The sequence below is a fragment of the Paenibacillus sp. J22R3 genome, assembly GCF_056269305.1.
In genome coordinates this window covers 1613001-1668938 of sequence record NZ_JBWDNS010000001.1, presented here as the reverse complement: position 1 = coordinate 1668938, position 55938 = coordinate 1613001, and the positions used below count along the sequence as shown (strand labels likewise).

Sequence of the window (55938 nt, the reverse complement as noted above, 5' to 3'; positions counted from 1 at the left end):
TTGAACATTCGGAAGAGCCGGCGAAACCATTGCGGTTGAAAGCAGGACTGTACCAGCTGTTCGCGGAATACGTTTCGCTATCAGCATTCGTGCGCCGAGAGCCGCGTTCATCGCTCGACATGCATACGCAGGAACGGCTCAAGACCGTATTGTCTTACATCGACGCCCATTATGCACGTAAGCTGACCATCAAGGAACTGGCTGCTGAGGCTGGAATGAGCGAGGGACATTTTACGCGGGTATTCAAGTCCTTCATGCGCAAAACTCCGATCGAGTATATTAATTTGCAGCGCATTCGGATTGCGGCAGCACTGCTTGCAGACAGCAACACTTCAGTCGGCGAAGCGGCACTGGAGTCGGGCTTCGACAACTTTAGTTATTTTTGCAAAATGTTCCGTTCTGTATACCAGTGCACGCCATCCGATTATCGGCATCGACATGGAGCGGAGTAGCGCGAACAAAATAAAGAGAAACCCAACGTTCTAAAAAACGTTGGGTTTCTCGACATTCTGACTATGTATTAACGTTTGGAAGTCGAAGGAGAAATCTTAAACGAAGACAGACGACGCGGATGCCACTCACGATCTATGCGAACATCGTTGTCATTGTACTCTTCTACAAGTCCCGAACCGGCTATTGCGCCATCCCTCTCAACGATGACGTTGCTGCCAAACCACATGCTGTTATCAAATTCGCAGTCAAACGTAACTGTACGCATCTGTGCAGGCTGAGTGATGTCTGTACGATCTGAATCCGAATGTTCCTTGCTTTGCCGGGATTCGGAGGGAAGCGGTAGATGACCACTTCCATCGTAGTAAAAGGGTTTGTCCTGTTGGTCATCATTCATATGTAAAAACCTCCTTTTGATTCCATTATTATACTTATGAAAGCGTTAACTTTCAATAGAAATATCGTCTTAGGAAACGAAAAGACCCATAGAAATGGGCCATTTTGAAGTAGTTCATATTCAATTATTCATTACGTGGAGGGACTGTAAACGGCGTACTGTTACTGCCGCGCGAACCGTTGCTGCCACGAGAACCGTTGCTGCCGCGCGAACCATTGCTGCCACGAGAACCATGTGAACCGCGAGAGCCGTTGCTGCCGCGCGAACCGTTACTGCCGCGCGAACCATTGCTGCCACGTGAACCATTGCTGCCATTCGAGCCATTGCTGCCTTGCCATTCCCACCAGCCGTTGCTATTGTTTTCCCAACCGTTGTTTCTGCCTCGTGAATCGCTGTTGTTAGTTGAACCTGCCATTAGAATCAACTCCTTTCATTAGATCATAGTAGTATATGTTGCGAATCTATCAAATGTTATTGATGTACGCATTTGATAGAGAAGAGGCTACTTTCATATACGGACCATGCCCGAATGCAAACAAAAAAAGCCTTGAATCTCAAGGCTTTCGGCTCTCTCAGCATCTACTATCCACTTATGTCTAGATTTCCACCTAAATGTGGTTGTACACTTCGTTCCATCATTTGAACCATTTGCTGTGACTGGCTCATAGCTTGATCTTTAGCCAATTTTAGAACGCTGATTCCAACCGCTTGGGACAAATTGATTTGGGCTAAGGATGTTGATAACGCTGCGATGTCCATGTGTCTCCTCCTAACTTAGGTGATCAACTTACACTTAATTATCGGGATATAGGTAACCAATCTTTAATAATTATGACGATCTTTATCTTATCTTTATCTCAATTGAATGTGTTCTTCATTATGGGATTGTACAATTGGGCATTGAGGGACGCAGCAGAAATTATGTTTCCACTCTTCTGTTTGTTAAACTGATTCTAGAAAATCCGTGAAATAGGGGCGGCAGCATGAGAACGATATTGATCGTCGAAGATGAGGAAATATTGCGTGAAATCAGTAAAGATTATTTCTTGAACGAAGGATATAAGGTGCTTGAAGCGGCTGATGGGAAAGCTGCGATGGCGTTGTTTCAAGAACATGAAGTGGATCTGATCGTGCTGGATATTATGCTGCCGGAATTAGATGGATGGTCGGTATGCCGCAGAATTCGCAAATCCTCAGACGTCCCGATCATCATGTTGACTGCCCGTGCCGATGAAGACGACACACTGCTTGGCTTCGAACTGGGTGCCGACGACTATGTAACGAAGCCATATAGTCCCCCGGTGCTGCTTGCAAGGGCGAAGCGGCTCATCGAAAGTCGCAGCCGAATCGGAAAGCTGGCGCAGCCGGAGGACGCATTAAGTATGAATGGGATCAAGGTTCATTTTCCATCGCGGACCGTTACGATCGAAGGGACTTTAATTACACTCACACATACCGAATTCGAGATTCTTACCTACCTCATGAACAATCAGGGGATTGTCATTTCACGAGAGCAGCTGATTTCGAAAATATGGGGTTATGAGTACGCCGGAGATGATCGCACGGTGAACACGCATATTCGCAATTTGCGCACGAAGCTGGGCGACAAGGCTCATTTGATCGTTACGATTGTTCGGACAGGCTATAAGTTCGAGGGGCAGATATGAGAAGCGGCATCGTGCTGAAATTGTTCGTGCTTACAACAACGCTATGCATGTTAATATTGGCGACGATTTATATCGGACAAACGGTTTTCTTCAAAGAGTATTACGCGAATCGCAAAGTAAGCGACTTGCAAGCGAAGATCGGTGAATTTAAGAACTCCTATTTGGAAGCAAGAGGAAATGCGCTTGCTATCCAATCGCTGGAGCAAGATTTCTACAGGAATAACAATGTAACCATCACAAGCTTGGATCACGATGGTAACTTAAAGCATATTAACGACTTTTATCTGGAAATCCGATTGCTTAAGACTTTAACCAAAGAGCAGGAGAAGCAGCGCTTTAAAGTTCCTCTCTATCAGCTCATGAGCGTGGAAGAAGCCGCTTCGGGTCAATCATTGCTTACAGCCGGAGTCGATCTGATTATTCAAGGGATAAAGAGTCATTCCTTGCTTATCCCGATTACGTTGCATCATCCATCCGGGGAAATCATATATGCCAATGAGACTTTTAAGCGTAAGGCTTTTGGGGTCGGCGATAAAATGGAGATAAGGAAACCAATCGACTCGGGAACTTCGTCTTATGTGAGTCTATTCGGAGTCGTCACGGACATTCGGCTTCCGCAAGGCGGAGGATTATCAGATGTGATCTATTCCAATCCGCTTTTCCTGGAACAGATCAATGCGTTTCAAGCAAAGCTGTTATTTGAGAAGCTTCAACTTGCCGATTCACTGGTCATTCAAGATTATGAGCAGAATAACGTGAAGTATAAACTGTTCATCCAGCCTGTTCAATATGACAATGGGACGACAAACTATATCTTCGCCATGGCATCGCTGCAGCCGGTAGATGAAGCTGTTCAAATGATGAAGGACTATTATGTGTATATCGTCGTGTTTGTTTTGGTGCTCATCTTGATTGCATCGCTTTACTTTTCCATGAAAATCGCAAGACCGTTGCTGCGCATCAATCAGACGACGAAGAAGATCGCAAATCTCGATTTCTCGGAAAGCATTCCTGTTCGTTCGAAGGACGAGATCGGGGATCTATCGCGCAATATCAACCAGTTATCTGCTACGCTGCATTCTTACATCGGTAAGCTGCGGGAGGATATCGAGAAAGAAAAACAGTTGGAGCGCACGAGAAAAGATTTCATCGCAGGCGTCTCCCACGAGCTCAAGACTCCTCTCAGCGTCATGAAAAGCTGCATTTCGATACTCAAGGATGGCGTAGCGGCGCATAAGAAGGACCATTACTTCGAAGCGATGGAGAATGAGGTGGACAAGATGGACCATCTCATTGTCGATATGCTGGAGCTGGCAAAATACGAATCAGGAACGTATAAGATGCAGATGGACGAGTTTTATATCGATAAGTCGATCGAATTGATTTGTGAGCAGTTGGCGCACGAACTTTCGGATAAACAATTGCGGTTAAGCCTTCGGCTTGTTCCAGCTTTGGTTATTGCCAATCAACATCGCATCGAGCAGGTAATCACGAATTTCATGACGAACGCGATTCGCTACACGCCGGAGAAGCAAGAAGTCATCGTCTCCGTGGTGGAGGAAGCGAACGGGATTGCCGTACGCGTTGAAAATAGAGGCGTCCATATACAGGAGGAGCAGCTTGATAAAGTGTGGGATCGCTTCTATCGGGGAGATACGGCAAGGCAGCGAGAGGGTGGCGGGACAGGGCTCGGGCTTGCCATTTCCAAGAATATTCTGGAGCTGCACGGAGCCGAATATGGCGCGGCCAACACACAGGATGGTGTCGTATTCTACTTTAGCTTGAAGAAGAAACGTTAATGCAGTGTTAGGTCTGAAACGCTTGTCAGGAAGGTGCTCGTCACCTCCTTGACAAGCGTTTTTTAGTTTCGCTAGTAATCTTTATTTCATCTTTATTTCGGCTCCATGTGGTCTTTATTGGCGGTAATTATGATGGATTTATGAAAACAACACCTAAATTAATTGCCATAGCCATTGTCGGAGTCATCGTATCGGCCAGTCTCTTTCAAATTCAAACGGAAGGTGCGACGAAGCCGAAACCAATCGAAGCAGAGCCATTAGTGATGGATAATGATGTGAATTTACCCTTGAAAGGAAAAACGATTGTTCTCGATCCCGGACACGGCGGCAAGGATGTCGGTTCCACAGGCGCTCAAGGAACTTATGAGAAGGATGTAACGCTACTAACCGCGTTAAATGTAAGAAAGAAATTAACCGAGCAAGGTGCAACTGTCGTCATGACCAGACAAGCCGATACGACGATTTCGCTACATGCAAGAACGGAAGTAGCGCTTGCCGAGAACGCGGACTTGTTCATCAGCATCCACTTCGATGCTTTTCAAACCCGCGATGTGTATGGGATGACGACTTACTATAACAACCCGCAGGATAAAGAGATCGCCGAGATCATTCATGATCAATTGTTCAAGCAGGACATGCATACGAAGGATAGAGGCGTTCAGTTCGGCGATTATTATGTGATCCGCGAGAACGAGAAGCCGGCTGTGCTGTTAGAGCTTGGATATATTTCGAATAAGAACGAAGAAGCGAGCATGCAAACCAATTCGTTTCAAGAGCAAATATCATCTGCGATTACCAGCGGCGTTATCGAGAGTCTTCGTTAAGGAGAAGGAGAGAGAGGAAGGTCATGTTTCGTATAATCATGCGGCGGCACAGTGTCGTTGCAACCTTATTTCTTGCTCCAAGCGCGATCGGATTCTCAATCTTTTACTTGATTCCGTTCGCGATGGGCTTGCGTTATTCCTTTATGAATCGAACGACCGAAGGTTCATTCGTCGGCCTTAACAACTATAAGGAGGTATTGGCGAGCGATTCCTTCCTTCAAGCAGCGAGGAATACATTACTGTTTACTTCCGTCAGCGTTCCGATCACGATCGCTTTATCGTTGCTGCTGGCCTTGTTATTGAATCGGAACTTGTATTTCCGCAATTGGCTCAGCACCGCGTACGTGTTGCCGCTTGTCGTACCTGTCGCTTCCGTTGTCCTGATCTGGCAAGTGCTGTTCGATTGGAACGGAGCAGTGAACAGCTGGTTGCATGGACTTGGCGTCCCAAGAATCGATTGGATGAAGTCGGATTGGGCACGAGCCGTGCTCTCCGTCGTCTATGCGTGGAAAAACATCGGCTACAACATCATCGTGTTTCTAGCCGGCTTACAGAGTATACCAAAAGATTATTACGAGACGGCGGATCTTGAAGGCGGTGGCCCGGTCCACAAGTTTACCCGTATTACACTGGTCTACCTGACGCCAACGATGTTTTTCGTCGTCCTGATGGGACTGATCAGCTCGTTTCGAATATTCCGGGAAACGTATTTGATCGCGGGTGATTATCCGCATGACAGCATTTATACGCTGCAGCATTACATGAACAACATGTTCTTGTCGCTTGATATTCAGAAGCTTACATCCGCCGCGTCAATCATGGTGGTTTGCTTGCTCGTTCTTGTTTCAGGGATGTTTGCATTAGAACGGCGCTTTACTAATTACTTGGAGTGATGGGGAGAATCAATGAAACTGAAAGCTGCCATTATCAAAGTGGCGATCTCGATACCGCTAGCGTTGATCGCATTCGTTATGCTGCTGCCGATCATCGTATCCTTCACCAATTCGCTCATGACGGAACACGAAATCGAATCGAACTATAATTTGATCGGGAAGATGGCGGATACGGCAGCCGGCGGCAAGGATGCCTTTGTCAATCTGAAACTTATACCCAACTGGGTTTCGTTCGAACAGTACAGCAAAGTGCTGATCGAGACCCCGACGTATTTAAATCTGTTTTGGAATTCGGTTTACATGGTTGCGTTCATTATATCGGGGCAGGTTATTGTTGGCTCTCTGGCTGCCTATGCCTTTGCCAAGCTCCGCTTTCAGGGTCGGGACCGGATGTTCTTCGTTTATCTGGTGGCGATGTTAATGCCGTTTCAAGTGACGCTCGTACCGAACTATATTATTGCGGATCAATTAGGCCTTCTGAACCGTGCAAGTGCCATCATACTGCCCGGTATCTTCGGCGCATTCGGCGTGTTCATGCTTAGGCAATTCATGTTATCGATCCCGAACGCTTACGTGGAGGCGGCCTATATGGACGGAGCGGGTCATTTTCGCATCTTCCTTCAAATCATAGTTCCACTTATTAAACCGGGATTCGCGGCGCTGATCGTGCTCTTGTTCGTTGATTATTGGAACATGGTGGAGCAGCCGCTCATCTTTCTCGATGATACCTTCAGACAGCCATTGTCGGTGTATCTCTCCGTCGTTCAGCAGGAAGCAATGGGCATAGGTTTCGCCGCATCCGTCTTCTACATGTTGCCGATGGTGCTGTTGTTTCTATATGCGGAATCACATTTTATCGAAGGCGTTCAAATGTCCGGCATTAAAGGGTAGGAGGTTTGTTGGAAGTGGAAAGGCAAGAAATCGAGCAAGAACATACAGGCAGGAAGAAGAAGATCCGGCTGCTCGCCATCTTGTTTGCCAGTGGATTAATCGTGCTTACCCTGTTCAGCAATACGCTGCAAACGATGAATATAACGAAGGTATGGACAACCATCGGACGACAAGAGGAGCTCGTTCAGACCTTTACCGGAAGCGGTGTATTGGAGCCAATTACTGAAGCTTCGTTATCGAACAAAGCAGGTTGGAACGTAAAAACCATCAAGGTCAAAGCAGGAGAAACCGTGAAGAAGGGACAGACGCTCGTCATTTACGAGAGCCTTGAAGCCGAAAATCGTTATCTGGATGCCAAGACCCAACTGGAGCAGCAGCAACTATCCATACAAGGCTTACAGGACCGTTATGTTGAAGCCGCAGCCAGCGATGATGCGATTCAGTTGCGCAGCGCGAAGCGGGATCTCGATAGCGCACGTCTGACGCTGGCCATGCAGCTGCGTAATCTGGACAGCATGAAGGCGGATCTGGTCAGCAACCGCGAGCTGAAAGCGCCTTTCGACGGAACTGTGATGAACGTGAGTGCCGTGGAAGATATGCTATCCGCCAGCGCCGGTCCCGATGTTCATATCGCTTCCTCCAGTCAAGGTTATCGGATGGAGCTGCTGGTACCTGCTAAGATTAGCGAGAAATTGCGCATTGGACAGAAGCTGGATGTCCAAGTCGGTCACGCGGAGGATGAGAAGCAGCTGGAAGGGAGCGTTACGGGGATCCAAAACAAAGAAAATCAAATGAACATCGTAATTGCCGTGAAACATGAATCGCTCCGTGGAGGCGAACAAGGACGAATTGACCTCAGATTTGCGTCTTCGGCTGATAATGGCGGCATCGTTATTCCGAGCAGCGCCATTCACCTTGAGGGTGATGCTGCTTACGTTTATGTCGTCGAGGAGAAGAAAGGTCCGCTTGGCGATACAAGCCATGTCCGCAAGGCGACAATCAAAGTCGGTGATTCGAATGAAACCGATACTGTCGTGCTGCAAGGGATTTTTCCGGATTCACCGATCATTCTGGAGAGCAGCGCACCTGCTGTTTCAGATGGAGAGCGTGTTCGAGTAATGGTCCATTAATACTTATCAAATGAGGAAAGCGGGAATGAAGATGGCAAGAGTTCTAATTGTAATCATGAGCTGCATCATAATGTTTAGCTTAACAGCGTGCGAGGGAAGCAAGAACACGAATATCCCTACCGGAAATTTATCTCGACCCGAGGCGAATGAATCGCCAAAGAATACAAGCGATGAGTCAAAACCTGCAGAGAATGCAGCAGCCGAAGCAACCCCGCAGGGGCTGGAACCGCTTGACGATAAACCCAAAACCATTGTCGTGTCTATTCTTGGAACTACCGACATCTACAAGCTGGCGAAAGAAAAGTATGAAGCGCTGCATCCGAATACGACGATTCAGTTTAAAGAATTTGAAACCGGCAGCATGATGAGCGCATCTGAAGTGGAGCGATATATCAAAACGACGACGACGGAGGTGTTGTCCGGCAAGGGGGCGGACTTGTTCGCATTTACGACTGTGGAGCTGCCTATTGATAAGTACGTCAGAAAAGGCGCGTTCGAAAACATAGACAATTGGATGAAACGGGATCCCAGCTTCGATCCGCAACAATACCATATGAACATTATGGATGGTTCCCAAATGAACGGCGGCCTGTATATTATGCCAGTCGAATTCTATTTGGAAGCATTGTACGGAGATGCGGAGGGGATCAAGAATGCCGGAATTATAATGGATGATAAAAACTGGACATGGAGCCAGTTCGCCGAAATCAGCAAGCAGGTGGCAGGCAAGACCGGACATTCCTATTCCATGAATTTTTTGCCGCCTGAGGCGATGATCAATAATCTCGTGTCTGACAACTATAACCGATTAATCGATGGTGCTAACGGCAAGTCATCGTTTGACACTCCTATTTTCACGGATTTACTGACGGGAGTAAAGGAGATGTATGATGAGAAAGAGTTAAGAAGTGATGCGGTGGAATTCACCAGAAGCTACTTATCTTATTCATTAATGACTTCTCCAAGCGATTATCTTCTACGACTTGCCATGTATTATAAAGATGGGAAAGTATACCAGAAGCCGCATGCTGCGGATCAAAAGTCGGGCATTTCGTTTCTTGTAACGAATCAAATTGCCATGAACGCCAATTCAGAGGTGAAAAGAGACGCTTGGGAGTTTATGAAGTTTCTGCTGTCCGAAGAGATGCAATCTTACCCGAAACACCCGGGAGCTTCAGGATTCTCGATGAATAAAGCGGTGAATGAACAGGCGATCGTAAACGTCAAGGTGAATGGTATTGATAAGGCCGTAAGCGGTAAAGGCGGAGATGTTAAGATCGAAGTAACGGAGGAGAATCTACAGGTTCTCCGTGACATGCTGTCCGAAGCCAGCTTAAGAAATATAGGCTATGAGACAACCGTACAGAAAATCATTGCAGAGGAAGTCAAAGCGTTCTTCGCGGGGCAGAAACCTGCTGATGCAGTAGCTAAATTGATCCAGAATCGGGTAACGACGTATTTGAATGAGTGACCGGGACGCGCCACTATTGTTTGTGGTGCGTCTGTTTCTTTTCGGACATAAGCGTTACTGCTAAGCAGCATATAACGACATTAGTGAGCGTAATTTAGTGAATAAGCTAATGAGAGGAGCGCCTATGTAAATGACTACGCTTTCCATGATTAAGGCCTTAGCTTTGCTCATCGGAATGATGAACAATACGCCCACTGAAGTTTCCGTGTATACCATGATAGAATGCCCCCATGAGCATTGCTACGATGCAATCAATGACACAGGAGATTACTGTTTGTTCAGCGAAACTAATTTTCGACAAGAAACACCATTAAAAGAAGGCGACAAAATATTTGCTATTTTCCTTCAAAATGATGAACATAGACTGGTTCGTGTTGTCAAAGCGGAGCAGTGAACTCATACTTATCGTACTTTTGAGGTCGTTCGGACATGATTCCGACGGCTTTTTTTGCTTTTTTTATCGTTCCGGATACTACTGATTTTGCTGCTTCCAAGGCATCACATAGGCGAATGGCTCGTCAATTATTCCAACAAAAAGACACCATAGAGTGACAATTTCGTCACCTAATAAATGGTAATATAAATCTAGAATCTCATATTATATGAATGGAGCGCAATCAGATGACCCAAGACAATCAGCAGCAACTTCATGATTTCGTGAAACTTATCCAAGGTTTTTCCGAATTGACCAACACGATTAGCTTGGAATGGTCGAATTTGAACAATGCCAATTGGGTGGCCGTTAATTTGCGCGAGTATCCGTTTCCGTATTCAATCGATGTCATGAAAGTGAAAATCAGCCAATGGGCAGAAGCGCTCTCCAATCAAGCCGAATCACGAGCAATTGTAGTAGATAACTGGCTGCATCCCGTACAGGTTGAATCAGGTTACTAAGCAACTAAGATTCAAGATCATCTCTACATAGTTAAATAATAAACCGCCTTTTACAGGGGCGGTTTTCTTATGTTTATTTATATATATTGGAAATTATCATTTGTTTTGCTAATAATTGGACGTTATTCTCGTCACCACAAATGCTCGTCCCCGTATACTGATAGAGACGCTGATTCTTTTCTAAGGAGGGAAAAGATGAAGAAATGAACTTTACGAGTATTCCTCTGCACCGCAGCGTTGCTCACGTTAATCTGGAGCGGAGGGAGATCAGGTTATATTAAGGAGGCGAATGAGGCAATGGGAACCATCACGGTTAAATTGACTGAAACGCCGGAAGCATTCAATAATCCGATCATGGGCTTTAGACCATCTCGCAATATAAACGATACTTCTTTCCCAAATCGGGAATATGCGGATATTTATAAACACTACATCAAATACACCGATCTGGAAATGAATGCAACGGACACCGTTCAGAAGATCAAGGATTGGAGCAACAAATCTTGGGTTGGCATTGAAAAGAAGAATATTAAGGTAGTTCCACGCGTTGTCATTGTTTTCCCTAATGTCGGGGAGTATTGGCCGAATGGGATCACACATGGTGATCCTGTCAATCAGTGGCTGACAGATGTCTTGAAAACCCGGCTTGTGGCGTTTATCGCGAAGCTTGGGCAAGCTTGGGATAATGATCCTCGAGTAGCTTTTGTCGAGCTTGGCTTGTATGGCAAATGGGGTGAGCACCATATTTATCCTAATAAGTTTCCTGACGGATCACACATTATTCCGCTTAGTTTCCAAAAGGCTCTGGGTGATGCATCTACTGCAGCATTCCATAACAAAAAAATGCTTGTCCGCTATACGGATACGTTCAAGGCTTATAATTTCGGAATTTACTGGGATTCTTTCGCGTTGCCGGATGATGCTAGCACCGGGAATGGGGAGATTGCGCGAAATAATTGGCAGACGCAGATTAACAGCGGTGAAGTCGCTTATAACTGGGGGAACCAGTCTAAGCTAGGCGGCAGTCCCAATGGAACGCTGAGCAGTGTCTCCAATACGAACTATGTCATTGACTGGATTATGAAGACGCATACTTCGAGCTTAGGGTGGATTTCGGATTATACAGCAAGCAATCCCGCAGTAGAAGTCGGGGCAACCGCCATGCAGAAGGTGCTTGGCTATCGCTTCGTGTTGAATCAAGCAACGTTTACGAGCAATGTGGCGCCGGGAGGGACGATGAACGTTTCGTTCCAGGTTACTAACAAAGGCTCCTCGCCATTCTATTACAACTGGCCGGTGGAGGCGAATTTGCTTAAGAGTGATGGGACTGCTGCATGGAAGGGCATATTCCAAGGCGATATTCAAACTTGGCTGCCTGGTTCAGACTGGAATAGCGTGACTCGTGCGTACAATCAAGCTCCAGCTGCCAACACCGTGAACGGTGCATTCAAGATTCCGACCACATTGGCGAATGGAACGTATACACTGACGCTGTCCATTCTGGATCCGGCTGGCTGGCAGCCTGGTGCACGATTTGCCAATACCAACTACTACACCGGAGGCAGAACGCCGATCGGTAAGGTAGGCATCGGCATGGAACCCTCCAATCAAACGCTCGGATCGTTCGCAAGCTTGAAATCAGATACGACACTTGGTTATAGTCTGCAAAGCGGTGCGTACACCGGATCAGTCGGAAGCACAGACACACAAGCGCCGACAGCTCCTGCGAAGCTGACTTCGACAGCTAAAACGACAAGCACTGTCAGCCTCAGCTGGTCGGCTTCAACAGATAACGTAGGCGTAGCTGGTTACGATGTCTATCGGAGCAATAGTTTTGTCGGCAGCACAACAAGTACTTCCTACAGCGATACCGGACTTCAAGCATCGACTGGCTATAGTTACATGGTAAGAGCGAAAGACGCGGCAGGTAATGTTTCGGGGAACAGCAACGTTATTAGCGTAACGACGAATGCAGCCAGTACTTCAATTTCGATTGAAGCGGAGTCTTCGGCCAATACACTTGCCGGCGGTGCAATCATAGTGTCGTGCAGCTCCTGTTCAGGCGGTTCAAAGGTCGGTTACGTTGGCAACAACAGCGGTACGCTTCAGTTCAACCGAATCAACGTGGCAACCGCCGGGACCTATACGCTGGTCATTTCCTACGTGAATGGAGATGCGACAGCAAGAGCGGCTCGGATCACTGTAAACGGTGCAATCGCTAATTTAAGCTTCCCATCTACAGGCAGTTGGTCTACACTCGGCACTTATCAATCGTCGGTTCAGTTGAAAGCAGGGGACAATACGATCAAGTTTACTAACGCCAGCGGATGGGCGCCGGACTTCGACCGGATCCAGATTAATCGAAAAGTGTAACATTGACAGGGATCCCCGTTCATTCGGAGGATCCCTTTTTTCAGTCAATTCGATTATATAGATCATCCCCCCCTCCAAGAACGACAATGAAATCCGGTATGAATTCCCATCCAATAATTCCGATTAAGCAGAGCCGCGGCGAGCATGATAACAATCGAAGGAATTGACTGGGTGGTTGAACTTACAGGATCCGAGTTGATCGAGAGGAGGATTTCGATGTGCGTAAGACTTTAGCTTTAACTACGGTGCTGTTATCGGCTTCATTGGCTTTGTCCGGCTGCAGGGTGGATAACGGCGATTCGAATCAAATAAATACTCACTCTCAAGGTGTAACACCTAACGAAAAAACAAAAAGTCGCATGATTCCAACCGAGTCATCGGAACCGAAAGTGAAGCTGTTTGGGCTAAATACCTTTAAATTGACTGAAACGTCGGAAGCATTCAATAATCCGATCATGGGCTTTAGACCATCGCGCGGCATAAACGATACTACTTTCCCGATTCGGGAATACGGGGCAATTTATAAACACTATATCAAGTACACCGATTTGGAAATGAATGCGACAGATTCCATTCAGAAGATCAAAGATTGGAGCAATAAGGCTTGGGCGGGCATTGAAAAGAAAAATATGAAGGTTGTTCCGCGAGTCGTCATTGTTTATCCAAATGTCGGGGAGTATTGGCCGAACGGAATTACGCATGGCGATCCCGTTAATCAGTGGCTGTCAGAACCTTTGAAAGCCCGGCTCGTGAGTTTTATCGGGAAGCTTGGTCAAGCATGGGACAATGATCCTCGCGTTGCTTTTGTGGAGCTTGGCTTGTACGGGAACTGGGGCGAGCACCATATATATCCTTTGTCGTACAGCGACCGCACAAATCAAATCCCGCTTAGTTTTCAAACGGCAATGGGGAACGCGTATATGTCAGCTTTCCATAACAAGAAATTACTCATCCGCTACCCGGCGACGTTTCAGGCTTTCAATTTCGGTGTTTTTTGGGATTCCTTTGCTGTGCCGGATGATGCTAGCAGCGGGAATGGGGAAATTTCGCGGAATAATTGGCGAACACAGATTAACAGCGGTGAAGTAGCCTACAATTGGGGCAATCAGTCTAAGCTAGGTGGCAGTCCGAATGGCACGCTTGGCAGTACCGCTAATACGAACTATGTCATCGATTGGATAATGAACACGCATACCTCTAGCCTAGGGTGGATTTCGGACTATACGGCAAGCAATCCCGCCGTAGCAGCCGGGGCAACCGCCATGCAGAAGGTGCTTGGCTATCGCTTCGTGTTGAATCAAGCAACGTTTGCGAGCAATGTGGCGCCGGGAGGGACGATGAACGTTTCGTTCCAGGTTACTAACAAAGGCTCCTCGCCATTCTATTACAACTGGCCGGTGGAGGCGAATCTGCTGAAGAGTGACGGGACCGTTGCGTGGAAGGGCGTATTCCAAGGCGATATTCGAACCTGGCTGCCCGGTTCAAACTGGAATATTGCGACTCGTGCCTACGATCAACCTCCAACTGTCAACGCCGTGAACGGTGCATTTAAGATTCCGACAACGCTGCCGAATGGAACTTATACATTGGCGCTGTCTATTCTGGATCCGGCTGGCTGGAAGCCAAGCGTACGATTTGCTAATACCAACTATTACACCGGAGGCAGAACGCCGATCGGTAAAGTCGGCATCGGTATGGAACCCGCCAATCAAACGCTCGGTCCATTTGCAAGCTTGAAGTCGGATACAACGCTCGGCTATAGCCTGCAAAGCGGAGCATACGACGGATCAACCGGCAGCTCAGACATACAAGCGCCGACAGCTCCTGCGAAGCTAACTTCGACAGGTAAAACGGCAAGCAGCATCAGCCTCAGTTGGTCAGCTTCGTCCGATAATGTCGGCGTATCTGGTTACGAGATTTATCGGAACGGCAGTTCTGCCGGCACTACAACAAGCACTTCCTACACCGATACCGGACTTAAAGCATCGACGAGCTATAGTTATTTCGTAAGAGCGAAAGATGCGACTGAGAATGTTTCGGGTAACGGCAACACCATTAGCGTAACAACGAATACAGCTAGTACTGTAGGCACCTCAGTCACAGTTGAAGCGGAGACTTCAGCCAATACGCTTGCGGGTGGAGCTATCGTAGTGTCGTGCAGCTCCTGCTCAGGTGGTTCAAAAGTCGGTTACGTTGGCAACAACAAAGGTACGTTGCAGTTTAACCGAATTAACGTGGCAACTGCAGGGACCTATTCGTTGGTTATTTCCTACATGAACGGCGATACGGCAGCAAGAGCGGCTCGAATGAGTGTAAACGGTGCAACAAGTAATCTAAGCTTCCCAGCTACAGGGAGTTGGACTACACTCGGCACTTTACAAACTACTGTTCAACTGAAAGTAGGATACAATACGATCAAGTTCTCCAACCCTAGCGGTTGGGCTCCGGACTTCGACCGCGTCCAGGTCGTTCGAAGAGGGTGAAAATAAAAAGGGATCCCCGGTTAATACGGAGGATCCCTTTTGTCGGACATTCAGAGAATGTCGGTAGTGAAGAGAAACCTTAGCGGATGTTAATGTCATGCTAAGGAGATTGTTCTCGCACCGCCGTCAACCGTGGCGGCGTATGAACCTTCTGACTCACAACGGCTCTAGAAATTTTACGCCTGTAAGTTTCTCGCTCAATGTCCATAGCTTCTCGGCATTCTCTGGGTCCACGGCGAATGGAGCAACGCCGTCATGAACATCCGAGTCCGTAGGGACAACTTTGGAAATATCCACATTTTTGAGATACACGCCGCCTTTTCCGTCCAACTTGTTGCTTACGGCTGCCCATACCGTAGTAGCCGCACCTTCTGCTATCGTCTTCAGATCATCGCCATAGTCGCTGTAAAGGCGGCCGTTTGTATCAAACGCCCCGGCCGCTTTAAGTTCTTCATGGGACATGTGGCGTGAAAGCGAAGTTGCAATTACTGTTCCCGGGTGAACCGAGAAGGCACGAACTTGATCAGCCATTCCGCGCTTGTCCAACTCTACTGTAAACAGGACGTTCGCTGTCTTGGACTGCGCATAGGCTCCCCATTTCTCATAATCGCGGTTCTCATAGTTCGGATCTTCAAAGTCAACACCTGCAATGCGATGGCCTTGAGAAGATACCGTTACCACTCTTGCACCGCCAGCTTGCTTCAGAGCAGGCCATAGGCGGGCTGTTAGTTGGAAATGGCCCAAATGGTTTACAGAGAATTGCACCTCATAACCGCGTTTGTCGTGCTCCAGGCTAGCTGGAGTCATCACCCCAGCTCCATTGATAAGTATATGAAGTGGACGGGAGGACTTCAGAAAGCGTTCTGCGAAAGCGTCAATCGATTCAGGAACAGCGAGATCCATCGTATCCATTTCAACACCCGGTATATTTTGCAGAGTTTCGCGGGCTTTCTCAATCGAACGGACAGGTACAATGACTGTAGCTCCTGCCTCAGCAAGAATGCGCGTTGTCTCCAGACCAAGACCGGAGTACCCGCCTGTCACGATAGCCACTTTGCCTGTCAAATCTTTCCCTTCAAGAGCTTCCTTTGCTGTTGTACGCGGTCCGAATCCAGACCCTACAGGTTCTTGTTTTGTTAGTTCAGTGCTCATGTAAAGCCTCCAATTCTATAAAAGTCGCGTGTAGTTCACTTAACCGTCTCCTTATTCTGTTTAAGGAAATCACCCGTCTTTAATTCTTCAAAATGCTTAAGCTTGTACCTTAAAATATCCAGTATCGACAGCATATCCGCCATCTGCGATTCAATTTGGGAAGCATGTTCCTTCAGCAGAGAGTAGCATATTTCGTATTCTCGCCTGGAGGAATGCTCCATATAATTCTGAATCTTCTTTAAAGGCATATTGGTTCTCTTGAGAATGGAAACGAACATATAGCGGTCCATATCCAGCTGCGCGTATACACGTTGGCCGCTATCACTGCGAGCAGGTATGGGGATTAAGTTAATCTTCTCATAGTAGCGAATTGTATCCATGCTAAGTCCTGTTCGCTTGGAAATTTCCGTAATCGTGTAGGTCGGTTCCACTTCCATAATTCTACCCCCTCCAAATGGTAATATGGCTCTCTTCCCGCCTACATTATGTAGGTTACAGGTTGGAGTATACTCCAAGTCAAGCATGTCGCACATTTTTTCGTGATGCATCGCCTTTTATTCGCAGATTAATTCTTGCATAAAAAAGCCCTGCGTTATGCTTCTTTCGCAAAATTCGCTTTTTCACAGGGGGTGGGGAAGACTAGTTTATTAAATCAATTATTTTTGATTTAGTTATTGACCAGAGGATATAAATTATGGTAAATTTGATTCGCGGAATAACATCAAATAAATTTGATTAATATTGAGGCGATTAAGTTGAAAAAAGTAATCCCGGTTAGTGTGGCTAATGTACCAGAAATTTCGTTCGAGCGCTTCGAGCAAAAATTCAAAGCTTTAGCCGATCAAAAGAGATTGCAAATCTTATATGAACTCTGCCAACGCGGAAATACGTGCGTTTGCGACTTAACTGAAATCGTGGATATGCCGCAATCCAAGCTCTCTTATCACCTTAAGATTTTATTGGATGCCAATCTAATCAAAAAAGAGACGAAAGGCACCTGGAGTTATTACGAGCTTAATTCGGATGAAATCGATTCGTTACTCTCGGAGCAGCTATGCTGTATTTTTAGACCAAGCGATACATCATCCGGTTGTTGCTAATTTTTTTAACCATATAATCAAAAAAAATTGATGAAGGAGTGCTTACGTATGAAAATGCACGTAGCCATTAATGTTAGGAATTTGGAGCAATCACTCGAGTTTTACAAAAAGCTTTTTAATGCAGAGCCGACAAAAGTCAAAGAGAACTACGCTAAGTTCGAGCTTGGTAATCCAGACTTGCATTTTTCGTTGAACGTTCGTCCGTACGACAACCGTGGCGTTTTAAATCATTTCGGCTTCCAAGTACAAAACACAGAAGAAGTGCTCGCGACAAAAGCGCGCTTACAAGACGCTGGTTTGGTTTCGTTCGACGAAATGAATACAACATGTTGCTACGCGGTGCAGGATAAGATTTGGGTATCTGATCCAGAAGGTAATCCGTGGGAAGTGTTCTACACCAAAGAGGATAGCGAGTTTGAAGCAGCAGAAGACCATGTGAGTGCCCAACAAGATGTTTGCTGTGTCACCCCTGCACCTCAAAAGGTGGAGCTAACAGATATGCGCCTGAAAAATAAATGCTGCTAATTAGTAATTCTCGCACGCTGGATACCGGTGGGCTGTTTTTATAAAATACATCATACAAATGAACGCTGTCCGGTTGTTCCATTTGAAATACTGAAATGGGAAATACCAGATCCGACTCCAAAGGCTGACGAAGATGGTAACATTGACGAGTTTCGCGTAGTACGGGATGAAATAAAAGAAAAAGTGCTTCAGCTGCTGAATGAACAGCGGGTGATTGGTGCATAAGGAGTATCTTAATGAACAGATTCAAGTGATGGCAGATGATATGGGGGTTCAACATGACGATAATAGCTTTTCTTATTTTTTTAATCACTTTAACGTTTGTAATTTGGCAGCCAAAAGGACTTAATATCGGCTGGTCGGCAAGCGGTGGTGCGGTTCTTGCTTTAATATTCGGGGTCGTTAGTTTTGCAGATGTCGGTACCGTAACCGGTATTGTGTGGAATGCAACACTTGCCTTCGTTGCAATCATTTTGATTTCACTTATTTTAGATGAGATTGGTTTCTTTGAATGGGCTGCTTTGCACATGGCTCGACTTGCAAGAGGCAATGGTAAGCTGATGTTTGTGTATGTTGTTCTCTTAGGCGCAGCTGTGGCGGCATTCTTCGCTAATGACGGTGCAGCGCTTATATTGACACCGATTGTTCTGGCGATGGTACGTGCACTTAAATTTGACCAGCGGATGATTTTGCCGTTCATTATGGCAAGTGGATTTATTGCCGATACAACTTCACTTCCGCTTGTGGTCAGTAACCTCGTTAATATTGTATCGGCTGATTATTTTGGTATCGGATTTGTCGAATATGCAAGCCGGATGATCATTCCAAATATGTTTTCTCTACTCGCAAGCCTTCTGGTCTTGTTCCTGTTCTTCCGCAAGAGCATCCCAGGCAATTATGATTTGAAGCAACTCAAAAAGCCTGTTGATGCCATCAAGGATAAGAAAATGTTTAGGTTGTCATGGATTATATTAGCGGTGCTTCTCGTTGCGTATCTGGTAAGTCAATTCATCCATGTTCCGGTCTCTGTCATTGCTGGCATAGTTGCAGTGTGGTTTATACTGGCTGCGAGACGTAGCCCAGTTCATACATGGAAGCTCCTAAAAGATGCTCCATGGGCGGTTGTGATCTTCTCCATTGGTATGTATGTCGTTGTATATGGGCTTCGTAATGTTGGACTTACTGACGAGCTCGGAGATGTCATTCAAGCCGTGGCTGATAAGGGACTCTTTATCTCCACGTTGGGCATGGGTTTCCTAGCTGCGATATTGTCTTCGATCATGAACAATATGCCAACGGTTATGATAGATGCCCTTGCTATTAAAGGAACGGCAACGGAAGGTGTTATTCGAGAATCACTTGTGTACGCAAATGTGATCGGTAGTGATCTGGGTCCGAAGATTACACCGATTGGTTCACTGGCAACTCTTTTATGGCTACATGTGCTATCACGTAAGGATGTAAAAATCACATGGGGCAATTATTTTAAAACAGGCATTGTACTGACAGTTCCGACGCTATTTATTACGCTTACCGGACTTTATCTGTGGCTGCACTTAATTAACTCCACAAGCATTAATGTTTGGGTATTAATTGCTGTTTTCATGGTAATTACAATCGCAGTTGCATTGCTAGTCAAAGCAATATTCGGTCCTAGAAGAGAACGTCTTGATGAAGTTGTTCAAATTAAACAAATACACAACAAGGGAGATCAACCATAATGAATAAGCCACTCGTTTACTTTCTATGTACAGGAAACTCATGCAGAAGCCAAATTGCCGATGGTTTTCTAAAAGCACTCGGCAGTGATAAATATGAGGTTAGAAGCGCAGGGCTTGAAGCACATGGCTTAAACCCACGTGCAGTTCAAACCATGAATGAAGCAGGTATCGATATTTCAAGTCATACATCCGACGTCATTGATTCTGAAATTTTAAAACAGGCGGATTACATCATCACGCTCTGTGGACACGCAAATGATAATTGTCCGGTTGTTCATAATGACAAAGCGGAGAGATGGCACTGGGGCTTTGATGATCCTGCTAAAGCAACAGGAACAGAGGAAGAAATCACAGCTAAATTCCGTGAAGTTCGCAATTCGATTAAAAATCGCATTGAGCAGTTTGTGAAAGAGGGTAAATAACCACATGTCTCAGGAAAAGAATTATCATGCTCTACACGACAACATGATCTTCATGGGTGGGGCTACTGATGTAGAAGCAATGGTAAAAAAAGAAGGCGTTGAAGTAATCGTTGACCTACGAGCGGAAGCAACAGAGTGCGCTTATCCGGAAGCTGGTGTGAAGTGGATACTAGTGCCGCTCGAAGACAACACAGATGACATAGAGGAAGAACTATTCAAGCAAGCCATTAATCACGTCCTGGAAGCGTATAAAGGCGGTAAAAAGGTAGGCTTTCATTGCGGTGGCGGAAAAAGCAGAACTGGAACCGTTGCAGCGGGTATGCTAATCGCTTTAGGTCAGTCCACTACAGTGGATGATGCAGAACTAAAAGCAAAACGAATTCGTTCGATAATAAACATTAAGCCTCCTCAGCGGGCTGCACTAGAAAAGATATTCCCAAATAACTAACCTTACAAGGGATGGCTAGCGCTATCCAAAGCCCACAATCCCAGTAATACCAAGGGGTTGGGGGCTTTTTGAATTTATCTGTTTCGCATCAACTCGTGTCTGAACCAGTTTTAACCCTTTGGTAGACAAAAGAAAAAACCCGGCAATTACGCGGGTTTCGGCGTTTAAATTATGGTGATCTGGACAGGGTTCGAACCTGTGACCCCTACCCTGTCAAGGTGGTGAACTGTGTTTCAGCATGTTTTGATATGTTTGCTGAAGCCGCGCCGTATAAGGATTCATGTGCGCTAGTGTTGCGGCCAATCTGAACATTGATGCTAATGTTTCGCATCAAATTCGCATCAAACCTTTGTCCACGTGGTCAACCTCTCTAACCATCCTCTTACTAAAAATATTCTAATTATATATTATATCTATGACAATAATGACAGAGTGGGTTAGAGCCAGTAATACCAAGGGTTTGAGGTGTCATAGAAGTTAGTCATAGTTGTCAGAAGTGTCATTGAATTAGCTTAAAGGCATGAAAAATATCAAAAACTATTATTTTGTTGAAATCAGGTAGACTTATCGTAATAAATTCCATTATTGTTGAATAATTAATAGAAGTCTTCAAGATTCATAATAGGAGGGGACTGCCCTATGGAACAACATCTTCGTAATCCTTGGCAGGATTTGCAATATCCTGCAACTAAAAAAGTTACCAATATTTTGTCTCCGTTACGTCGTGCAATCGCTGCAGCATCAATGCCATATGTTAAGGCTACAGTTGAACAAACTCAAAGCGCCATCAGGCAGCTTGGTTTAGTATGGGAATCTGTTCCGACTTGTATTTATTGTAATGAGATTGCTACTTGTTGGGACCACCTTGGCGCCCTCGTTAGTAGCAAAGAACCGTCAGGATACATAACCGCATATTCCAATTTAATCCCCAGTTGTTTACCTTGTAATACCTCCCGGGGAAATAAGTCTGTTAAATCTTGGTTGAATGGAACAAGTAAGCGAGTGAAAACAATTAGAAATAATTGGGAAATAGAAGGTTTGAATACAGCGGAGATTAAAAAGAGGATAGAAAGTAAGGTGGAAACTTTAGAAAAATTCAAAGAGTGGTCACTTGATGAGGAAATCCCGCCTCATATTGATATGAGAGAGCAACGTATGCTTGAATTGCAAAAGGAATCAATCGTACTCCTCAATAAGGTTGAAGATCTATTAGTTGAGTTACAAAAAAACGCTGATAATATGAAACAACTAGGAGAGAAACAGATACAATTGATCTATAATGGATGACAAACAGAAAAGAACTGCAGTCAGTTTATGATGCTGCAGTTCTTTTTTGTTTAAATTAACCCACACTGCCGGATGATTGCTTATTCTCGAACAAGGTATTAAACGTATCGGCTGCAGCTTGATCCACTTCGCGCAGTACATGCATATACACATCTTCAGTGACTGAAGTCCGACTGTGGCCTAGTCTCTTGCTAATCGCCTTAGTAGGCGCACCCTGCAGAAGCATGAAGGTGGCTGAAGTATGGCGGAGATCATGGAATCGAATTCTCGTAAGACTGGGATGGCGTTTGAGGAATCGGCGCCACCACGTTTTGGCACTAGATGGATTCAAAGGCTTTCCGTTCCATCCGGAGAAGACGAAGAAACGTTCACCGTCTTCCCATAGGTCCAAAGCTTTAAGTCGATTTTTTAGGCATTCTTTCTTATATTCACGTAGAAGCGGGAGCAGCGGATTTGGCAGAGCCATCTCTCGTTTACCCGCTTTTGTTTTTGGTGCTTTGATCTCATAACCATCATCGCGCGTGTAAGACAAAGCCTGCACAACCTTTAACGTTCCACGCTCGAAATCGATATGATCCCATTCAAGGCCAAGTAGCTCCCCTTGTCTAAGACCACATGTAACCGCGATTGTGACCATAATCCTCCATAACACAGATTCCCGCTCCAATGCGTTGAGAAGGAAGCCGACCTGTTCTTTATCGTATACCTCCATTTCACGCGTTTCCTCTTTAGGCTTCCTAACGCCATCCATCGGATTCTCCTTGATGATCTTCCATTCCTGCGCATGCTTGAATACGTTCTTTAGTACCCGATATGTAATCTGCAACGTAGAAGTACTGATAAGTTTACCGGATCCGTCTGCCCGCTCCCGCGCAGCGCGTGATTCGAAATAGGACACCAGTTCAAATGTCTTGAAGCTATCAAGGCGCTTATGACCAAACACCGGCAGTATCCTATTGTTTAGGTGAATCATATACGTGTGGAGCGTTTTCTTCTCTAACCTCGTGATTGCGTACTTCTCGCGCCATTCCTTAATGAAAGCTTCCAGAGTCATCTTCTCCGGAGCGATGAATCCGCCAGATTTAACCTCAATCTCGAACTTGGCAGCTTCAAGCTCAGCTTCCTTTTTCGTTTTCGCTTTAATGGTTTTGGTGTGACGGTTGTACTTGCCGTTTGCTCCGATGCCGGTATAAACGATGACCTGCCACGAATCAATCCCTCGTTTTTGGATACTAGCCATTGCTCCTCGATTCCTCCTTTGGTTTCCTGCTTTCACGTTTCCTGCACGCGTCACTACAGAATAGCGCATCTGTTTTCTTTGGAACAAATGGCTTGGTACAACATTTACAGAATTTTGTAGCTTCGCGACCATTGACTGTCCGCCACAGGTCATAATAAATGGCTGCTAGCAAACAGTTAGTTACTTTGTGGTCTTCATAAAATATGCCCGTTATAGGTGCTTCAAATGGCGCTTCGGTACCTGGACTCCTTTGTTTCAGAAAATTAAAACCTAAGAATATCGCGCCGGTATCGATGAAAAGGAAAATGTGTCGTTGAATAACAAGCCATGCAAGAATGCGAAACTCTGACATTTTCCCCATATCGCTTAGCATTGTTTTCTGGCCGTCGTACCAATAGAGTCTCTCATCGTCTCTATAGAGGTGTACATCTTCAATCTGTTCGTTATTTAGAAATGCCTTGTACAGTGCAAAGATTTTGCTAACATGGCGGACATGCCATTCCCATTCACTCAGACTTTCGCCCCATGCTTCCCTGTCGTATTGAAAGTTAGCTACATAGGTTTCATCATCCAAAAGGTTATTAGGGTTAGAGCCTTTCATTTTAAGCAATCCATACCGGTTGGCAAACTCAAGCATTTTTTTTGGCTTATCCAGCCTAGAGAACTCCTTAGCTATACCAGCCACTTCGAATGTTACTTGATTTGCATATTCAAGAAGGTTGTCAGTTTTTGCTGCAGGCACTATTTCTAGATTGGAACCAGATATTGAGATTTTCGGTACAATGATTTGGTTTGTGTCATCTAACTTATATAGTGTCTGGATGAACGGGCTTTTCATTATTACTCCTCCAATGCGCGAAAAAAAATTTCAAGTGTCCTACGTTTGTCCGCGATTATTAATGTATTATTGTTGAATATTGCGGACAATTGGTATACGATGTCCTTAGTTCTAATATTAACATTAACATTAAGCAAAGGAAAGAGGGAGAGCATGAAGCATTTAAACAGTAGAACATTATTCGACCAGTTCAACACGAACAATCATCGTCAATGGCGAATTGCTGCGCAAATGAGGATTAGCGAACAAACGCTAATTCGCTGGCTCCGATTCGAATTATCACCTGAACAAGAGCAGCGAATGCTGAAAGCGATTGCTGAACTTAATGCCGGATTGGATCAGGAGCTTGTCGCACGATGACGATACGAAATGACGGGAGGGGTTCAAAAATGAGGATCGCTTACAGAGTACAAGAAATGAGCGAGATGCTAGGGGTGAGCAGCGATACCATTTATCGGATGTGCCGGGAAGGTCTCTTGCCCCATAAACGGATCGGCAAGCGTATCATCTTCCACATGCCTACAGTAAATGCGTGGCTTGGCGCCGATCATAAAGGAGCTATTGCTCATGGATCAACGCACCATTGAACATGCAGTAGCGCAACTGGAACAGAACGTGCCAGACGAACTGCTCCAACTGAAGATATGGGCACTTCATAAGAAGAAGGCGCCTTTCTCTACCAATAACGTGCCGGCTTCTGCAGTGAACAGTGATACATGGTCAACCTTCCCAAGCGTGGTCAAAGCGTTTCACTCCGGTGACTTTGATGGTGCAGGCGTGTTCATTACTCCTCCATACTTCGCACTAGATTTGGATAAATGCGTTGTTGATGGCCATATGAGTGATGAAGCGCGGAAGATCGGGAAAATGTTCATGACGTATGGTGAACGCAGCACTTCGGGTACAGGGGTTCACTACATAGGCAAAGGGGCAAAGCCCGGAGATAAATGCAAATTTAAAGTGCCAGGTATGAAAGAACTTGAGATGTACAATCATTCTCGATTTCTTGTAATGACTGGTCAGTGGATCACAGGAACGCCGAAGTCGTGCGAATTCAGGCAAGAGCAGCTATCACGACTGTATACAAGGGCGGTTGAGATTCAACCAAGTAAGTCGCCGGCAACTGAGCGGAGAGCATCGGAATTATCCGATGATGAAGTAATTGAACGCTTAGAAAGTGCGAATAACGGCCAGAAGTTCCGCCGGCTGTTTTACGAAGCGGACCTTAGCGTGCACAACTTTGACCACAGTCGAGCTGACTCGGGTTTATGCTCAATGATCGCCTTTTACACGAAGGATGCTGAGCAAATTGAGCGCATTTTCGAACGGTCTGCACTGGTTCGTGACAAGTGGCACAAGCGAGAGAAGTACAGGAGAGAAACCATAGCTTGGGCGCTCAGGTGAGGGGAGTGAAGGTGGACAAAATGGCTAACAGCGCATTGAACGAAGGAACAAAGAAGGTTGTAGGTTTTGCTGCTTGGAGGAAACATCTGCAGAAGAATGACAAAGGCGTGGTTGTTAAAAGCACTTATAACGTCTTAACCATTCTTGCGAACGATCCGGAATTAAAAGGCTCAATAGCGTTCAATGAGCTAATTAATGAGGCTTACGTGACCGGGAAGTTACCGTGGGCAGAATTCAGCGCTGTAAGGAGATGGCAAGACGATGATGATGCTTGCCTCCGGAATTACATCGATCTCCATTATGGGATTCGCAATAAGGAGATGCTGCACGATTGCTTGCAAGAAACGCTAAGGAAGGCTGCATTTCATCCAATCCGTGACTATTTAAACAGCCTTAACTGGGACGGGGTTGAACGGTTGGATACCGTTTTAATCAAATATCTTGGGGCTAATGATGATCAATATACACGTATCGTCACTAGGAAGACATTTACCGCAGCAGTAGCGCGGATTATGGCTCCCGGTATCAAATACGACACCATCTTGACGCTAGTAGGGCCGCAAGGCGCCGGTAAAAGCACCATACCGCGGCTCATGGGCAAAGGATGGTTCACGGACTCATTGCAAAATACCAATGATAAAGACGCGCTGCAGCTCATTCAAGGTAATTGGGTCATCGAAATTGCTGAGTTGTCGGCAATGCGGAAATCCGAGATTGAGGCTTTCAAGAACTTTATCACTGCAGCAGTGGACAAGTATCGACCTTCGTACGGTCGGCGAACAGTTGAGCGGCCTCGTCAATGTATCTTCATTGCTACGACGAACGAAGATAGTTTCTTACGAGATCCGACTGGGAATAGACGTTTCTGGCCGGTGCGAGTTGAACGCAAAATGACACCAGACGATATAGCCGAGTTTGCGTCTCTGGTCGATCAGTTCTGGGGCGAGGCCAAGTATCGCTATGATAACGGCGAGAAGTTGTTCCTCGATGCCGAGCAAGAACAGGACGCAAACGAGAAAAGGACACCGTTTGTCGACTCGGACCCGAGGCAAGGACTAATTGAGGCCTATCTCGAGATTCCGCTGCCGAATTCATGGAAAGACAAAAGCATTGATGAACGCCGTACTTTTATCCAAGACGAATCCGGCAGCAGAGTAAAAACTGGGACGGTTCAACGTGATAGGGTTTCAGCAATTGAGGTATTTTGCGAACTGTTTGGCAAGCCGAAGGGAGATTTCCACCCGGGTAAAGGCCGAGAGATTCAAAATATGCTCAAGGGCTTGAACGGCTGGAGGTTCATCAATCAACAACGAGTTAGCGGTGAATACGGAAGGCAGGGGACCTATGAACGGATGAGTCAGATCCCTTTGAGTATAGACGCTAAGGATTACCCGCTTTGAACGTGCTCAGAAGGATGGAAGGCTTAGGTGCAACCGTTTATCTACGTGCCGACCAACCACACATCAAGGAGGGAACGGATAAGCTCCCAACCTCCCTGGTTGAGCTAGCAAGAACGCAACGGTCGGAGATCATAGCCGAATTGAAGCGTGATGAATTAGCGCGGGAATCGGGGTTTCTGAGGCTCACAGCTGGTGTATATGAGCGCCAGACACAGGCGAATGCTCATGTATTCATCACCGGCGATAATGACGTGTGGACAGCTTGGCGCGAGTCATTCCGCGAGGGTAAGAGCGTAAGCGAGAAGGTGATTGCAGTTGAAGTAACCTTCGAAACGGCATTGATGGAAGCGAAGAAATATGTTGGATACGTGACAAGAAATGGGAGGCGTTAAATTGGTCGAAGCAAATGAACTAGAGATCCGGTGGAAACTGGCAGAGGCAAAGTTGATTAACGCGAAGACAAGGCGCGCACGTCTAATGGTGGTACTAGCTGAGCGCAGGAAAATGAGTGCTGAGCAAATGGAAATGTTAATCACCCAAGCTATGGAGCTCCTGGTAAATGAAAAAGACGACTCCGCCCCAAACGGAATCGCCTCGAAGGTAAAACTACCTAACCAACATCCTACCACGTCAAAACGCATAAAAAAAGAGGGCGCTTAATGCGCCCCTTGAAAGGGTAGGTGTTACTTCCAATATGGGACAATCTGCAGCTATAATCAAGCTTCATAATTATCAAGAATATGCCTGTCAACGGCTCATTGAGACGCCTAAGAGCGCTCTATTCATGGAGATGGGTCTAGGCAAGACTTTGACCACGCTCACTGCTATACACCGCTTGAAAGCGTCTGGCGAAGTCAAGAAAGTACTGGTCATTGCCCCGCTCCGGGTCGCAGAGGATACGTGGGCGCGTGAAGTTGGGAAGTGGGACATGCCGTTCAAGGTAGCGAAGGTTCTTGGTCCGGAAGCAAAGCGACGTTCAGCGCTTCATGAGGATGCGGACCTGTATGTGATCAATCGTGAGAACGTACCGTGGCTCGTAGATTATTACATGGTCCAGAATTCAGGATGGCCGTTTGATATGGTTGTGATCGATGAACTGTCCTCCTTCAAGTCTGGCAGCTCCAAAAGATTCAAGGCATTGAAGAAGATACTGCCTCAAATTAAGCGGATCGTCGGCTTAACCGGTACACCTACGCCAAATGGATTGCTCGATTTATGGGCGCAGATATACTTGCTTGATGCCGGCATGAGATTGGGCAAGAGCATGACTGCTTATCAGAACCAATTCTTTTATCCTGCTAAGAAGAACGGACATATCATCTACGAGTGGGCACTAAGGCTAGGAGCTCAGCAGCAGATACAAAATAAGATTAGTGATATTGCAGCTAGTATGCGGGCGCAGGACTATCTGACGCTTCCTGAGTGCATTAGCATTGAAACGCCTATAGTTTTATCCAATAAAGTGAAGAAGCTTTATAAGGATTTGGAACGAGATTTACTATTACCTTTTGAAGACGCGGACGTAACCGCTGAGAATGCTGCGGTACTCGCGAACAAGCTCCTGCAAATCGCCAGCGGTGCAGTCTACGATGAGTCAGGCAAAGTGCAGGAAATACACGGTGCCAAACTAGACGCGCTAGAGGACATTATTGAGGCCGCACAGGGCAGGCCTGTGATGGTGTTCTACAATTACAAGCATTCACTGGAACGGCTTAGAACCCGCTTCCCACAAGCGAGAACGCTTCGCAAAGGTCAAGTTGGAAATGAGGATATTCGTGCATGGAATAACAATGAGATCCCGCTTCTACTTCTCCATCCAAAGAGCGCCGGCCACGGCCTAAACCTTCAAGAATCACTATGTCAAACCGTAGTCTGGTTCGATCAAACCTACTCGCGTGAAGAGTATGAGCAAGGCAATGGGCGTGTATATCGGCAAGGTCAGAAGCATGCCATTGTCATTAACCATCTTATCGCCGAGGGAACAGTTGACGTACAGGTTGTAAAGGTTCTGCAGCAAAAGGGCGTAACACAATCTGCCTTGATGGAAGCCATTCGAGCGAGGTTTAAACGATGAGTGAGGCAGCATTTCAGAAGAAGGTACTGGCATTCCTCAGGTCACTCCCAGGCGTATGGGTTGTAAAAGTGCACGGCGGACACTTTCAAAGCGCCGGCACGCCTGACATCTTATGCTGCGTTAACGGGAAGTTTGTGGCAGTCGAGTTAAAAGCTCCAGAAGGTCAGGCGTCACCGCTCCAAATGAAAGCGATCGGAATGATCAGAACGGCAGGGGGCATGGCCTATGTGCTGTACCCCCAGGATTACGCGAGATTTCAGAGTGATATGAACACATTAGCTGAAAAGGTCGGTGGAAAAGATGAATATTGAACAAGTGGAAAATCAAGCAGCTGAACTACGGGAACAGGTGGGTGGGAAGATATTTGCATTCCCTGTAGAACCGGAGAATCCGCATTCGAAGTATGCTGTCACAATCTACAACGGTGCTGGGTTCATCACTTTTCCTGATCCACTTGTAATTGAAGAGGCTGCAGCCGCGGTTAAATCAACCTTAGATGGGTTCGAGCAAGAGGGTTGGGATGCGGATTATCAAAGGAATGTAAGATTCATATCGTATGAGACGCAATTAATTGCTCCAAACGTGACTATGAGACGAATGAAAAAGGAGCGCGTATCACACGCAAGGCAGGTGGCAACTAAGCTTGCTTCACTGGAAGGGAAGACAGCTGCTATTAAACCGATTGTTCAAACCATTGCACCTTTTGTTAAAACGCCGGGGAACATCGCTTCTACCGCCATCACACTGACACCGCTAGGCCTCGTTAAAGGGGCGCTGCAGCTTACTAAATTGGGAGGGGAATTATCCCGCAAACTTCAACCAGAGAAGCTTTAAGCACACTTGGAATGGGGTTAACTGGTACAGGTTTGGGAAGACGAGTTTGATAGAATTTATGGTCCATTCCTAGAGAAAGCAAAAGCCGAATCAAATGAGGAGTTGGTCGATTCTTTACTTGCGATCGAATCGCGGATGTGGAGTCTGGCGTATCTGCAGATTGATTCAGCTTATCGTATTGGCATGTGTGACGGGTTCCGGCTTCAGCAGGAATTGACAGAGTTGACCGCAAACTAAGTGTTTCCCGCTCCTTAATATTGTTATAGAGTACAAACAGGGTCTCGGTAGTATCGAGGCCCTTTAATTTTGTCCTTGGAGGTAAGGTAATGAACAAGCCATCAGAAGCGGCAAGGAAGCAGCTTGCCAAAGTTATTGCATGGGAGCTCGTCCGAAAACAGACGCTGAATGCGACGAAAGGAGAGATGGAACATGAAGTACCCGCTGAAAACGATGATACCGCTAGACGTTGACGGTAAGCACATGTCAGACGAAGCGTGGGAGCGCGTGCAACGCTTGATTGCCAAGATTTAGTTGCGCATCCAATCTGAGATAAAACCTGATAAAACCTGAGATTTCACAGTCATTCTTTGAGCGTTTAACTGTAAGTAGGAAGGAGAAGACAATGGACAACTACCCGCCACTATTGACCGCGAAGCATATAGCAGAGATTCTATCATGCCATATCACAACAGCCTATGAAGTCATGCAGCAGCCCCATCGTCCCGTATGGCGTAATGGGAAGATGGTTCGAATGCACCGGGATCTGTTCTTTAAGCAGCTTGAGAACGAATGCTTAGTAGGGATGAAAACCTACGAAAACCTCTGATTTTAGAGAAGTGTGTTCATATGGCGACGCTTCCGACCGATATTGTAATTAAGCGACATCATGAGGAGGACTTCTATGCAGATTTACACCGGACCGAATATTGTTTGCAGCTACTGTGGGGAAGAGAAGACATCCGTGATGCTCGAGGATATGACGCTTGCATGCCCACTATGTATTACGGAAAGCGTGAAGGATACAGATCATCCACCGCTATTCTTGGTGAAGTGAGTGCGATTCTCCTAATTTGGTTTTTATAAATTAAAAAAAAAGTTTCTAAAAAAGAAGGAAAATTTTTCTTGAGTGTCGAAAGCTATGTTTAATTTTCAAAAAAATTAAATATAGCTACTGTATATTAAGGTTAACTTATTATGCAGTAGCTATTTTACTATACTTTCTCAATGAGGTGTTTTATTTATGTCTGAATCAGGGACGGATTTATTATCGACATCGTTACAATACACTTTAGTTATGACTCCAAGGTTAAAGAGGACGGATCTTGCTAAGCTCCCATCACTAGGGTTCCAAGGCGGCCAAGGAGTTGTGGTTGGAATTATTGATTCTGGTATTAACGATGGTGTGAAAGTTCTGGATCAAATTGACTACACCGGTTGTGGTACCGGCGATAATATCCCCAATTTACACGGTACAAAGGTAGCGACTATAATCAGTCATTTCGCTCGAAATTGCGAGATATTGAATATTAAAGTCACTGATTCAGGAAAGGATATTAATTGGGTATACATATTTCAGGGTCTTGAATATGCTAAAAGTAAAAATGCGCATATAATTAACCTGTCCCTGGGGCATCATGAGAATAACGGAATACAATGTAAAGGTGATTGTACTCGCTGTCTGGAAGTCCAAGAGTTTGGGCGTGCTAATAATATTATTATTGTTGCCGCTGCTGGGAATGAGGGTCCAAACGACAATACAGTTAACTGCCCCGGAGCTGCACCTGACATCGTTACGGTTGGGATGGTGAACTATACGGGAGCTGTAGTGGACATAATGAGTTCAAGATCAATGGATGGTATGTCAAAACCAAATCTGTTAACGAGCGGTTATGTGGATTATGAAAGTACTCAAGATGTTGGTACTTCTTTTGCTGCTCCAGTAGTCACAGGGGTATTAGCTGCCGCTTTACCTGTATTTGCTTTTGAAAACCAAAGACTAGTGTCTACGCTTTATCAATCTTGTGATTTAATCTCTAATGTTCCCCTACATCATCAAGGGAACGGAGTTTTAAATATAAAATCTTTTGTGGAGGCGATAAAAAATGAGACAGCTGTTACTGACGGTCAAGGACAAAACCAAAGTTAGAGATTTGGAACAGTTCGGGAACATTACCTATATATCTAATTACACTTCAATGATTGGTTTTGAATGCAAAGAGGAGAAAGTACCTTATTTAAGCAAACATCCTAATGTTGATCATTACGAGGATGCATGCACGGCAAAGTTGCAAAATTAAATATTTAGAAAACGCCAAACACCTCCATATTATATGGAGGTGTTTTTATTATATCGACTTCAGATAGGTCAGTAAATAATTGTATATATAAGTATAAGTAGTGTTCCATTTTATTATATACTTACTCTATAAAAAACGCGCGCGCGCGAGGAGGCATCAATATGGGGCGAAGATCGACTAAGGATAAGCGGGAGCAGATTGCGGCTGATTTTGAACGGTACATCTGGGAAACAAGCATGCCATCAGTTAAGGAGTTTGCTGCTCGGCATGGACTGACCAGGGCGTACTTCTACCTGTACCCGGAACTAAGAGAATATGCGGAACTATGCAGCACCAAGAAGTGGGCGGACATCGAAACGACTATGTTTAGCCGCGAGGCGCTACACTTTACACGCAAGCAGACTGGCCGGATGATTCAGATGTATTGCCAGATGATGGGCGGCGAGGCGATCCGGTTGCAAGCAAGGGAGCGTGAACAAGAACGGGTTGAGCAGATGCGTTCAGCTAAAGTCGTTATTTTACCAGTAGCCCACTGGGCGCAACCTGACGGCATGGCGAAAGTGGCATAAGACTATTTTGACACATAAAAAAAGGAGGGGAATTATGCCCGCTCCAATCAAATATGACTGGCTGGCAGCTGAAGATTGTTATATAACCGCTCAGGATCTATATCCCCGGGTCTCAATAAAAGATATTAGCAACTGGTTCAATATTCCATACCAGACGGTAAGGCGATACGCAGCAATACATAAATGGGTGAATCAGAGGGATCAGAAGTATTATGTTACTCGTAATCCCATTCCGCCTGCATATGCGAATACGGTTAGCTCACAAACGTAATGCTACAAAACCTCACAAAACCTCACATCTTACGCATGTGTACGATTAGATGACAATTCACGGAGTGTCATAGTACTATGACAAAACGCTGAAAGCCCACAAGCCACTCTCTTAGTGTACGAGTGTCAAACACAGGTCATGTAAAAGTATTCATCACCGGCGAGGACAGCTTGGCGTGAGTCGTACCGCGATGGTTAGAGCGCAAGCGAGAAGCAGACAATTCTAGTGACAAAACGCTATTCCATGAACGACAGGGAAAGGGGCAAAGCAACATGGCTGAAGTCGGCCGTCCGACAAAGTATAAACCAGAATATGCTGAGCAAGCTCGCAAACTGTGCTTGCTAGGAGCTATTGATCGGGAGATGGCGGAGTTTTTCGGAGTTTCGGAGTCCACATTGAATCTATGGAAAACGGAATATTCGGAGTTATCGGAGTCCATTCGCACGGGAAAAGTGCTAGCGGATGCAACAGTTGCCGAGAAACTGTATCGCCGGGCCTGCGGATACGTTACGAAAGAAACGGTAACCGCGCCATTTCAAGGTAAGATTATGGACGTTATGGAAATAGACAAATACTATCCTCCGGACGTAACTGCAATCCAGTTTTGGTTGAAAAACCGGCGTCCCAAGGATTGGCGCGATAAACAAGTTCAGGAGCACGAAGGAAACGGCGTTATAACCATACAGTTTGTATCACCTGACCATATTGAAAACTAGGATCAGCCGATACTATGAATTGTTCTTCGGAGTAACATGCAATTATACGCTTCTAAAGCCTTGCTACTTATACACAATAAAGAAGCTGTAGGGATGCTTTCCCGTACGGCTTCTTTTTGTATTAATAATCCGCCAGGCTCACTTGCGTATAGAGAATCGAATGTGACTCCATAATATTTCACGAGCGCTAGCCCTGCGGTGATTTCTTATTCATCTCCATATAATTTACTCCCCACTCGAACATCTTATTTAATATCGAGCTCAGACTCTCCCCGAACTCTGTAAGAGAATACTCAACTTTGGGAGGGACGACCGGATATACTTCGCGGTGAATTAAACCATCTAGTTCAAGCTCACGAAGCTGCTGCGTGAGCATTTTTTCGGTAATTGAGGGAATTAGCTTCTTTAGTTCGCCGAATCTCAGCGTATTTTCCCTCAATCGCCATAGTAGTAAAGGTTTCCACTTACCGCCAATCGCATCAATCGTGGCTTCTACAGGACAAGTAAATTCTTTATCTTTTATAATATCCTTCATAATAAGTTCACCTCATACTTACTTTTTGGTTAGTACCTTACAATATTGTCGGTACTTCTATTTTACATAGGTTACAAGCATAATGAAAGTGTCAAAAAAACAATCAATGTGAGGAGCAAAAATAAATGAGCGCAGATATCTTAGTAATTGGGGCTACTGGAACAACAGGTAAGGAATTGGTGAAACTTCTGGCGAATAACGGCCATAAAACGCGTGTTACTGTTCGTTCGACAAGCAATACAAGCGAACTCCAAACGTTAGGAGTCGAATTGGTACAAGCCGATCTAAATGATGTGGACTCACTTGTCCATGCCATGAACGGCATTGAAAAAGTATATTTTGCAACACCTCTTGTACCGAATATGGTGGAGCTTTCTTCTTCAATTATTCGTGCTGCTAAAAAAGCCGGTGTGAAGCATCTTGTGAAGTTGTCCGGCGGCGGGTCTGAAATGGATACATTGGCCAAGTGGCATAGAGCTGCAGAGAAAGAAGTGGAGCAGTCGGGTATAGCTTATACATTCTTGCAGGCTAATACTTTTATGCAAAACTTAGTTAAATTCAGCTCATATACGATTCGTAATCAGGGAGCCTTCTACGAACCGCACGGCGAGGGAAAATCGGCTTACATCGATGCTCGCGATATCGCCAAGGTCGCTTATCATGTACTAACGGAGAAAGGCCATGAGAACAAGGCATACTACTTGTCGGGTCCGGAAGCACTCTCCGGTGCAGAGATTGCGGATATTCTTACTTCAGTAGCCGGCAAACCAATTAAGTACGTTGATGTACCGGTTGATGCTTATCGCGCTTCGATGCAAAAAGTAGGCATGCCTGCTGAAATAATCGAGGGCTTGTTAGAGCATTATCAAATGGTGAAGCAAGGATATACAGCAAAAGTATCCAGTGCGGTAGAAGATATTACCGGCCATAAAGCTACCTCGTTTGATTCTTTTGCTCAAGCAAATAAGGAAGCATTTATCGGTTAATTGAGCAAGGATAAAGCATAAGGGCTGTCCCGATTAGTCGTAAGACTATACGGATGGCCCTTCGATTTAGCTCTCCGTTGAGAAGAAAAGAAATGGGTAAACTACAGTTGAGCAAAGGGCAAAAAATATATTCGCCAATCGGATAACGAGAGGAATTTATACAATGATAACTACAGCTGATAAACCCGCTTTCTCAATCAAATCGATCATTGCCCCATTGCTTGCGGTCATGATTGGAATGATTATGGTGCTTCTGGATACTACCGTTATTAACGTTGCAGTACCTACTTTAGAGAAGTACTTCAACAGTTCATTAGAATCCATTCGGTGGGCGATTACCGGCTATACGCTTGCGTTAGCTACTGTGATCCCCTTGGCTGGTTGGATGACTGATAAATTTGGAGCTAAACAAATTTTTCTCATCACAATTGCTTTCTTTATGATTGGATCCGTACTCTGTACCTTGGCTCAAACGCCTGCACAGCTTGTGTTTTACCGCATCCTACAGGGGTTGGGTGGCGGAATGGTAGCACCTATCGGTATGGCATTGGCGTTTAGGCTGGCACCTCCTGAAAAAAAAGGAGCTGTAATGGGGGTCCTTGGAATACCGATGCTGGTTGCGCCTGCTACTGGCCCTTTAATCTCTGGTTGGTTAATTGGGATTGGGTCTTGGCATTGGATCTTCTTTATTAATATCCCAATCGGCATTGCAGCTATTATTATAGGCATTAAATATTTACCGAGGATTGAACGTCACAAGACGGCGACATTGGATGTCTTAGGCATGGTTCTTGGCCCAATCGCCTTTACCATGCTTACTTATGGAGTAAGTGAAGGCGGGAGTGATTGGAGTTCCACTAAAGCGATAACCGGACTAGCTGTCGGTGGCGTCGCCCTTATCCTATTCATTATTGCAGAGTTACGTCATAAGCAGCCTTTACTCGAACTGCGTGTTTTTAAATCATTTGATTTTATTCGGGGGATTGTACTATCTTGGCTTTTACAAATTTCCATGTTCGTATCTGTTTTGTTGCTCCCCTTATATCAACAAGGAGTACTAGGTCGAACACCGCTCGTAAGTGCGTCAATCGCTCTCCCTAGTTCGCTGGGTGCTCTGATTTTTTCGCCAATATCGGGAAAGCTGGCTGACAAATTCGGGGCAAGGCCACTAGCCGTAACAGGTTTGAGCTTCGTGTCTGTTGCGATATTGCTTCTATCAAGGGTTACTATCCACACCCCGCCAATTGGACTAATGATTCCCATGTTTTTGATGGGAAGTGGGATGGGGCTGTCGATGATGACGATTAACACGCATGTGCTGCAATCAGCGCCGCGTGATCTGATAAGTCGAGTAACACCACTGACTTCAGCAACACAACAAGTAGTCGTTTCATTTGCGATAGCTGCCTTTACTGGCTATTTAACTTCGCGAATTGGGACACGTATGGTAGAAGCTGGGCCGAGCGCCGATAAATTGAAGGAGTCTGCTCTTGCATTCGGTGATACCTACTTTATTATCGCTTGGTTTGCGATAAGTGGCGTGGTGCTTGCATTATTCCTTCGTAGGCCTCGCTCGGCAGGCTAAGTAAATTCTTGAATAGGAACTACTGTGATAAAGCTAGTATGACAATAGGAGGATATCCAGTGAAGGCAATACTTGAAAACGAAAAAACTAAAGACCTGTATCTGGGACCAGCTGCTGAGCCGTTAATATCTGATGATGAACTACTTGTCAGAGTCAAAGCAACGGCTCTAAACCGAGCGGATTTTTTGCAAAAACGCGGGTTGTACCCTCCTCCGACGGGGGTAACTAATATCCTAGGACTTGAAATGGCGGGTGTTGTTGAAACGATTGGCGCCAACGTAAAGGATTGGATGCCTGGAGATCGGGTGTTCGCTCTGCTTCCGGGAGGTGGATACGCGGAACGAGTCGCCATTCCAGAGGGAATGGCTATGCGGATACCGGACCATTTTTCATTTGAACAAGCGGCTGCAATACCGCAAGTTTTCCTTACTGCTTTCCTGAATTTGTTCACGCTCGGAGGCTTGCAAGCAGGCAATACCGTACTGATTCATGCCGGAGCTAGTGGTGTCGGTACCGCAGCGATTCAGCTCGTAAAAGAAGCAGGAGCCAATTCCATTGTAACCGCAGGAACCGAGGAAAAACGAAACAGGTGTCTTGAACTAGGCGCCAGCGCGGCGATCGATTATAAAGCGAGTCCCTTTGCAGAAACTGTGAAACAGCTAACAGACGGTTGCGGAGTGAACATCATTATGGATTTCATTGGTGCCCCGTACTGGCAGCAAAATATAGACTCGCTTGCGACGGACGGTAAATTGATTATTATCGGTACAATGGGCGGTAGCGCGGTGAGAGAGCTCGATCTAGGATTACTGCTTAGGAAGCGGCTACAAGTGATCGGTACGGCGATGCGTTCCCAATCGATATCGGATAAAATCAAGCTTACAAAGCAGTTCGTCCACTTCGCGATGCCACGATTTATGGACGGTCGACTGAAGCCGATCATAGATTCCGTTTGGGATTGGGAGAAAGTGAATGAAGCTTTTGCACATATGGAAAACAACAAAAATTTAGGAAAAATAATTCTACGCATCACTTAAAAGAAGTTTTCTACTCATGTAAACCATCGCCGAATGTTTGGCGATGGTTTTTCGAATGGTCTTCGAGGAGCACGAGGTTATGGGTGAATTTCGTTGGATATCAAAGGACGTTCCTCTATGAAAGGACGCCCTAAACGGAAAATAATTGAGGGTACAACGCGTTTACACCACCAGATAATTTCTGCATTACATTGCGACTATATTCGTCTGCAACAATTTCATAGCTGTCCATTTCAATACCGCCGATAGCAACCTTGGCAATATCAGAAGGGTTTTCTTTTGGTGCTTGAATTATTGCAGTCATATCAGTATCCATATAGCCTACATGCAGTCCGGAAACGCGAATATTTTTGGGAGCCAAAATCAATCGAAAAGAATTCGTCAGACTCCATTCTGCTGCCTTAGCTGCTGAGTAGTTACCGGACCCCCCTAGGCTGAACCAGGATAGAGCAGATAATATATTCAGGATGGTTCCTCCACCATTATTCTCCAGGATAGGAGCAAAAGCGCGCATCATCGAGAGCGTGCCAAAGAAATGCGTATTCATATCTAAATGAATTTTATTTATATCGCCATCTAACAGCGCGGCGCGAGAATTCACACCTGCATTGTTGATTAGTAAAGTTATATCTTTAGCAGCCTCTGCCGCCGCAGCAACCGACTTATCGCTTGTGATGTCTAGCTGCAATGGGGTAACACCTTGAAGGTCCACTAATTCAGGACTTCTGGCGCCCGCATAAACCTTAGCACCTCTTGACAGAAGTTCTTGTGCCAGATGACGTCCAAGGCCGCGGTTAGATCCTGTTACAAGTGCGATTTGTTTTGAAATGTCCATGGTATCTTCTCCTCGCTTTTTTGTATTAAGCAACCATTCCTTATGTTGCGATTGGAATTGAAACTTATTCGAGGTTGAATGTAAAGCGAACGAATTCTGCCATAGTACTATGACAAAACGCTAACAGCCTAAAAATCCAGTGATACCAGGGGTTGAGGGCTTTTTGTGTTTCATCGTCATAATCCTGTCATAGAATCTAAGACACAAAAAAACGCCTCAAACCCAGAAGTATCAAGGGGTTGGGCATTTGTCATAGATGTCATCGAAAAAAGGCTTACTTAGCAGTATAAAATATACACGCGCAGCCGGTAAAAATAACGATTCGCATCAAATTCGCATCAACTCATGTCGGCGCCTGTTGTAACCATTCGGCAGACAAAATAAAAAACCCAGCAATTAAGCGGGTTTCGGCGTTTAAATTATGGTGATCTGGACAGGGTTCGAACCTGTGACCCCTACCCTGTCAAGATAGTGCTCTCCCAGCTGAGCTACCAGATCATAAAGTGTTGCTTCATTAGTGACAAGAATTAATATATCAAACGGCAAATAAGATGTCAACAAGTTTTCGCAATAAAATAGTCTAATTTACTGTAAACCCGCATAAGGTGTACTCAAGCTTTTATCAGTGGAGAGGCGGGTTGTCTAGTGGCGGAAGCTGCCCATTTGGCGGTGTGGTTGGTTGGATTGTTCAGTATCGTCGGTACGGTTTGCGTGTGCGTGGCAAAGATGGTGATCCATGATACAGTTGCTTACGATGAAGCATTTGTGTGGAGAAGAAAGCTGCCGGCGGAGCTGAAATCCAAGCGTTAAGTTTGCTTTGGTGACAGCGCGGGTATACTATTCCCAAAATGGTAATTCGATCCATAGGGAGTGGTATAGTTGAGGAAAGCAATTGGAGCTGCTCTATGTTTATTGATTTGTTCCGGGTGCTTACAGCGACATGCTTCAGACACGGTCCCGACCATTAAGGTCGTCAACCAGGAAAATGTGCTAAGCACGGTTTATCCAACAACGCGATCCGTGTTCGGTGAAGTATATGATTCACCTAACAAACCCAAAGATATGACACCTGCTTTACCGGGTGCGGCGAATTCGCGCCAGCAGAAGCCTCCGCTACGTGAAGAAAACAACCCATAAATCCGGTGGTGCCCGCGGGGCACACCGGATTTTTTTGGTTTCCCGATTCCTTGCTCCTGAATAATAGCAGAGAATATGAGCCATCCTACTTGAGCGCTATGCAAGCGCAGAGGAGGAAACAACCATGAACAGTCCAGATAACGAAAGTGTGCAAGAGAGCGTTGCTGCTGCTGAGAGGTTCGTTGCCGCACAGAAGAATGGCGATGGAGATTTAATGGCATTTAAGACTTCCTCGGGTCGCGTACTCAATTACGAGCAGGCACTGGCAGAAGCGAATAACGGCACGATTGCCGGAGTGAACGTATTTAAAGGAAAAGACGGCGAGCATTACATTCGAGGGGATGCAGATGGAGATCCGACGAACAATCTGGATCAACTGCCTAATTTCTAGCAGTCAAGCCAGTCTGAGATAAAGCAAGACAAGCCCGCTGCGGTGCAGCGGGCTTGTTATCGTTATGACCCTACTAGAAAGTGTATCGCTTATGCTGCTCTACGAATCGCATGACGCCATCTCGTTCGAGGTCTTTCGGCTTACTGTCATCATAGTGCATGAGCCAGATGCGTTCTTGAATATGAGCAGGAAGCGATTGCAGCTCTTGAAGTGTTGCATGTACGGCTCCCGGAGGCTTCAGCTGGCAGTCATGAAAGATCGTCTGAACCCCATCCTGTACCAGTCGTTCCAGTAGGCTGGGATTAAACCTCATATCCGCCGAATAGAAGAAGTTCTCATTAATCAGGAAAGAGTAACTAAACTTATTTGGAATATGCTCGGTATGTATCGCTTCGACAACGAATCCGGGCAGAAGCTCTGTGCTGACACCTGTCTGCAGCGGGATAACTTCAAAATAATCCTCAAGCGCCGAACATTCATCCTGCAGCAGTCCACCCTTTAGAGAGCTTTCCCATAAGGAGTTAACCAGTGATTCATGGATAAACAGTTTCGGCTTGCGCTTATATATAAACTTCATTTGAAAGGCGAACTCTTCTAAGCCGCCGATATGGTCGGCATGAATATGGCTGATGAGTACGGCATCGATCTCGTTAACGGACTTTCCAAGCTGATGCATTGAGAGCAGCGCTGTGGTACCGCAATCAAGCAATAGGGTGTGGCGATCTGTATAAAATAGAGCATTCGTATTGAAGTAGGTTTTGGCGAATGCACTACCCGTTCCGAGCATTTGAATATCCAATCGGGACATCCTCCCTAAGCTGTACGTTACTATTCAATTTATCATTTCTGTATGCAAATGAAAAGGAAAACCTTGCTAATCCGCAATCGGAATCGAGCGTTCTTCTGCCATGCACACCGGTGCCTATTCAATCATACGATAGCTATGAACGGAATGCGAAGATAGGCAGGTGCGGATCAATATGGCTCCTAAAGGTAAAGTCGTCAAGAAGAAGAAAAGTCCATCGGATCGGAAGCAGGCAGTACTGAAGCTTGTGCTTTCGGACACTTGTGCAGTATGTAAAACCCCTTGTGCAAGAGGGATGCGTTATTATGAAGGCATGAAGCAGCCGGGAGCAATGGGAAAAGGCGTACCGTGTATTTTGACGCGGACCTACGTATAAAGTCGGCATCCATTTCCCGTTAGTATTTCCCAGGCAAGCGCATGTTTCAACATAATGTGACAGGTTTTGGTAAGGAAAAATTTTTGTGAACTGGCGCAACTTTGGACGACTTGGTGAGTATAACCATACATCCAGATTACGGACGGAGGTTTACTACCATGAAGTTCAGAAGACTTCTCATGTTGACGTTGGTATTGTCGCTGTGGGGCGGCACCATGCTCTTTGCGGATTCCGCTTCTCAACGGGTGCGGGTTATCGTGAACGGAAATGAGCTAGACGACGCGGGGATTTTTACTGACGGCAAAACATACTTATCAGTTCGCCAAGTAGCCAATACGCTGCAATCCATCGTATATTGGGATGAGGCATCGAAGAAGGTTACGTTGTATAAGCCTAATGTTCACATGTTCTTATTCAAGGATAATACGATCTTCGGTAACGTTCTGAAAGGGAATAAGTTTGCATTCAAAGTGTTTGCCCAGATTGATAACCTTCAGACCGATATTTCTGCTGTAAAGGTAACAATCGAGGATCCGAAGAGTAATGTCACGTTGATTCAATCGGAGAACATTACGATACAGAAGGATAACTTCTGGTATCGCACGGATGATATCAACTATACCTTTGACGATGTAGGCAAATATACGATTAGATTTTACATGAAAGTAGCCGGCAGCGACGATTGGAAGTTGGTTTCCGAGAAAACAATTACGGCCAAAGCTCAATAGATATACGCTAAGCGCTGCATTCCACAGGATGCGGCGCTTTCGTTTGACCCTGAGATTGTTCCATGTTACGATACGAAGGAAATGAATCATTAATGGAAATGAGGGTATACAATGAGCGATCACGTGCACGATGAGAATTGCAACCACGATCATGATCACGAAGAACACGTATTCCTTGTCACGGACGAGGAAGGCATTGAACGTGAAATGGTCATGGTATTTACGTTCGAATCCGAAGAGCAAGTTTATTCCGTATTGCTGGACCGCAACGATCCGGAAGCTGACGGCGTTATTTTCCGTATTGAAGAAGAGGACGGCGAAGCATTCCTGGTTGGCATCGAAGATGATGCAGAGTGGGAACGCGTAACGAAGATTTATGAAGAAATCGCGAAGAGCGAGAACGAAGCATAAAACAGCGTATATGCAAAATAGAGAAAACAAAAACTCCGATGCCGCCATGGCTTCGGAGTTTTTCGTTATTTACGAGGATTATAGTAAATGGTTCTGCCGTTAAACATCGTTAGCTCAGCCTTTAAGTGCTTGGCGAAATATTTGCAAAGCTCATTGGCTTTGGATTTGTCGCCGTGTGTTGCGGTATCGGGGAGCACAACCTGCACATGCGAGATGCTCTGATCACCGGACTCCTGCGTGCCGACTCCGAATAAGATGTAGTTGTACTGCGGCGAAATGCCTTTCAAGTAGAACCAACGATTCTCTTCGCCCGGCTTCGTTTCAACGGTATAGGGAAAAGCGGATTCGGTGTAGTCCCATCCAAGCTGCTGACCGGTTAGCGAGGTCTGTTCCCGGTAGCGGCCAAGCCTTTCCTTCACCTCATCGAGGCTGAGACGTTCAACTGCTGAACCTTGCACGAATTTAATGTAAGCGCTTTGACCCATTATGCCCACCCCCTCCCACATCATAGCATTCTGAAAAAGGATTGACAATAACCGCCGATAACGTGGCCCCAGAGATACGAAAAGTCCCCAGCCTGCTCTTCGGTAGGAGAGTCGGAAGCTGGGGACTTGCTTTCGTACATGGTTGCATAAGAAGTAAGCTGTGTAGCTGTGAACTAAGAAATAGCTTCTTCTTCGAAAATAACTTTGACGAATTGAATGCTGCGATCCTCAGGACCTTTCACCGGCAAGCCGACTTCCACATGATCGGTGATGTAATCGATATTCGTCTGAGAGATGACTTCACCCGGCAGAAGTATCGGAATACCCGGCGGATACACGTAGATAAATTCTGCTATGATGCGGCCGGCTGATTCTTTGAACGGGACAACCTCAGTCTGACCGTAGAAGGCTTCACGCGGCGTCAGAGAGAGATGCGGGATTTCCGGAATCTTAACGACAAGCTCATTGGCTTCGTTTCCTTGATGCTGCTCGGCCAGATCGCGCAGGGCCGTAAGCAGTGTGCCAACGGAGTCGGAAGTATCGCCGGGAGTAACGAGCGCCAGAATGTTATACATATCGCTGAGCTCAACTTCAAGGTTGTAATGCTCGCGCAGCCAGTTCTCGGTCTCGTATCCGGTAATACCTAGGTGGCGGACATGAATAGCCAGCTTCGTCGGATCGTAGTCATAGGTCGCTTCGTCGCCGAGAATTTCTTCTCCGATACAATATAAGCCAGGCATCTTGTTAATCTCAGCACGTGCAAGCTGAGCAAGAGAAATGGCTTTCTCAGCCATATCATGACCGTTAATGGCCAGGTTGCGCCGAGATGTATCCAGTGAGGACAACAGGATGTAAGACGTCGATGTGGTCGTCAGCATACTGATAATCGTTTGTACGCGCTGCGCATTGATGCGGCCGCTCTTTACATTCAGAACCGAGCTTTGTGTCATGGAACCGCCCAGTTTATGCACGCTTGTTGCCGCCATATCGGCGCCAGCCTGCATGGCAGACATCGGCAGCTTCTCATGGAAATGAATCAGCACGCCATGTGCTTCGTCGACGAGTACGGGAATGTCATAGCTATGTACAAGCTCGACGATTTCCTTCAAATCCGCGCAGATTCCATAATAAGTCGGGTTAATGACGAGAACTGCCTTTGCATCATGGTGACGATCAAGTGCGCGTTTAACGGAACGCGTCGTAATGCCGTGATCGATCCCAAGATTGGAATCACGAGCCGGCGAGATAAAGACAGGACGCGCACCGGCAAAAATAATGGCCGACATAATGGATTTGTGAACATTACGCGGTACGATGATTTTGTCGCCTGGGTTACAGACCGTCAAGATCATCGTCATGATTGCGCCGCTTGTTCCTTGTACCGAAAAAAAGGTATAATCAGCTCCGAAAGCATCAGCTGCCAGTTTCTGGGCTTCTTGAATGACGCCGGTCGGTTGGTGCAAATCATCCAACGGAGCAATATTTATAAGGTCGATCGACAACGCGTTGTCTCCAATAAACTCGCGAAACTCAGCGTCGCTCCCTACTCCTTTTTTGTGTCCGGGAATGTGAAATTGTACAGGGTTGTTGGCCGCGTGAGTGCGCAATGCGCTAAACAGCGGAGTCCGGGTATGATCCATAGCATTCATCCCAGCCTTTCGTGTGGATTGTAACAAACAAAGTTGAGTATAGCAAAACTAGGGGGGATTGCAAGCAACATTTTTGTTGAGACTAGAGTCTACATAGCCACCACGATTAATGAGCAGAAAAGGGGAGCGAACATGAGTATCGGTAAGGGCTGGGCAGGAAAAAAGGTTTTGTCGTCACCATTCGTCGTCCAGCTGCTCATCATTATGTATTTGGTTGAATTCGTGAAGGGTGCTTTGCTCGTCTCGATTCTCCCTGTTTATATGAGGGAAGTGCTAAATTTATCTGCGTATGCGGTAGGCTGGGCACTTGCTCTGCAATACATCGGCGATAACGCGTTTCGCAGTCCGCTTGGCTGGATTATCGACCGTATGGGGTACCGCTACGTCATGCTATTCGGCGTCTTGTTCACGAGTGCGTCGGTGCTGATCGTTTCCTATCTGCACGGTATGGGCTGGATTGTCGTTGCTTGTCTGCTGCTCGGGATCGGGACTTCACCGCTATGGCCATGCGTCATCAATGGAGCAACTACTGTGGCCGGCAATGAGTCGAGCGGCACGATAATGAGTGTTGTTTACATGGCTTGGCTGACTGGCGTCGGCTGCGGTCCGATCGTTATAAATTTCTTCATCACGCACACCTATGCACCTGCCTTTCGAATATTGATTGGGATGATGGTTGTCGTTATCATCGTCGCGCTGCTGCTGCCAGGGAAGAAACGGTCGATGGAGCTGGAAAATCGAGAAGAAGCACCGGTTGCCGCGACTTCTGAAACAGCTCATGAACAGTTATCGATGCGGGAGCGGGTACGCAGATATTTTGCCAAGGTGAGCAGTTCCTTGCATGCAAGTAAGCTGCTGTATCCGGCGATGTTTACGCAGAACTTTGCGCTGGGGCTTCTTACGCCTGTTCTGACGCAATACGCACGTACTGTCCTGCACCTAACTCCGCAGCAGTACAGCATGTATCTTGTTGCAGGTGGTGCGGTAACGGTAATCGGGCTGATTCCGGTCGGCAAATGGGTCGATCGTTTCGGCACGAAGTGGTTTCTTCATGTCGGATTTCTGACGGCAGCGATCTCGTTGTCCGTTCTCGGTTACACACGTAGTTTACCGCTCGTTATGCTTATCGTGGCGTTTGTCGGACTGGGCTATGCCTGTATTATTCCGGCTTGGAACGCACTGATTGCTCAAGCAATTCCCAAATCGGAACGTGGAGCGGTATGGGGATTCTTCCTTACAATTGAAGGCCTTGGTATGGTGTTTGGCAGCATTATGTCCGGCAAGCTATGGGATATGCTCGGTCCTCATTCTCCTTTTCTGGTCAGCGGAGCCGTTCTGCTTCTCTTGTTTGTTCTTCATTTGTTCATAACAAGACATAAAGCAGATGTGGTAACATGATGGGGTGGAGGGAACAAAATGACACAAAACAAAGACAAACGACTTGGCATAGTAATGGTCATGCTTATTACGACATTTATCGGGTTTGGGATTATTATTCCGGTTTTGCCGGAGCTTATTAAGAAAGCGAGTCCGGGATCTGTAGAATTTCATACAGGCATGATGCTTTCCGTGTATTCGGCGGTATCCTTTCTGCTTTCGCCGCTATGGGGCGGACTGTCCGACCGTATCGGACGTCGACCGGTTATTCTTACCGGCGTGCTCGGCTTTGCGGCCAGCTTCCTATTATTCGGTATCGCGGACGGAAGTCTGCCGATTATGTATGCATCGCGGCTGCTCGGCGGGTTGTTCTCGGGAGCTGTCACGTCCGTTATCGTCGCTTATGTTGCGGATATAACGCCGCCGGAGCAGCGGACACGCGGAATGGGGCTTGTCGGCATGTCGATCGGCCTTGGCTTTACGATCGGACCCGGCTTCGGCGGTTTGCTGAGTCTCGTTTCGCAGAACACGCCATTCTTCGCGGCAGCGGCACTCGCACTCGTCACATTCCTAATCGCGGTCACGAAGCTGCCGGAATCGCTGACGCCGGAAATGAGGCAAGCGGCGGGCGAAGCGAAGCCTTCGCGCTGGAGTGCTTTTACAGGCTCGGTCAAATACTTATATGTACTCGCGCTGATTGTATCTTTATCGCTCGCAGGGCTTGAAGCGACGCTGCAGCTGTTCGGTATGAAGCGCTTCGATGTCACTCCGTTACAAGTAGGCGTGATGTTTCTCGTTTGCGGTCTCGTCGGTGCACTGGTTCAAGGCGGAATCGTCCGCAGACGGATTCGCAAAGGCCAAGAACCGATGTATATTACGGCAGGCCTTATTATATCGGCTGTCGGTTTCCTTCTCTTGGTTACATCACACTCGCTGCTCAGCTCGACGATTTACTTGGCGATCTTCGGAATCGGCAACGCGCTGATTCGTCCGTGCGTGACATCGTTGATTACGCAGAAGACAACCGTCGGACAAGGTGTCGCATCAGGCTTGAGCTCGTCCATGGACAGCTTGGGACGGATTATCGGCCCGCTGTTTGGAGCGTTCCTCTTCACGGTCGACTTGACGCTCCCTTATGTAGCTGGCGGGCTGTTGTCGCTAGCGGCGCTTACGCTGCTGCTGCGATTCCGATTGCTAGACAGTTCGTCGGTAGAACAAACGAAATCCGTATCTCAACGTTAAAATAAAAAGCACCTGCATCAGGATGCCGCTATGGCACAACTGAGGCAGGTGCTTTTTGCATGTCACAACTTATTTGGTTATGCCGAGACCACGCATGATGAACGTAATGGTTTCCTCTCGTTCTCGCTTATCGTCCCAAACGGCGTCATTGCGCTCTCCATACAAGGTACGAACGGCAATGTAGCCCATGATGGCGGAGATGCTGAGCCTCACGACTGTCATGGAAGGCAGTTCCGCCATTTGCCCCTTCGCTTGAAATTGCGTCACGAGCTTCTGAAGTCGGCTGAGCACCTTCCCGAGCACATCCCGTTGAAAATGTTCCTGCAGTTCCGGATGAAACGGAATCTCCTGCATTAAAATCCGCAAGATGTTGCGATGCTTCGATATGAACTCGATTCGATTCTCAATCATCGCACGAATAACACCTTCGAAGCTCTCGTAGTCAGCATCGAGCACTTTGTTGAAGCCACGCAGGACGAAGGGAGCAATCAGCTTCGTCATCGCAGGCGCCACAATCGAGAGCAGCAAATCCTTCTTGGTCTTGTAATGCCGGAATATCGTACCTTCCGCGACTCCGGCACGCTGCGCAATCTCGCTGGTGGAGGAGCCTGCGAAACCCTTCTCGGCGAAGATCTCAATGGCGGATTGTAGGATTTTCACCTGCTTCTCGGTCATTTTCTCTCCGCCGCTATCGTTTCGGAGCAGCTCTTCCACCCATTGTTCCATCGTTTCATTCCCGTTCATCACGATCAACTCCTTCATGCCATCACCACGTTCAATTCGTTAATCTTGATGATATCACAGAAGTGTGATCGGATTAAATGGCACGGTGTTTCTTTAGTGCAAGTACGTTCAGCAAGGCAAAGACAGTCGAGAACCCTACGAGCACGTAGACATCCAGCTGAATATCGCTCCAGCCCTCGCCTCGAATCATAATGCCTCGCATCGCATCTGCACCGTAATAAAGCGGCATGATGGTACTTAGCTTCTGCAGCCAAGGTGCCATGGAATCTAAGTTGAACAAGCCCGAGAAGAAGACTTGAGGCACGACGACAAGCGGAATGAACTGGATGATCTGAAACTCGTTGCTTGCAAAAGAAGACAAGAGCGTTCCTAGCGTCAGCGCGGTTAACGATAAAAGCAGGTTCATCATGAGCACGAGCCAGATGGACCCATCCATATAGAGGCCAAGGACGTTAATGGCAAACCATGCAATCAACGCTGCTTGAAGCAGTGTAAATAAACCGAAGCCGGATAAATATCCGAGTACGACTTCTGAGCGCCGAATCGGCGTAGCCAGCAGACGCTCCAATGTGCCGCTTGTTCGTTCTCTGAGGAAGGATACGCCTGCCAGCATGAAGACGAAGAAGAACGAGAAGAAGCCGATCAATACAGGCCCGAAGGAATCGAAGGAGGCCATGTCCTCGCTGCCGTGCAAATACGTAATCGATGGCTGAACTGCAGGCATATCAGCACCCATCATGCGCTGCAGCAGGAGCAGCACCATTTTACTTGAAGCGGGGTCGCTTCCTTCCAGGGTAATCGCAGGTTTTCCTCCGCCGCCAAGTGAAAGCACTGCGTCCAGATCTCCGTCTTGGAGTGCCTGCTCAGCTGCCGCAGCCGTATCGTAATTCGTTACTTCAGCATCGGCCTTCTCCAGCCGTTCAACGATAGCGGCCGGGATTTGTACAGCGCCGATCTGAGGTTCTACCGTGTTTCCGTTAAATACAAGCTTCATTAATGTAAGAATAAGCAGCGGAGCTAGAAACAGGAGTGCCAGCGTTCGTTTGTCGCGAACAAATTGACGGATGATTCGAATGGCAAGCGCTCTGATCCTCATTCGCGAACACCTCCGCCATATACGATAAAAGCTTCCTCGATCGTCGAGCTGCCACTGCTTGCTTTGATTGCGTCCGGAGTACCGAGTGCAGTCAGCTTGCCGTCTCGGATGAGTCCTAGTCGATCGCATTTGTCTGCTTCATCCATGACATGCGTCGTAAGTACAATCGTTGTACCTCGTTTGCGCATTTCGCCAAGCTCCTTCCAAATCGACTGCCGTAATACGGGGTCAATGCCGACCGTTGGCTCATCGAGAACGAGCAGCTCCGGCTCGTGCAGCAAGGAGAGGGCTAGCGACAGGCGCCGCTTCATCCCGCCGGAATAAGCAGCAACGGTCTTGTTCAGATCATCTTGGAGATTGACGATCGTCATCGCAGCTTCGATCCGCTGCATCATGCGTGGACCTTTAAGTCCGTACAAGGAAGCGAAGAACGTCAAATTCTCCTTGGCTGTAAGTTCGTTATACAGCGCATCCGACTGCGCCATATAGCCGAAGCGCTGAAGCATCGACAGCTTCGGCATCTGCTCGCCCAGCATGTAGACAGAACCTCCGTCGGCTTTATCTATACCGGTGATGAGCTTAATCAGCGTTGTTTTGCCGGAGCCGGAAGGACCAAGCAGGCCGAACAATTCGCCGCGTTCTACTTGCAAGGAGATGTCGTCCAGAACGGTTTTGCTGCCGAAGCGTCGTGTAACGGAGCGCACATCGACAACCGGAGCAGGTGAAGCTGAGGTTGATAAATTAGTCATTTGGGCTCACATCCTCGCTTGAAAATGAGTGATCACTCACATTTATTTTACTCCTAATAAGATCTTTCTGTAAAGTGAGTAATCACTCATTTTGTCCGAAGACTTACTTCCGCCTCCGCCTTAGGTCGGGGATAAATACTGGTCTACAGACGTTTACATCCCCTATCTGAAAAAGGTATTCTTTAACAAGGAGTTCTGAGGAGAACCATATGAAAGGGGAAAAGGTAGAAATGCAGTTTATTACCAAATGGGCTTTTAACAATAAAGCCGCTATGAAACTCGTAGTGCTAATGGCACTCGTGATGGGGGTAATCAGCTACTACAGGCTTCCGATGGAGTTCTTGCCTGAAGCTGATAATCCGATGGTTACGATTGCAGCAATCGGACCTGGTTATGATGCCAAATCGATGGAAACCGGCGTTACAGCCAAACTGGAGGAAGCGGTACAGTTCGTGAAAGGCAAGAGCCTCATGACGTCATCCTCCGGTAACGGATTCTCCAAAATCGACTTAGCTTTCGATTCCAAAACAAACATGAAAGAAGCAAAAGCGGAGGTTGAAGCGGCGATTCGCTCGGTTCAATTGCCGGAGCGCGTTATGCCTCCGTACGTTGTACAATTCAACACATCCATGATTCCAATCTCTTGGGTATCCATTAACTTAGATGGAGTAGCGGCGAAAGACCGTGAGAAAATGGAGAAAGACCTGATTAACGCCTTTAAGAAAGTAGATGGCGCAGGTGATGTGTCGCTTGGCGGCAAATCGAACCCCAATATCTCCGTTATTCCGGATTCGGCTAAGCTGGCAGAGAAAGGCGTTCCGTTCGCTTCTCTTATGGGCGTGCTTCAAGGCCGCGGCGTTGCGGCTTCCATTGGCGAGAAAACAATCGATGGCGCTTCCGGCAACATCAATGTGGAAGCGGCGATTAACGATCTGGATACGCTTCGCAAGCTTCCGGTAGCAGCAGGCGTAACGCTTGGCGATGTTGCTAAAGTGGAAGCTCAAACCGAGCAAGAGAGCATCAGCAGCCTGGATGGCAAGAATGTGCTCATGCTCACGATTTCCAAAACAGCGGATGCCAATGCCGTTAAAGTCGGCGACGGTGTGAATGCCGAAGTAGAGCGTCTGAACAAGGATATGAAAGGCGTCGAAATCAAAGTGCTTTCGAGCACATCGGAGCAAGTTGTACATTCCGTAAACTCGATGCTTCGTGAAGTATTGATGGGCGCACTGTTCGCAACAATCGTAATCCTGCTGTTCATGCGTAATCTGAGAGCTACGCTTGTGACAATCGTATCGATTCCGCTCTCGCTTGGTATTACACTTTACTTGCTTCAAGTATCCGGCGTAACGCTTAACATTATTACGCTAGGCGGTGTTGCGGTTGCGGTTGGCCGTCTCGTGGATGACAGTATCGTCGTCATCGAGAACATCTATCGCCGCTTGCAGAAAGAAACGTTCTCGGTTGGTCTTGTCATGGACGCAACGAAGGAAGTTGCAACAGCGATTACGTCTTCCACGCTTGTGACAGTAGCCGTATTCCTGCCAATGGGACTTCTGCGCGGTTCGCTTCAAGCGTTCCTGCTGCCATTTGCATTAACCGTAAGTTACTCGCTCCTAGCATCCTTGCTGGTTGCTCTAACGGTAGTACCGATTCTAAGCGCGGTGCTGCTGCGTAACACGAAGATGAAGGAGCACGAAGGCTCCAAACGTTTTGCCAATTTCTTAAACTGGAACTTGCAGCATAAATGGGTTCCGCTTGTCATTGCCGTCCTGCTGCTTGTTGGTTCTGTTGGTGCGTACATGTCGATGCCTAAAGGGGCTATTGATTCCTCCAACGCAGCGAACTTATCCGTAACGTTGGAATATTCGAGCGATACGCCGACTGATAAAGTAATCGCAGAAGGTCGCAAGCTTGAGACATTCTTGAACGATCGTAACGATATTGACTGGGTTCTCATGCAGAACGGGAACAGCGCAGATGGGGCGCAATACGGTGAGGTAACTTCTCCTACGCTGGTTACTTACTTGGTTGATATGAAGGAAGGCGCAGACGCTGAGAAGCTGATCAGTGATGTGAAAGGTCAGCGCTCCTCCTATCCGGGAGCCGATCTGAATGCGGGGGCAATGGATTTTGCCGGCGGCGGAAGCTCCACTCAGGTTGTGGTTGACGTATCCGGCGATGATCTCGATGCGATCTCCAAAGGTGCAGAGCAAGTAATGGCTGCCATTAAACCGGTCAAAGATGTCATCAAAGTGAAATCGAATCAAGAGCAAATGAAACCTGTGTTCACGTTCCAAGTGGATCCTTTGAAATCAAACGGTCAAGAGATTGCACAACAACTTCAGGGGATGATGAATCCAATTCCACTGGGTACTGTGAATATCGATGATCGTACAACTAACGTCATTCTTCAACCGCTTGCGGATCCGAAATCGGAGAACGACCTGAATGAATTGACTGTTATGACAGCACAAGGCCCTGCTAAGGTTTCTTCCGTTGCTAAGCTTGTGAAGAGCGAACAGCCTAGCGTATTCTATCATAAAGACGGCAAAGCTTATGTTCGTGTAACGGCTGACGTAGATCCTAGTCAATTGTCGATCGTAGGTAAAGAAATTACGAAGAAAGTGGATGCTCTTAAAGCAGCTGAAGGTGTAACGTTCACCGTTGGCGGCGCATCTGCAGATCAATCGGCAGATTTCGCGGATTTGGGTATCATCATGCTGGTTGCGATCGGTATCGTATACTTGATCATGGTAGTCACATTCAAAACATTGCGTGCACCGCTTGCCATTCTGTGCTCGCTTCCGCTTGCAGCAATCGGAGCAGTCGTAGCCTTGCTCGTATCGAACGTATCGCCTGACTTCACGGCGGTGTTCGGAGCGCTCATGCTCGTCGGTATCGTGGTCACGAACGCGATCGTTCTGATTGACCGCGTGAAACAGAACGAACAACGGATGGGTATCCGTGAAGCATTGGTAGAAGCAGCGGTAACGCGTGCTCGCCCAATTCTCATGACGGCAATCGCAACGATCTCGGCTATGCTGCCGCTCGTCTTCGGTTCATCTGAGAGTGGAAGCATCGTATCGCAAAGCTTAGCGATCGTGGTTATCGGTGGTTTGGCTGCGGCAACATTGCTTACACTGCTTATCATCCCTTGTATCTATGAGCTGTTCTTCTTCCGTAAAGCGAAACGCCAACGCGTGGCTGCTAAGAAGGCAGTAGCTGCTTAAATTATTGAATTCATGAACAAAGCCTTACGTCCATCATGGACGTAAGGCTTTGTTCAATTCTATCAATAACTCCCGGCAGGAATTGCCGTCCACTGACTCAGCCACTGTTCATAGGATGCTTCGCTTTCCGGATGCACTGGGCTTCTGGCAATGAAGCCTTGTGCTTTGCCGCTTTCCGTTGCGACCGACGTCGCTTCATAGCGGATATCCATGGACCAGCGTACGGCGTCCGATTGGTTCGGCAGCGCTCGGTGGGGGAGGAGCTGGGTGAAACAAAGGGCATCCCCACGCTGCATCTCTACGGAAAGTGCGGTAAGCTTATCGGCATCCTCGCGCTTAAGCCCCAGAAAGTTCGTCTCCTCGTCGATAACGCCATCCAGCAACGTTCGGTCGAAGAAACCGGGCGCGACCTGCAGACAGCTGTTAAATTCGGTTACACGCTGCAGCGGCATCCATATGGATACGACGTGAGTGTTCTCGGCGTCGCGGTAATATTGAGCGTCCTGATGCCAAGGGGTATCCGTCCACTTCTGGTCCGGCAGCTTCGGTCTGGCATTGAATATGCCGTGAACGGAAACGTCCTCTGTTTCGAGCAGCTGCTGCGCAATATCGAGCAGCGCAGAATCTTTCAAGAAGTCGTACATGTCCCTGCCCACGAGGTCACGGCGAGGGCTTCGGCCATACTTGGGCTTCCCGGCGTCATGCCACAACTGAACGAGACGATGCTGAAAGTCCAGCTCTTGTTTCTTATCGGTAATCAGCTTCTGTTCAGACCAAGATTCCACAAGATCATCGACCCATTTGCTAATAATCCGTTCTGCCAGCTTCAGAGCCTGCTCAGGTACTACATTGCGCAGATGTACATAATGATGGCGTTTATAAAATTCAAGCTGTTCTTCACTTAGATGAACCTGCATAGCGGCTTCTCTCCTCAGCGCTTGATAAACCTATTGTACGGTCATTAAAGGTGAAGAGACTATGGCGAAAACACGTTGCAATTTGACCATTTGTCGTTAGAATGAGGAGAATAAGCAACGAATACATCATTGAATTGATCATTATACGATGAAGAGGTCGATTACTCATGGTTATTCCATTTCACTTTCGTATGCTGCGCAGCGTAATTGCTGTCTCCGATTGTCATTTAAGAGAAGTCGATGCAGGTTGGTCCTATCAGCTCCACGAGCACAGTGGGTATGAACTTCTTCACTGTTATAACGGACAATTGACAGAGTGGATTCACGGGGAACCTGTGGTGATGTCTACGGGGGATTGGCTGCTAATTGGTCCAGGGGTCAAGCATAGTACGATTAATGAATCAAACCTTGGCTTCGTATATTTCTCCGTCCATTTCGGCATCGAAGACCCGGAGCTGACCCATGCACTGAAAGATATGAACTATGTTCATCTGTCACAGCGAATCGATCGATTGCAGGAGGAGTTCGCTGATCTTCTCGGTCATATCAAGCGAAATCATACATCTGAAACTGACATTATGCATGCTCCACCAGCCGTGAATGTTGATAACTATGACGTACTCGCAAAGTACAACATTCAACTCTCTGTTCAGCGGCTGGTCCTGTATGCTCTAGAACTGACAACAATGCTGCAAGCCGGCAACGGCGTGCAAGTTAGCCGCAAACTACTTCATGCCTCCGAGGTCGAGCTGGCTCATGTCATTCAACAGAAGCTCCTTGAGGCTGTATATACCAATATGGAAATTAATCAGATTTCAAAGCAGCTATTCGTAAGTCGGAGTCATTGTAACGAGGTATTCAAGAAGGTGTATGGCATTGCACCGAAACGCTTCTTGGGTCTGATGAAACAACGGAAAGCTGAGGAGCTGCTGGTGCAATCCAGACATGCTGTAGAAACGATCGGCGAGATGCTTGGCTTTGCCTCATTAAGTGCATTCAGCAGGCAGTTCAAGCGGTGGACCACATTATCGCCGCAGGAATATCGATTAGGCTCTAGAAGAAACGAGAAGGGCTGACTCCGGCATGTTCGGGCAAGAACAAAAGGAATCAGCCCTAGCTGAGGTTACGTATTAGAAGGACATTTTATAAAGCGGCAGTACTGTCGTAAACGTTTCCTTCACTTTATGAATGAATGCTTCGCCGTCCAGCAGGATCGGGTCGTTGCGGTCGATAATGATGCCGCAGAGCGCCTCGGAGGCTTTCACCGTACGAAGACGCTGGAGCAGCTGTACAAGGCCGGCATCGCCAAGCTCGCCTTGCGTATCTCCGCCGGGTACCATATGGTTGCCGGACCATACATAATGGGCAGGGATATGCTTGGCAATGTCGTCCAATTGGTTCAGTGCGTGCTCGGCAAACACCGACTTGTTATCAGACTCGTAAATAATGGCAAATTGCACGAAGAGATGCGAGCCAAACAGTCCGATTTGGAAATGCGGGAACATTTTATAACCACGCTTGCCCGGGGCGAAAGCGATCCACGTATCATTCGGCGGATTAATCGTTCTGCGTGCATGTTTGGCAACGTGCGGGAACATCGGCTCACCGCACAGCTCCGTTAAGAAAGGAGACAGCCGCTCGCCCAGCTCGTGCAGCTTCGGCCGGATTCGTTCAATTAATAACGACATGCGGGCTTCTAGGCCCGGGACGTCGAAGACATCAAAATCAGTTGCGGAAAAGCCTGGGAATACAGCGGCTTCCGAAGTTGCTTGCAGCACCATTTCATTCATCATCCTTTTCAATTATTGCCGTTTCTTCATGATAATCGCAGCCGCCAATGTTTGCAATCTCGTTCCGATTCCGTTAGTCTACTCTAGTATGCATAAGCGAAAGGTTAGGAGAGGTAACAGGCATGTGGCAGCAATTGTGGTTTTTAACCAATATGGTATTTGTAACGCTCGCAATCGTATTTTTATTCGTACATCGTTCCGTAACGCTGGCCAAGCAACAGCCGGATGTAGGGCGAATTATTAAAGCCAAGAAGGTTCGA

General features: G+C 46.8%; 64 protein-coding genes and 1 tRNA gene (2 of these 65 running past the window's edge). 47 read left to right on the top strand and 18 right to left on the bottom strand.

Annotated elements, in window-relative coordinates:
* Positions 1-452 carry the 3' portion of an AraC family transcriptional regulator gene (locus AC0YN4_RS07880; RefSeq protein ID WP_475835514.1) on the top strand. Its footprint begins 430 nt before the window's first position, so 452 of the gene's 882 nt are visible here — the last part of the coding sequence; the start codon falls outside the window, past its left edge; its stop codon occupies positions 450-452.
* A 68-nt stretch (positions 453-520) separates the two neighbouring features.
* On the opposite strand, the gene AC0YN4_RS07875 is transcribed toward AC0YN4_RS07880, so the two are convergent.
* From AC0YN4_RS07875 to AC0YN4_RS07865, 3 genes are all read right to left on the bottom strand, one after another.
* Complete coding sequence (locus AC0YN4_RS07875; protein WP_475779256.1) at positions 521-847, bottom strand: hypothetical protein; 327 nt, start codon at positions 845-847, stop codon at positions 521-523.
* 124 nt (positions 848-971) lie between these two features.
* Positions 972-1262 carry a hypothetical protein gene (locus AC0YN4_RS07870; protein ID WP_475835513.1) on the bottom strand — a complete coding sequence of 97 codons (291 nt, stop codon included), beginning with the start codon at positions 1260-1262 and terminating at the stop codon, positions 972-974.
* A gap of 167 nt (positions 1263-1429) precedes the next feature.
* Positions 1430-1606 (bottom strand): YjfB family protein, encoded by a 177-nt coding sequence (locus AC0YN4_RS07865; RefSeq protein WP_475779258.1) that lies wholly within the window; start codon positions 1604-1606, stop codon positions 1430-1432.
* A 224-nt stretch (positions 1607-1830) separates the two neighbouring features.
* Between AC0YN4_RS07865 and AC0YN4_RS07860 the strand changes: the two genes are divergently transcribed.
* From AC0YN4_RS07860 to AC0YN4_RS07810, 11 genes are all read left to right on the top strand, one after another.
* Positions 1831-2514 carry a response regulator transcription factor gene (locus tag AC0YN4_RS07860; RefSeq protein ID WP_475779259.1) on the top strand — a complete coding sequence of 228 codons (684 nt, stop codon included), beginning with the start codon at positions 1831-1833 and terminating at the stop codon, positions 2512-2514.
* Entirely contained in the window at positions 2511-4313 is a 1803-nt protein-coding gene (locus AC0YN4_RS07855; RefSeq protein WP_475779260.1) for a sensor histidine kinase, read from the top strand. The genes AC0YN4_RS07860 and AC0YN4_RS07855 overlap by 4 nt, the downstream gene beginning before the upstream one ends.
* A gap of 140 nt (positions 4314-4453) precedes the next feature.
* Positions 4454-5137 (top strand): N-acetylmuramoyl-L-alanine amidase family protein, encoded by a 684-nt coding sequence (locus tag AC0YN4_RS07850; protein WP_475835512.1) that lies wholly within the window; start codon positions 4454-4456, stop codon positions 5135-5137.
* Positions 5138-5160: 23 nt separating this feature from the next.
* Positions 5161-6030, top strand: coding sequence for a carbohydrate ABC transporter permease (locus AC0YN4_RS07845; protein ID WP_475835511.1), 870 nt, complete (start codon positions 5161-5163; stop codon positions 6028-6030).
* Between the two features lie 12 nt (positions 6031-6042).
* The gene (locus AC0YN4_RS07840) at positions 6043-6921 is read left to right on the top strand and encodes a carbohydrate ABC transporter permease (protein WP_475779263.1); all 879 of its coding nucleotides are present in this window, start codon (positions 6043-6045) and stop codon (positions 6919-6921) included.
* Positions 6922-6935: 14 nt separating this feature from the next.
* Positions 6936-8051, top strand: a complete 1116-nt coding sequence (locus AC0YN4_RS07835; protein WP_475835510.1) for an efflux RND transporter periplasmic adaptor subunit — start codon at positions 6936-6938, stop codon at positions 8049-8051.
* Between the two features lie 55 nt (positions 8052-8106).
* A complete protein-coding gene (locus AC0YN4_RS07830; RefSeq protein WP_475835509.1) occupies positions 8107-9522 on the top strand; it encodes an ABC transporter substrate-binding protein in 1416 nt (471 codons plus the stop codon).
* A gap of 130 nt (positions 9523-9652) precedes the next feature.
* Positions 9653-9916 (top strand): hypothetical protein, encoded by a 264-nt coding sequence (locus tag AC0YN4_RS07825; protein WP_475835508.1) that lies wholly within the window; start codon positions 9653-9655, stop codon positions 9914-9916.
* 212 nt (positions 9917-10128) lie between these two features.
* Positions 10129-10416, top strand: coding sequence for a hypothetical protein (locus AC0YN4_RS07820; RefSeq protein WP_475835507.1), 288 nt, complete (start codon positions 10129-10131; stop codon positions 10414-10416).
* A 297-nt stretch (positions 10417-10713) separates the two neighbouring features.
* A complete protein-coding gene (locus AC0YN4_RS07815; RefSeq protein WP_475835506.1) occupies positions 10714-12789 on the top strand; it encodes a DUF4832 domain-containing protein in 2076 nt (691 codons plus the stop codon).
* A gap of 218 nt (positions 12790-13007) precedes the next feature.
* The gene (locus AC0YN4_RS07810) at positions 13008-15272 is read left to right on the top strand and encodes a DUF4832 domain-containing protein (RefSeq protein WP_475835505.1); all 2265 of its coding nucleotides are present in this window, start codon (positions 13008-13010) and stop codon (positions 15270-15272) included.
* Between the two features lie 156 nt (positions 15273-15428).
* Here AC0YN4_RS07810 and AC0YN4_RS07805 read toward each other — a convergent pair whose 3' ends face one another.
* Positions 15429-16424: an oxidoreductase gene (locus AC0YN4_RS07805; RefSeq protein ID WP_475779270.1), complete on the bottom strand. Its 996-nt coding sequence runs from the start codon at positions 16422-16424 to the stop codon at positions 15429-15431.
* Positions 16425-16459: 35 nt separating this feature from the next.
* A complete protein-coding gene (locus AC0YN4_RS07800) occupies positions 16460-16861 on the bottom strand; it encodes a MerR family transcriptional regulator (protein WP_475835504.1) in 402 nt (133 codons plus the stop codon).
* 342 nt (positions 16862-17203) lie between these two features.
* Between AC0YN4_RS07800 and AC0YN4_RS07795 the strand changes: the two genes are divergently transcribed.
* The 6 genes from AC0YN4_RS07795 to AC0YN4_RS07770 all read left to right on the top strand — a co-directional run bounded on the left by AC0YN4_RS07795 (position 17204) and on the right by AC0YN4_RS07770 (position 21927).
* Entirely contained in the window at positions 17204-17524 is a 321-nt protein-coding gene (locus AC0YN4_RS07795; RefSeq protein ID WP_475835586.1) for an ArsR/SmtB family transcription factor, read from the top strand.
* A 48-nt stretch (positions 17525-17572) separates the two neighbouring features.
* Positions 17573-18049 (top strand): ArsI/CadI family heavy metal resistance metalloenzyme, encoded by a 477-nt coding sequence (locus AC0YN4_RS07790; protein ID WP_475779273.1) that lies wholly within the window; start codon positions 17573-17575, stop codon positions 18047-18049.
* Positions 18050-18327: 278 nt separating this feature from the next.
* Positions 18328-19770: an arsenic transporter gene (locus AC0YN4_RS07785; protein WP_475779274.1), complete on the top strand. Its 1443-nt coding sequence runs from the start codon at positions 18328-18330 to the stop codon at positions 19768-19770.
* Positions 19770-20192, top strand: a complete 423-nt coding sequence (gene arsC, locus AC0YN4_RS07780; RefSeq protein WP_475779275.1) for an arsenate reductase (thioredoxin) — start codon at positions 19770-19772, stop codon at positions 20190-20192. The genes AC0YN4_RS07785 and arsC overlap by 1 nt, the downstream gene beginning before the upstream one ends.
* A 4-nt stretch (positions 20193-20196) precedes the next feature.
* Positions 20197-20640, top strand: coding sequence for a protein-tyrosine phosphatase family protein (locus AC0YN4_RS07775; protein ID WP_475835503.1), 444 nt, complete (start codon positions 20197-20199; stop codon positions 20638-20640).
* Positions 20641-21279: 639 nt separating this feature from the next.
* Positions 21280-21927 (top strand): hypothetical protein, encoded by a 648-nt coding sequence (locus AC0YN4_RS07770; RefSeq protein WP_475835502.1) that lies wholly within the window; start codon positions 21280-21282, stop codon positions 21925-21927.
* Positions 21928-21982: 55 nt separating this feature from the next.
* Here AC0YN4_RS07770 and AC0YN4_RS07765 read toward each other — a convergent pair whose 3' ends face one another.
* Positions 21983-23167: a tyrosine-type recombinase/integrase gene (locus tag AC0YN4_RS07765; RefSeq protein WP_475835501.1), complete on the bottom strand. Its 1185-nt coding sequence runs from the start codon at positions 23165-23167 to the stop codon at positions 21983-21985.
* Positions 23160-24005 carry a hypothetical protein gene (locus AC0YN4_RS07760; RefSeq protein ID WP_475835500.1) on the bottom strand — a complete coding sequence of 282 codons (846 nt, stop codon included), beginning with the start codon at positions 24003-24005 and terminating at the stop codon, positions 23160-23162. Before AC0YN4_RS07760 ends, AC0YN4_RS07765 begins: the two co-directional genes overlap by 8 nt.
* A gap of 153 nt (positions 24006-24158) precedes the next feature.
* Between AC0YN4_RS07760 and AC0YN4_RS07755 the strand changes: the two genes are divergently transcribed.
* The 16 genes from AC0YN4_RS07755 (at position 24159) to AC0YN4_RS07680 (ending at position 33570) form a co-directional block, all read left to right on the top strand.
* Entirely contained in the window at positions 24159-24365 is a 207-nt protein-coding gene (locus AC0YN4_RS07755; RefSeq protein ID WP_475835499.1) for a hypothetical protein, read from the top strand.
* A 29-nt stretch (positions 24366-24394) separates the two neighbouring features.
* A complete protein-coding gene (locus AC0YN4_RS07750; RefSeq protein WP_475835498.1) occupies positions 24395-24592 on the top strand; it encodes a helix-turn-helix domain-containing protein in 198 nt (65 codons plus the stop codon).
* Positions 24573-25409: a phage NrS-1 polymerase family protein gene (locus tag AC0YN4_RS07745; protein ID WP_475835497.1), complete on the top strand. Its 837-nt coding sequence runs from the start codon at positions 24573-24575 to the stop codon at positions 25407-25409. The genes AC0YN4_RS07750 and AC0YN4_RS07745 overlap by 20 nt, the downstream gene beginning before the upstream one ends.
* A gap of 35 nt (positions 25410-25444) precedes the next feature.
* Complete coding sequence (locus AC0YN4_RS07740) at positions 25445-26809, top strand: virulence-associated E family protein (protein ID WP_475835496.1); 1365 nt, start codon at positions 25445-25447, stop codon at positions 26807-26809.
* 2 nt (positions 26810-26811) lie between these two features.
* Positions 26812-27201 (top strand): hypothetical protein, encoded by a 390-nt coding sequence (locus tag AC0YN4_RS07735; protein ID WP_475835495.1) that lies wholly within the window; start codon positions 26812-26814, stop codon positions 27199-27201.
* A 1-nt stretch (position 27202) separates the two neighbouring features.
* Positions 27203-27469, top strand: coding sequence for a hypothetical protein (locus AC0YN4_RS07730; RefSeq protein WP_475835494.1), 267 nt, complete (start codon positions 27203-27205; stop codon positions 27467-27469).
* Positions 27470-27503: 34 nt separating this feature from the next.
* A complete protein-coding gene (locus tag AC0YN4_RS07725) occupies positions 27504-28883 on the top strand; it encodes a DEAD/DEAH box helicase (protein ID WP_475835493.1) in 1380 nt (459 codons plus the stop codon).
* Positions 28880-29194, top strand: a complete 315-nt coding sequence (locus AC0YN4_RS07720; RefSeq protein ID WP_475835492.1) for a VRR-NUC domain-containing protein — start codon at positions 28880-28882, stop codon at positions 29192-29194. Before AC0YN4_RS07725 ends, AC0YN4_RS07720 begins: the two co-directional genes overlap by 4 nt.
* Positions 29184-29717, top strand: a complete 534-nt coding sequence (locus tag AC0YN4_RS07715; protein WP_475835491.1) for a hypothetical protein — start codon at positions 29184-29186, stop codon at positions 29715-29717. The genes AC0YN4_RS07720 and AC0YN4_RS07715 overlap by 11 nt, the downstream gene beginning before the upstream one ends.
* A 102-nt stretch (positions 29718-29819) precedes the next feature.
* Entirely contained in the window at positions 29820-29954 is a 135-nt protein-coding gene (locus tag AC0YN4_RS07710; RefSeq protein ID WP_475835490.1) for a hypothetical protein, read from the top strand.
* 89 nt (positions 29955-30043) lie between these two features.
* Positions 30044-30187: a hypothetical protein gene (locus AC0YN4_RS07705; protein WP_475835489.1), complete on the top strand. Its 144-nt coding sequence runs from the start codon at positions 30044-30046 to the stop codon at positions 30185-30187.
* A gap of 152 nt (positions 30188-30339) precedes the next feature.
* Entirely contained in the window at positions 30340-30543 is a 204-nt protein-coding gene (locus tag AC0YN4_RS07700; RefSeq protein WP_475835488.1) for a DNA-binding protein, read from the top strand.
* A 75-nt stretch (positions 30544-30618) separates the two neighbouring features.
* A complete protein-coding gene (locus AC0YN4_RS07695; RefSeq protein WP_475835487.1) occupies positions 30619-30771 on the top strand; it encodes a hypothetical protein in 153 nt (50 codons plus the stop codon).
* 186 nt (positions 30772-30957) lie between these two features.
* On the top strand, positions 30958-31863 hold the full coding sequence (locus AC0YN4_RS07690; RefSeq protein ID WP_475835486.1) for a S8 family peptidase: 906 nt from the start codon (positions 30958-30960) through the stop codon (positions 31861-31863).
* Between the two features lie 312 nt (positions 31864-32175).
* On the top strand, positions 32176-32583 hold the full coding sequence (locus AC0YN4_RS07685; RefSeq protein ID WP_475835485.1) for a hypothetical protein: 408 nt from the start codon (positions 32176-32178) through the stop codon (positions 32581-32583).
* Between the two features lie 543 nt (positions 32584-33126).
* Positions 33127-33570 (top strand): transposase, encoded by a 444-nt coding sequence (locus AC0YN4_RS07680; RefSeq protein ID WP_475835484.1) that lies wholly within the window; start codon positions 33127-33129, stop codon positions 33568-33570.
* Positions 33571-33757: 187 nt separating this feature from the next.
* On the opposite strand, the gene AC0YN4_RS07675 is transcribed toward AC0YN4_RS07680, so the two are convergent.
* Positions 33758-34105 carry a winged helix-turn-helix transcriptional regulator gene (locus AC0YN4_RS07675; protein ID WP_475835483.1) on the bottom strand — a complete coding sequence of 116 codons (348 nt, stop codon included), beginning with the start codon at positions 34103-34105 and terminating at the stop codon, positions 33758-33760.
* Between the two features lie 125 nt (positions 34106-34230).
* Between AC0YN4_RS07675 and AC0YN4_RS07670 the strand changes: the two genes are divergently transcribed.
* From AC0YN4_RS07670 to AC0YN4_RS07660, 3 genes are all read left to right on the top strand, one after another.
* Entirely contained in the window at positions 34231-35091 is an 861-nt protein-coding gene (locus AC0YN4_RS07670; RefSeq protein WP_475835482.1) for an SDR family oxidoreductase, read from the top strand.
* Positions 35092-35254: 163 nt separating this feature from the next.
* Positions 35255-36676 carry an MDR family MFS transporter gene (locus AC0YN4_RS07665; RefSeq protein WP_475835481.1) on the top strand — a complete coding sequence of 474 codons (1422 nt, stop codon included), beginning with the start codon at positions 35255-35257 and terminating at the stop codon, positions 36674-36676.
* A 59-nt stretch (positions 36677-36735) separates the two neighbouring features.
* Positions 36736-37713 carry an NAD(P)H-quinone oxidoreductase gene (locus AC0YN4_RS07660; protein ID WP_475835480.1) on the top strand — a complete coding sequence of 326 codons (978 nt, stop codon included), beginning with the start codon at positions 36736-36738 and terminating at the stop codon, positions 37711-37713.
* Between the two features lie 130 nt (positions 37714-37843).
* Here the strand turns inward: AC0YN4_RS07660 and AC0YN4_RS07655 are convergent, their stop codons facing one another.
* Both AC0YN4_RS07655 and AC0YN4_RS07650 read right to left on the bottom strand, forming a co-directional pair.
* Positions 37844-38548: an SDR family oxidoreductase gene (locus AC0YN4_RS07655; RefSeq protein WP_475835479.1), complete on the bottom strand. Its 705-nt coding sequence runs from the start codon at positions 38546-38548 to the stop codon at positions 37844-37846.
* Between the two features lie 422 nt (positions 38549-38970).
* A tRNA-Val gene (locus tag AC0YN4_RS07650) sits at positions 38971-39046 on the bottom strand.
* A gap of 147 nt (positions 39047-39193) precedes the next feature.
* Between AC0YN4_RS07650 and AC0YN4_RS07645 the strand changes: the two genes are divergently transcribed.
* Together AC0YN4_RS07645 and AC0YN4_RS07640 are read left to right on the top strand one after the other, a co-directional pair.
* Positions 39194-39358 (top strand): hypothetical protein, encoded by a 165-nt coding sequence (locus AC0YN4_RS07645; RefSeq protein WP_475835478.1) that lies wholly within the window; start codon positions 39194-39196, stop codon positions 39356-39358.
* 451 nt (positions 39359-39809) lie between these two features.
* Entirely contained in the window at positions 39810-40076 is a 267-nt protein-coding gene (locus AC0YN4_RS07640) for a DUF3892 domain-containing protein (RefSeq protein WP_475779277.1), read from the top strand.
* Between the two features lie 73 nt (positions 40077-40149).
* Here AC0YN4_RS07640 and AC0YN4_RS07635 read toward each other — a convergent pair whose 3' ends face one another.
* Positions 40150-40884, bottom strand: coding sequence for an MBL fold metallo-hydrolase (locus AC0YN4_RS07635; RefSeq protein WP_475835477.1), 735 nt, complete (start codon positions 40882-40884; stop codon positions 40150-40152).
* A 160-nt stretch (positions 40885-41044) separates the two neighbouring features.
* Between AC0YN4_RS07635 and AC0YN4_RS07630 the strand changes: the two genes are divergently transcribed.
* The 3 genes from AC0YN4_RS07630 to AC0YN4_RS07620 all read left to right on the top strand — a co-directional run bounded on the left by AC0YN4_RS07630 (position 41045) and on the right by AC0YN4_RS07620 (position 42396).
* Entirely contained in the window at positions 41045-41257 is a 213-nt protein-coding gene (locus AC0YN4_RS07630; RefSeq protein ID WP_475835476.1) for a hypothetical protein, read from the top strand.
* 158 nt (positions 41258-41415) lie between these two features.
* Complete coding sequence (locus AC0YN4_RS07625) at positions 41416-41985, top strand: stalk domain-containing protein (protein ID WP_475779279.1); 570 nt, start codon at positions 41416-41418, stop codon at positions 41983-41985.
* Between the two features lie 111 nt (positions 41986-42096).
* Positions 42097-42396 carry a DUF1292 domain-containing protein gene (locus AC0YN4_RS07620; protein ID WP_090976987.1) on the top strand — a complete coding sequence of 100 codons (300 nt, stop codon included), beginning with the start codon at positions 42097-42099 and terminating at the stop codon, positions 42394-42396.
* A 65-nt stretch (positions 42397-42461) separates the two neighbouring features.
* Here AC0YN4_RS07620 and AC0YN4_RS07615 read toward each other — a convergent pair whose 3' ends face one another.
* Positions 42462-42881: a DUF1885 family protein gene (locus AC0YN4_RS07615; RefSeq protein WP_475779280.1), complete on the bottom strand. Its 420-nt coding sequence runs from the start codon at positions 42879-42881 to the stop codon at positions 42462-42464.
* Between the two features lie 173 nt (positions 42882-43054).
* Positions 43055-44521: an aminotransferase class I/II-fold pyridoxal phosphate-dependent enzyme gene (locus AC0YN4_RS07610; protein WP_475779281.1), complete on the bottom strand. Its 1467-nt coding sequence runs from the start codon at positions 44519-44521 to the stop codon at positions 43055-43057.
* Between the two features lie 141 nt (positions 44522-44662).
* On the opposite strand from AC0YN4_RS07610, the gene AC0YN4_RS07605 reads away from it, so the two are divergent.
* On the top strand, positions 44663-45928 hold the full coding sequence (locus AC0YN4_RS07605; RefSeq protein WP_475835475.1) for an MFS transporter: 1266 nt from the start codon (positions 44663-44665) through the stop codon (positions 45926-45928).
* Positions 45929-45946: 18 nt separating this feature from the next.
* The gene (locus AC0YN4_RS07600) at positions 45947-47149 is read left to right on the top strand and encodes an MFS transporter (RefSeq protein ID WP_475779283.1); all 1203 of its coding nucleotides are present in this window, start codon (positions 45947-45949) and stop codon (positions 47147-47149) included.
* 69 nt (positions 47150-47218) lie between these two features.
* Here the strand turns inward: AC0YN4_RS07600 and AC0YN4_RS07595 are convergent, their stop codons facing one another.
* The 3 genes from AC0YN4_RS07595 to AC0YN4_RS07585 are packed head-to-tail and all read right to left on the bottom strand — an operon-like array spanning position 47219 to position 49738.
* Positions 47219-47911 (bottom strand): TetR/AcrR family transcriptional regulator, encoded by a 693-nt coding sequence (locus AC0YN4_RS07595; RefSeq protein WP_475835474.1) that lies wholly within the window; start codon positions 47909-47911, stop codon positions 47219-47221.
* Positions 47912-47966: 55 nt separating this feature from the next.
* On the bottom strand, positions 47967-48989 hold the full coding sequence (locus tag AC0YN4_RS07590; protein WP_475835473.1) for an ABC transporter permease: 1023 nt from the start codon (positions 48987-48989) through the stop codon (positions 47967-47969).
* On the bottom strand, positions 48986-49738 hold the full coding sequence (locus tag AC0YN4_RS07585) for an ABC transporter ATP-binding protein (RefSeq protein WP_475779286.1): 753 nt from the start codon (positions 49736-49738) through the stop codon (positions 48986-48988). The genes AC0YN4_RS07590 and AC0YN4_RS07585 overlap by 4 nt, the downstream gene beginning before the upstream one ends.
* A 209-nt stretch (positions 49739-49947) precedes the next feature.
* Between AC0YN4_RS07585 and AC0YN4_RS07580 the strand changes: the two genes are divergently transcribed.
* Positions 49948-52971, top strand: coding sequence for an efflux RND transporter permease subunit (locus tag AC0YN4_RS07580; protein ID WP_475779287.1), 3024 nt, complete (start codon positions 49948-49950; stop codon positions 52969-52971).
* Positions 52972-53033: 62 nt separating this feature from the next.
* Here AC0YN4_RS07580 and AC0YN4_RS07575 read toward each other — a convergent pair whose 3' ends face one another.
* Complete coding sequence (locus AC0YN4_RS07575) at positions 53034-53888, bottom strand: phytanoyl-CoA dioxygenase family protein (RefSeq protein ID WP_475835472.1); 855 nt, start codon at positions 53886-53888, stop codon at positions 53034-53036.
* 167 nt (positions 53889-54055) lie between these two features.
* On the opposite strand from AC0YN4_RS07575, the gene AC0YN4_RS07570 reads away from it, so the two are divergent.
* Positions 54056-54964, top strand: a complete 909-nt coding sequence (locus tag AC0YN4_RS07570) for a helix-turn-helix domain-containing protein (RefSeq protein WP_475779289.1) — start codon at positions 54056-54058, stop codon at positions 54962-54964.
* A 54-nt stretch (positions 54965-55018) separates the two neighbouring features.
* Here the strand turns inward: AC0YN4_RS07570 and AC0YN4_RS07565 are convergent, their stop codons facing one another.
* Positions 55019-55681 (bottom strand): YktB family protein, encoded by a 663-nt coding sequence (locus AC0YN4_RS07565; RefSeq protein ID WP_475835471.1) that lies wholly within the window; start codon positions 55679-55681, stop codon positions 55019-55021.
* A gap of 119 nt (positions 55682-55800) precedes the next feature.
* Here AC0YN4_RS07565 and AC0YN4_RS07560 point away from each other — a divergent pair, with 119 nt between their 5' ends.
* Positions 55801-55938 carry the 5' portion of a hypothetical protein gene (locus AC0YN4_RS07560; RefSeq protein WP_475779291.1) on the top strand. It continues 81 nt past the right edge of the window, so only the first 138 of its 219 coding nucleotides appear in the window; the start codon lies at positions 55801-55803; its stop codon lies off the right edge, out of view.

What these genes read in the sequence shown, in the direction of transcription:
- AC0YN4_RS07875 (WP_475779256.1), bottom strand. Translation starts at nt 847, where the DNA reads ATGAATGATGACCAACAGGACAAACCCTTTTACTACGATGGAAGTGGT.
- AC0YN4_RS07870 (WP_475835513.1), bottom strand. Translation starts at nt 1,262, where the DNA reads ATGGCAGGTTCAACTAACAACAGCGATTCACGAGGCAGAAACAACGGT.
- AC0YN4_RS07865 (WP_475779258.1), bottom strand. Translation starts at nt 1,606, where the DNA reads ATGGACATCGCAGCGTTATCAACATCCTTAGCCCAAATCAATTTGTCC.
- AC0YN4_RS07860 (WP_475779259.1), top strand. Translation starts at nt 1,831, where the DNA reads ATGAGAACGATATTGATCGTCGAAGATGAGGAAATATTGCGTGAAATC.
- AC0YN4_RS07855 (WP_475779260.1), top strand. Translation starts at nt 2,511, where the DNA reads ATGAGAAGCGGCATCGTGCTGAAATTGTTCGTGCTTACAACAACGCTA.
- AC0YN4_RS07850 (WP_475835512.1), top strand. Translation starts at nt 4,454, where the DNA reads ATGAAAACAACACCTAAATTAATTGCCATAGCCATTGTCGGAGTCATC.
- AC0YN4_RS07845 (WP_475835511.1), top strand. Translation starts at nt 5,161, where the DNA reads ATGTTTCGTATAATCATGCGGCGGCACAGTGTCGTTGCAACCTTATTT.
- AC0YN4_RS07840 (WP_475779263.1), top strand. Translation starts at nt 6,043, where the DNA reads ATGAAACTGAAAGCTGCCATTATCAAAGTGGCGATCTCGATACCGCTA.
- AC0YN4_RS07830 (WP_475835509.1), top strand. Translation starts at nt 8,107, where the DNA reads ATGAGCTGCATCATAATGTTTAGCTTAACAGCGTGCGAGGGAAGCAAG.
- AC0YN4_RS07825 (WP_475835508.1), top strand. Translation starts at nt 9,653, where the DNA reads ATGACTACGCTTTCCATGATTAAGGCCTTAGCTTTGCTCATCGGAATG.
- AC0YN4_RS07820 (WP_475835507.1), top strand. Translation starts at nt 10,129, where the DNA reads ATGGAGCGCAATCAGATGACCCAAGACAATCAGCAGCAACTTCATGAT.
- AC0YN4_RS07815 (WP_475835506.1), top strand. Translation starts at nt 10,714, where the DNA reads ATGGGAACCATCACGGTTAAATTGACTGAAACGCCGGAAGCATTCAAT.
- AC0YN4_RS07805 (WP_475779270.1), bottom strand. Translation starts at nt 16,424, where the DNA reads ATGAGCACTGAACTAACAAAACAAGAACCTGTAGGGTCTGGATTCGGA.
- AC0YN4_RS07800 (WP_475835504.1), bottom strand. Translation starts at nt 16,861, where the DNA reads ATGGAAGTGGAACCGACCTACACGATTACGGAAATTTCCAAGCGAACA.
- AC0YN4_RS07790 (WP_475779273.1), top strand. Translation starts at nt 17,573, where the DNA reads ATGAAAATGCACGTAGCCATTAATGTTAGGAATTTGGAGCAATCACTC.
- AC0YN4_RS07785 (WP_475779274.1), top strand. Translation starts at nt 18,328, where the DNA reads ATGACGATAATAGCTTTTCTTATTTTTTTAATCACTTTAACGTTTGTA.
- arsC (WP_475779275.1), top strand. Translation starts at nt 19,770, where the DNA reads ATGAATAAGCCACTCGTTTACTTTCTATGTACAGGAAACTCATGCAGA.
- AC0YN4_RS07775 (WP_475835503.1), top strand. Translation starts at nt 20,197, where the DNA reads ATGTCTCAGGAAAAGAATTATCATGCTCTACACGACAACATGATCTTC.
- AC0YN4_RS07770 (WP_475835502.1), top strand. Translation starts at nt 21,280, where the DNA reads ATGGAACAACATCTTCGTAATCCTTGGCAGGATTTGCAATATCCTGCA.
- AC0YN4_RS07765 (WP_475835501.1), bottom strand. Translation starts at nt 23,167, where the DNA reads ATGGCTAGTATCCAAAAACGAGGGATTGATTCGTGGCAGGTCATCGTT.
- AC0YN4_RS07760 (WP_475835500.1), bottom strand. Translation starts at nt 24,005, where the DNA reads ATGAAAAGCCCGTTCATCCAGACACTATATAAGTTAGATGACACAAAC.
- AC0YN4_RS07755 (WP_475835499.1), top strand. Translation starts at nt 24,159, where the DNA reads ATGAAGCATTTAAACAGTAGAACATTATTCGACCAGTTCAACACGAAC.
- AC0YN4_RS07750 (WP_475835498.1), top strand. Translation starts at nt 24,395, where the DNA reads ATGAGGATCGCTTACAGAGTACAAGAAATGAGCGAGATGCTAGGGGTG.
- AC0YN4_RS07745 (WP_475835497.1), top strand. Translation starts at nt 24,573, where the DNA reads ATGGATCAACGCACCATTGAACATGCAGTAGCGCAACTGGAACAGAAC.
- AC0YN4_RS07725 (WP_475835493.1), top strand. Translation starts at nt 27,504, where the DNA reads ATGGGACAATCTGCAGCTATAATCAAGCTTCATAATTATCAAGAATAT.
- AC0YN4_RS07720 (WP_475835492.1), top strand. Translation starts at nt 28,880, where the DNA reads ATGAGTGAGGCAGCATTTCAGAAGAAGGTACTGGCATTCCTCAGGTCA.
- AC0YN4_RS07715 (WP_475835491.1), top strand. Translation starts at nt 29,184, where the DNA reads ATGAATATTGAACAAGTGGAAAATCAAGCAGCTGAACTACGGGAACAG.
- AC0YN4_RS07705 (WP_475835489.1), top strand. Translation starts at nt 30,044, where the DNA reads ATGAACAAGCCATCAGAAGCGGCAAGGAAGCAGCTTGCCAAAGTTATT.
- AC0YN4_RS07700 (WP_475835488.1), top strand. Translation starts at nt 30,340, where the DNA reads ATGGACAACTACCCGCCACTATTGACCGCGAAGCATATAGCAGAGATT.
- AC0YN4_RS07695 (WP_475835487.1), top strand. Translation starts at nt 30,619, where the DNA reads ATGCAGATTTACACCGGACCGAATATTGTTTGCAGCTACTGTGGGGAA.
- AC0YN4_RS07690 (WP_475835486.1), top strand. Translation starts at nt 30,958, where the DNA reads ATGTCTGAATCAGGGACGGATTTATTATCGACATCGTTACAATACACT.
- AC0YN4_RS07685 (WP_475835485.1), top strand. Translation starts at nt 32,176, where the DNA reads ATGGGGCGAAGATCGACTAAGGATAAGCGGGAGCAGATTGCGGCTGAT.
- AC0YN4_RS07680 (WP_475835484.1), top strand. Translation starts at nt 33,127, where the DNA reads ATGGCTGAAGTCGGCCGTCCGACAAAGTATAAACCAGAATATGCTGAG.
- AC0YN4_RS07675 (WP_475835483.1), bottom strand. Translation starts at nt 34,105, where the DNA reads ATGAAGGATATTATAAAAGATAAAGAATTTACTTGTCCTGTAGAAGCC.
- AC0YN4_RS07670 (WP_475835482.1), top strand. Translation starts at nt 34,231, where the DNA reads ATGAGCGCAGATATCTTAGTAATTGGGGCTACTGGAACAACAGGTAAG.
- AC0YN4_RS07665 (WP_475835481.1), top strand. Translation starts at nt 35,255, where the DNA reads ATGATAACTACAGCTGATAAACCCGCTTTCTCAATCAAATCGATCATT.
- AC0YN4_RS07655 (WP_475835479.1), bottom strand. Translation starts at nt 38,548, where the DNA reads ATGGACATTTCAAAACAAATCGCACTTGTAACAGGATCTAACCGCGGC.
- AC0YN4_RS07640 (WP_475779277.1), top strand. Translation starts at nt 39,810, where the DNA reads ATGAACAGTCCAGATAACGAAAGTGTGCAAGAGAGCGTTGCTGCTGCT.
- AC0YN4_RS07635 (WP_475835477.1), bottom strand. Translation starts at nt 40,884, where the DNA reads ATGTCCCGATTGGATATTCAAATGCTCGGAACGGGTAGTGCATTCGCC.
- AC0YN4_RS07625 (WP_475779279.1), top strand. Translation starts at nt 41,416, where the DNA reads ATGAAGTTCAGAAGACTTCTCATGTTGACGTTGGTATTGTCGCTGTGG.
- AC0YN4_RS07620 (WP_090976987.1), top strand. Translation starts at nt 42,097, where the DNA reads ATGAGCGATCACGTGCACGATGAGAATTGCAACCACGATCATGATCAC.
- AC0YN4_RS07615 (WP_475779280.1), bottom strand. Translation starts at nt 42,881, where the DNA reads ATGGGTCAAAGCGCTTACATTAAATTCGTGCAAGGTTCAGCAGTTGAA.
- AC0YN4_RS07610 (WP_475779281.1), bottom strand. Translation starts at nt 44,521, where the DNA reads ATGGATCATACCCGGACTCCGCTGTTTAGCGCATTGCGCACTCACGCG.
- AC0YN4_RS07605 (WP_475835475.1), top strand. Translation starts at nt 44,663, where the DNA reads ATGAGTATCGGTAAGGGCTGGGCAGGAAAAAAGGTTTTGTCGTCACCA.
- AC0YN4_RS07600 (WP_475779283.1), top strand. Translation starts at nt 45,947, where the DNA reads ATGACACAAAACAAAGACAAACGACTTGGCATAGTAATGGTCATGCTT.
- AC0YN4_RS07595 (WP_475835474.1), bottom strand. Translation starts at nt 47,911, where the DNA reads ATGAAGGAGTTGATCGTGATGAACGGGAATGAAACGATGGAACAATGG.
- AC0YN4_RS07590 (WP_475835473.1), bottom strand. Translation starts at nt 48,989, where the DNA reads ATGAGGATCAGAGCGCTTGCCATTCGAATCATCCGTCAATTTGTTCGC.
- AC0YN4_RS07585 (WP_475779286.1), bottom strand. Translation starts at nt 49,738, where the DNA reads ATGACTAATTTATCAACCTCAGCTTCACCTGCTCCGGTTGTCGATGTG.
- AC0YN4_RS07580 (WP_475779287.1), top strand. Translation starts at nt 49,948, where the DNA reads ATGAAAGGGGAAAAGGTAGAAATGCAGTTTATTACCAAATGGGCTTTT.
- AC0YN4_RS07575 (WP_475835472.1), bottom strand. Translation starts at nt 53,888, where the DNA reads ATGCAGGTTCATCTAAGTGAAGAACAGCTTGAATTTTATAAACGCCAT.
- AC0YN4_RS07570 (WP_475779289.1), top strand. Translation starts at nt 54,056, where the DNA reads ATGGTTATTCCATTTCACTTTCGTATGCTGCGCAGCGTAATTGCTGTC.
- AC0YN4_RS07565 (WP_475835471.1), bottom strand. Translation starts at nt 55,681, where the DNA reads ATGATGAATGAAATGGTGCTGCAAGCAACTTCGGAAGCCGCTGTATTC.